Raw genomic sequence first — 55,090 nt, 5'->3', positions numbered from 1 at the left:
TGGAAGACCATCGCGATGTCGCGGTCCTTGGGCTGCACGTCGGTGACGTCGCGGTCACCGATGAAGATGTGCCCGCCGTTGACGTCCTCCAGACCCGCGAGCATGCGCAGGGACGTGGACTTGCCGCAGCCGGACGGGCCGACGAGGACGAGGAACTCGCCGTCCTCGATCTCCAGGTTCAGCTGGTCGACGGCCGGGCGCTCCGTGCCCGGGTAGACGCGCGTCGCGTGGTCGAAAGTGACCGTAGCCATGAGAAAACATCCCTCCACCGGCAGGTACGTGCCGGACGATCCGTTGTGGTCGGGTGCCGTTGCTTCCACTGACGTGTCGGCGGTGACACTGTTGCAGCGCGATCGTACCCCGGTTGGTCAAGGTCGCGGTACAGACCAGGTCACAGGCAGGTCACTCCTCGCCCAGGGTGCGGGCGAGACCGGCCAGGACGGCGGCGAGCGCGTCGGGGTCGGGCACGCGGTGGGACGCGAGGGTGTCGCCGGTGCCGACCTTGATCGTCAGGTCGCCGGACTCCAGCGCGCCGAAGGCCGCCTCGTCGGTGGTGTCGTCGCCCGCGTACAGCACGCGGACCTTCTCGACGCCCAGCTCGGCCGCCACGGTGCCGCGCAGGCGGCGCAGCGCCTCGCCCTTGCTCGTGGGCACCACCGAGACCTCGACCACGTCCTTGCCGTGCATGGCGGGCAGTCCCTGGTTGGCGGCCACCTCGTCGGCGGCCACCGTGATGGCCGCGGCGTCGTCCACGCTCGCCAGGCGCGTGTGCACGACGGCGGCGGCGGGCTTGACCTGTACCCACGCCCCCTCCCGGCCCGAGACCGCGGACTCGAAGCCCGCCACGAGCGCGTCGAGCTGGCCGGACTGGGTGGTCGTCAGGCGGAACGGCACCTGCTCGACGCCGGAGCTGGTGGCCCGGCCGGCCTCGGCACCGTGGCTGCCCACGAGGAACGTGCCCTCGGGGGCCACCGTGCGCTCGGCGAGGTCGGACAGGTCGCGCCCGGAGACGAACGCGAGGCGCACCGGGGCCTCGTGCGTGAGGGCGTGCAGCTGCTCGATCGCGGCCCGGGCCGCACGGGTCATGGCGGACGCCTTGGGGTCGTCGACCAGGGGCGCGAGCGTGCCGTCGAAGTCGGAGGCGAGCAGCCAGCCGGTCGTCGGCTTCTTGCGCCGCCCGTTGCCGTTGCTCATCCGGGCCAGGCCCTTGGCGGGCACGCCCTCCGGCAGGGTCGTGAACGCCGTGAGCGCGTCGCGGAGGTTGTGGTGGCGGGGCTCCGCGGCGCGCGGGTCCACGCTGAGCGGCCGGGGCGGCACCGCGGTGAGCACTCCCAGGAAGGTCTCGGACCACTTGGCGACGTCGTCCGCGAGAACCTTGCGGCGCAGGCGGCGCATGCGGCGGCGCTGCTCCTTGGGGTCCATGGTCGCGGCGGCCACGATGATGTCCTTCATGCCGTCGATGTCGTGCGGGTTGACCAGCAGGGGGCCGGGGGAGAGCTCGTCGGCGGCACCGGTGAACTCGCTCAGCACCAGGGCGCCCCGCTCGTCGGAGCGGGCGGCGATGTACTCCTTGGCGACCAGGTTCATGCCGTCGCGCAGCGAGGTGACCAGCAGCACGTCCGCCGCGAGGTAGAGCGCGGCCATCTCCTCGGGCGGGTAGGAGTGGTGCAGGTAATGGATCGCGGAGTGGCCCAGCTCGCCGTACTCGCCGTTGATGCGGCCCACGAGGACCTCGACGTGCTCGCGGAGCTCCTGGTAGGCGCCCACGTTCTCGCGGCTCGGGCTGGCGACCTGCACGAGCGTGGCGTGCTCGACGTCGAGGCGGCCGTCGTCGAGCAGCTCGCCGTACGCCTTGATGCGGTGCCGGATGCCCTTGGTGTAGTCGAGGCGGTCCACGCCCAGCATCAGCGTGTCCGGGTTGCCGAGGTCGGCCTTGATCTCCTTGGCGCGGGCCTGCACCTCGGGCGTGCGCGCCAGGGTGTCGAACCGGTGGGAGTCGATCGAGATGGGGAACGACGACGCCCGCACGTGCCGGCCGGGCCGCCCGTCGGCGTCCGGGATGGTGATCACGGGGCCGCGGGTGGTGTAGCCCGTCAGCCGGCGGGCGGACCGCACGAAGTTCGCGGCGTCGCCGTTGCGCTGGAAGCCCACGAGGTCAGCGCCCAGCAGGCCGTCGATGATCTGCCGCCGCCACGGGAGCTGCGCGAACAGCTCGACCGGGGGGAACGGGATGTGGTCGAAGAACCCGATGCGCAGGTCCGGGCGCAGGTCGCGGAGCATGCGGGGGACGAGCTGGAGCTGGTAGTCGTGCACCCAGACGACGGCGCCCTCGGCGGCCTGCTCGGCGGCGGCGTCGGCGAAGCGCTGGTTGACTCGGCGGTAGGCGTCCCACCACTGCCGGTGGTAGGCGGGCGGGGCGATGACGTCGTGGTAGAGCGGCCAGAGGGTGTCGTTGGAGAACCCCTCGTAGTAGCGCTCGATCTCGGTGGCGCTCAGCGTGACCGGCACCAGCATGACGCCGTCCGCCTCGAAGGGCTCGTGCGCCAGGTCCGGGGCGCCGGACCAGCCGACCCAGGCGCCGTCCGCGCCGTGCATCACCGGTTCCAGGGCTGTGACCAGGCCTCCTGGCGACCTCTGCCAGGTGAGGCCACCGTCTGGGCCGACCGTGAAGTCGACCGGGAGCCGGTTCGCGACGACGACCAGATCGTACCCGTCTTTACCCGGCAATGTACTGCTCCTTATGTGTGGAAGATTCTATCTGTGCAGTGTCAAGAGTAGCGAGGTCTCTTCCCTGCTCAGAGTAACGAGGTCGGCTCCCACTCGAACGCCGGTGCGCCGCAGTGCTGGTCAGAGCCTGGATGTTGGCGGGCGTCCGCCGTCCGCGACGGCTACGGTGTGCCTCATGGAGGAGGTGGAGGCGTCGATCGCGCCCCTGCCCGGCTCCGGCCCCGCTGCCGGTTCGAAGCTGGGCGGTTACACGGTCGTGCACGAGATCGGGTCCGGCGCCATGGGCGCCGTCTACCGTGCCCTGGACGACGGCGGCAACGCCGTCGCCCTCAAGATGCTGCACCGCCACCTCGACGACCCCGCGGCTCGCGAACGGCTGCGCCGCGAGGCCACCGCGCTGCAGGGCCTGCGCCACCCGGCCGTCGCCCGCGTGCTGGACGCCGAGCTCGACGGCGCGGACGCGTTCATCGTCACCGAGCTCGTCGAGGGCCCCACCCTCGAGGAGGAGATCGACGCCCGCGGGCCGCTCGACCCCCGGGACCTCTTCGAGCTCGCCGACCAGCTCGCCGACGCCCTCGAGGCCGTGCACGGCACCGGCGTCGTGCACCGCGACCTGACCCCCTCCAACGTGCTCATCGCGCGCACGGGGCCCGTCCTCATCGACTTCGGGCTCGCGCAGGGTCCCGGCGACCCACGCGCCACCCGGACCGGGTTCGTCATGGGCACCCCCGGCTACCTCGCCCCCGAGCTGCTCGACGGCGCCGAGCCCGGCCCCGACACCGACTGGTGGTCCTGGTCCGCGGTGCTCGCGTTCGCCGGCACCGGCCGCGCGCCGTTCGGCGTGCGGCCCACCGAGCTCGTGCTGCGGCGCTCGCGGCAGGGCCAGGCCGACCTCGACGGGCTGGAGCCGCGCGCCGGCCGGGCGCTCGCCGCCGCCCTGAGGGCCGTGCCCGCCGAGCGCTGGGGGCCCAACGAGGTGGCGCGGGCGCTGAAGGCCGAGTCGGAGGCGTTTGTTGCGGCCACGTCCGGCGGCGACGACTCCAGGACCGCGGAGCTCGACTCCGCCGCCGACGGGACCATCGTGGTCGGCGGCGAGGGCTCGACCCGCGTCATGCCGAAGGGACTGCTGCCCCGCAGGCGGCCGGTGTCCGCCGCGGCCGGCGGGGCCGGCGTCGGGGCGGCCGCCGGAGCCGCCGCGGCCGCGCGCAACCCCGTCGGTGGCGTCAGCGACCTGGCGCAGGCTCCCAGGGGCCGGTCGGTCACGGGGCGGGCCGTGGGCTCGCCCGGGCCTGGTGCACTGCCGGCGCCGTCCCTCGTCCCGGAGCAGGCCGGCCCTGCGCGCGTCACCGGCTACCGGGTGCTGTTCCTGACCCTCACCCTCGCGCTCGTGACGCTCGCCGCCACGCGGCCCGGTGTCGCCGTCATCGTGTTCGTCGTGCTCCTGATCGTGACCCGGCTGGCCGGCATCGCGGTCGAGGAGTTCCGCGGCCGCCGGGAGCGGCGCGGGCCGAGCCGTGCCGACGCGCTGGTGGCGACGCTGCTCTCCCCGTGGCACCTGGTGCGTGCCGTGTTCGGCGTGCTGCCCGCCGCGGCCGTCGGCCTCTGCGCCGGGGTGATCGTGGTGCTGCTGGGGCTCATGCTGTTCGCGCCCGGCAACGTGATCATCGCCCCCATCCCGACGGTCGAGGCCAGGTCGGTGGGCGGCATGAACCAGCCCATCGTCGACAGCCTGGTGCTCGGTGTCGCGATGCTGGTCACGGTGGTCGTGACGTGGTGGGGACCGGCGTCGTACGGGACGCGGCTCGGGGCCGGGCCCTTGCTGCGCAGGATCGCCCCGACGAAGGGCACGAAGACCATCGTGACGCTGGTCGTGCTGGCGCTCGCGCTGCTCGCGGCGGTGCCCCTGTTCGGCAGCCCGGTGGACATCCACTGGTGGCCGCTGGGCGACCGGCCCGCCGTCACCTGGTGACGCCCGACCGGGTGTCGGGAACGTACAGAAACGTTCAGCAGTCTCCCAGCGGACGCTAGTAGGCTGGGTGAAGGCGCGTCCCGCGCCTCGCCCCATTGGCCCGCATCTCGAAGGACCCCGATGTCGACGAATCAGACCAAGGCACAGCGCCGAGACGCGGCCCGTGCCGAGGCCCTTGCCCTCCAGAAGAAGCAGCAGTCCAGCGAGAAGCGCAACCGTGTGATCGTGCTGAGCGTGCTCGCTCTTGCGGTCATCGGCCTGGTCGTGGCGGTCGTGCTGATTCTCAACGAGGGCCAGAAGACCCCCATGGAGAAGGTGGACAACGTCCCGGCGGGCGTCGTCCAGGACACCGGCATCCCGGTGGGCGCCGACGGTGCCGCGGGCACCACGAACGAGGGCGCGAAGACGCTCGACGTCTACGTCGATTACATGTGCCCCATCTGCGGCCAGTTCGAGCAGATCAACAACGCGAGCATCGCCGAGATGCGCGAGGCCGGTGACATCACGCTCGTCGTGCACCCGGTCGCGATCCTCGACCGCGCCTCGCAGGGCACCGAGTACTCGACGCGTGCCGCGTCCGCGGCGGCGTGGGTCGCTGACCGGGCGCCCGAGCAGTTTTCCGCCTTCAACGACGCGCTCTTCGCGAGCCAGCCGGCCGAGAACACCGCCGGTCTGTCCGACGAGCAGATCGCCCAGGTCGCCGAGCAGGCCGGCGTCCCGGCCGACGTCGCCGCGGGGATCGCCGACGGCGACGCGACGAGCACTTTCGAGGAGTGGGTCACGGCCTCGACAGAACGCGCCAAATCTGACCCGGACCTTGCTGGCGATGCAGGATTCGGCACTCCGCGACTTCAGATCGACGGCGAACTGTGGGGCACGCAGAACGAGTGGCAGGCTCCTGGTGCACTGGAGACGGCCCTCATGGGAGACGATACTGCGGGTAACGAGAACTAACGAGAACTGGTCGCAGTTGCTGCATCTACAGAGCCCCCAGGTTGCTGGCCTTGGGGGCTCTGGGTGTTTTTCGTTGCGCTGAGCATGTCCGCCATGTATCAATAACTTGTTCGCATAGGGCGAACTAGTCAAATGGGGCAAGGCGGCGCAGTGTGCGGACGCCTGCGGCTTGGAGGTCCATGATGGGTAGCCTGCGGAGAATCGGTGGCGTGATGGTTGCGCTAGGGCTTGCGTTCGGAGGGCTGGCTTTCGCTGCTCCTTCGGCGTCGGCGGCAAGCTGTGGGTCGGTGGCCGTCTACTCCGACAACGGGATCGTGATGAAGGTCGTGCAGTCCTGCTCGAGTGGCGCCAAGGTGAAGTACACGGCTGACTGCGTCTGGCCGGCGGCCGCTGTCACCAAGACCGTGACTTTCCCGACGGGAGGAGCCTCGATGATCACCACGATGCCTGCGTGCTGGTCGGGCACCCGTGGGACAGTGAAGGCGCAGCTTCTCAACCCGTGATGGGTGTGTTGCACGTCAGGTGAGTGGCTGCTCTTGTCTGCCGGGTGTGGGTTAGGATCGGCCGAGCATAGGTAGGCAGGCCGCCTTAGCTCAGCTGGTAGAGCTCCCGCCTTGTAAGCGGAAGGTCGTCGGTTCGAACCCGACAGGCGGCTCCAGAGGCCCGGGATCCGAGCGGTCCCGGGCCTTTGTGCTGCGTCAGACGAACCGGCTCCGGCCGGCGAGCGCGCCGAAGACCATCTGGGCCGCCAGCACCGCCAGAAGCATGGCCAGCGGGACGAACCAGCTACCCGTGACGTCGTGCAGCAGGCCGAACAGGAACGGGCCGAGCGCGGCGAAGAGGTACCCGAAGCCCTGCGCCATGCCGGACAGGCGGGCGGTGTCGGCGCCGGTCCGTGCACGCAGCGCGATCACGGTCAGGGCCAGGGAGAACACGCTCATGCCCAGGCCGGCCAGCAGGCTCCACAGCAGCGGCGACCAGGCCGGGGCCAGCATCAGCCCGGCGGTCCCGGCGACGCCCAGGACGCTGAGCGCGATGATCCACCCACTCTGCCCGCGACCGCGCGCGGCCAGCGGGGCGACGAACAGGCTGATCGGCACGGCGACGAGCGAGACCAGGCCCATCAGCAGCCCGGCCTCGGAGCGGGGCACACCGGCGTCCATCAGGACCTGGGGGAACCAGCCCATGGCGGCGTACGCGTAGAACCCCTGGAGGCCGAAGAAGCCGGTGACGATCCAGGCCAGGCGGTTGCGCAGCAGCGAGCGGCCGCCGTCGGCGGTCTCGGGCCGTCGGGGCGCCCGGCCCGACCCGCGGGCCGCGACGAGCCACACCAGCAGCGCGACGACGGCCAGCACCGCCCAGGCGCCCAGTGCCGGGCGCCAGCCGCCGAACGCGTCGCCGAGCGGCGGGGTCACGGCCGACCCGAGGGCGCCGCCGCCCTGCAGGGCCGCGGTGTAGACGCCGGTCATGAGGCCGATGCGCGCCGGGAAGGAGTCCTTGATGACGACGGGGATCAGCACGTTGACCAGGGCGATCCCGGCGGTGGCGATCAGCGTGCCGCCGAGCACCACGGCCGGCCCGTCGATCACGCGCAGCACGAGCCCGCCGGCGAGCGTGGTCAGCGCGACCGCGATGGCGGCGCCGACCCCGGCCCGGCGGGCCAGCAGCGGGGCAACGAGGCCCGCGCCGGCGAAGCACAGCGTCGGCAGCGTCGTGAGCACGCCCGCCCAGACCGCGGACACCCCCAGGTCGAGGCGCATCTCCTCGAGCATCGGGCCGACGCCGGTGATGGCCGGGCGCAGGTTGAGGGCGACGAGCACCACGGCGACCGCGAGCAGCGCCCCGGCGGCGACCACGCCCGGCGTCCGGATCTCCACGGCGCCGTCCAGCTCGGCTTCCAGTCCAGGTCCACTGTGTTCGACGCGCATGACCGCTACGATGGCATACGTAGGATGATTGGACGAAAGGATTCCACTGTGCCGTTGGCCACCACGCACCGGGTCGGTCTCGTCGACCAGGTCATCGAGCAGCTGCGGACCGCCGTCCGGGACGGCGAGTGGCCGATCGGTGAGCGCATCCCCACCGAGCCCGAGCTCTGCGAGCAGCTCGGCGTCGGCCGCAACACCATCCGCGAGGCCGTGCGGGCGCTCGCGCACACGGGCCTGCTGGAGGTTCGTCAGGGGGACGGCACCTACGTGCGCGCCACGAGCGAGGTGTCCGGCGCGATCCGCCGGCTCGCCGGGTCGGAGCTGCGCGAGGTGCTGCAGGTGCGGCGCACCCTTGAGGTCGAGGGTGCCCGGCTCGCCGCCACCGAGCGGACCGAGGAGGAGGTCGCCGACCTGCGCGCCCTGCTCGGCCGCCGCGCCACCGAGCTGGCCGAGGGGCGCTGGGAGGACTTCGCGCGGACGGACGCTGAGTTCCACGGGGCCGTGGTCCGCGCCGGGCACAACGGGCTGCTGACGGAGCTCTACCTGGGGCTGACGGAGGTCATCACCGCGAGCGTCGCCGCGACGTCCGCCATCACGCCTGGCGTCGAGCACGCGCCCGAGATCGGCCACGAGGACCTGGCCGACGCCATCGCCGAGCGGGACGCGGAGCGGGCCGTCGCCGAGGCCTGCGGCTTCCTGGACGAGCTCCTGGCCCGCGTCGAGGGCTCCTGAGCCCGGGCCTGCGGCCTCAGGCCCCTGGCGCCTCGGCCACGGCCCGCGCCAGGTGCTCCGCGACGGCGCGGCGCTGGGTGTCCGGCATCGACCGGTAGGCGAGCGACTCGAACATCCACAGCCCGTCGGCGGCGAGACGGGCTACCAGCAGGGACAGTGCGGTGGGGTCGGTCTCGGCGCCGTCGGGCACAGGTGCCCACCGCTCCAGGACGGCGCTCCAGGGTGCGGCCCACTCGGGGCGGGTGGCGGCCTCCAGCATGAGCTGCAGCTCCGCGCGGGTCGCGGACTCGGCGCTCACGCGGATGTACGCGGCCAGCCGCTCGCCGGCGGTGAGCTCGTCGGCCGGGTGGCCGGCGTCCGCCTCCAGCGTCCCCTCCCACCGCTCGGCCAGGTGCTCGTGGATGGCGACGAGCAGCCCCTCGCGGGAGGGGAAGTGGTACATGATCCCGCCGCGGGTCAGCTCGGCCTCGGCCGCCACGGAGTCGAAGGTCACGGCCGTGACGCCCTCGCGCTGGACCAGGCGCACGGCGGATTCGAGGATGCGGTCGCGGTTGCTCGGTCGCACGGGGTCTCCTGCGGGGCTGCGTCGCGATAGGGGGTGGTTCAGTGTCCCGAACCGTAGGCGGACGATGCCGACCCCGGCCCGTAGGACCGCAGCAGCACCGTGGTGACGATAGCGCCGAGCGCCAGGACCCCGACGCAGATCACCATGACCACCCAGTAGCTGTTCCCGAAGGCGACGAAGGCGGCGTCCAGCACCTCGGGTCCGGTGCCCTCGGCGGTCAGGGCGTCGCTCATGGACCTCGCCGCCGCGGGCGGCGCGCCGTCGGGCAGCCGGACGGTCACGGTGTAGATCGTGGTCAGCAGCGAGCCGAGCAGGGAGACGGCGGCCAGGCTGCCGAACTCGTAGGAGACTTCCTCCACGGAGGACGCCATGCCCGCCCGGCGGGCGGGCACGTTGCCGATGATCGCGGTGGACGCGACCGACATCGCGGCCCCGAGCCCGAGGCCGGTCACCAGCAGGCCCCCGAGCAGCCACCACATGCCCTGCTGCACGCCGTACAGCGTGCCGGCCACGCCGACGGCGCCCACGGCCAGCCCGCCGCCGATCAGCACCCGCAGGCCCACGACATGGAGGAACGCACCGGCCAGCAACGAGGAGGGCAGGGAGCCGAGGGCGATCGCGGCCACCAGGAGCCCCGCCTCGAGCGGGGTGAACCCGGCCACGAGCTGGAACCGCTGCGTCGTGGCGAGCTGCAGGCCGCCCATCGCGAACATGGCGATCGCGGCCGCCAGGACCCCGGACGAGAACGCGGGGTTGCGGAAGATCGCCAGATCGAGCAGCGGGAACGGCAGCTTGCGCTGCCGGCGTACGAAGACGAACCAGCCCACGGCCGTCACGGCGGCCGCGCCGAGAATGACGGTCCCCGAGCGGTCGGCCTTCGCGACCTCCTTGATGAGCACCACCAGCCCGACCAGGGTGACCAGGGCCTGTACGGACGAGACGAAGTCCCAGCGGGTCCCGGGGTGCGGCTCGTCCTGCGGTGCGACGGCGAGGCCGACGATGACGGCCAGGACGACCACCGGCACGTTGATCAGGAAGATCGAGCCCCACGCGAAGTGCGCCAGCAGGAGCCCACCGACGATCGGCCCGAGGGCGCCGCCCACCACCGACAGGCTGCCCCAGACGCTGATCGCGATGTTGCGCTCGCGCTCGTCCGTGAAGGTCACGCGGATCAGCGCGAGCGTGGCCGGCATCATCGCCGCGGCGCCGACGGCGAGCAGCCCGCGCGCCGCGATCAGCACCTCGGGCGTGGGCGCCGTCGCGGCCAGGAAGGACGCGAACCCGAAGACCACCAGCCCGGCGATGAACATGCGCCGGTGGCCGAACCGGTCGCCCAGCGTGCCCGAGCCGAGCAGGAGGCCCGTCATCACCAGGGGATAGGCGTTGATGATCCACAGGCTCTCGCTCCAGCTCGCGTCGAGCTCGCGCGTGAGGGTCGGCAGCGCCGTGAAGAGGATCGAGTTGTCCAGGGTGATCAGCAGCAGGCCGGTGCCGACGGTGACCAGAAGGGTCCAGCGTCGTCCGGTGCCGAGCTGGGACGTGCCCGCACTGCGCGGAGGGCTCATCGTCATGGTTGTAAATGTACCATCTAGAAGGTTAAGTTACGCGGCCAGGGTGGGGGCATGGAGACGTCAGAAGCCCCTCGGCGCGAGCACCGAGAGGCTTCTGAGATTCACCCTCGAAGTGTAGGGCCGGGTGAAGGTTCTACGCGCGCGGCCAGGCGCCCGGCGTCGGCCACTTCGCGGAGCGGCCGTCGCCGCTGGAGGTGCCGGTCAGGCGGCGCTTGACCCACGGGCCCACGTGCTGGCGCATCCAGGCGGCGTTGGCGCGGGCCGTCTCCCGGAAGGCCGCCGGCGGGGCGGCGTCGAGCGGCACGTCGTAGGCGTCGTCGTCCGGCTCCAGGCCCAGCGCGACCAGGGCGGCGTTGGCCACCCGCTGGTGCCCCTCGGGCGTGAGGTGGATGCGGTCGGAGGACCAGACGCGCAGGTCGGCCAGCGACCGCATGCCCCACAGGTCCACGACGTGCGCGTCGTACCGCCGGGCGATGGACCAGACGTTCGCGTTGAAGATGCCGACCCGGCCGTTGGTCCAGCTCAGCGCGGCCCCGGCCTTGAACCCGGTGCCCATCAGGACGTCGGCGCCGGAGGCACGGAGCTGGGCGACGGCGTCCTCCAGCGCGGCCGAGATCGCGTCCACGTCGGCCGTGGCACGCAGGATGTCGTTGCCGCCCGCGACCAGGGACACGAGGTCCGGCTTCGCGTCGAGCGTCGCGCCGAGCTGCTCGGCGACGATAGGGCGCAGCTTGCGGCCGCGGATGGCGAGGTTCGCGTACTCCAGCGGGTCCTCGCCCGCCGCGATGCGGCGTGCGGACAGCGCGGCGGCGAGGTTGTCCGCCCAGCCACGCTGCACGTCCGGCGCGTCGGGATAGGGGTCCCACAGGCCCTCCGTGAAGGAGTCGCCCATGGCGACGTACCGCGTCCAGCGGACGGGGGCGGTCGCGGTGGGGGAGGTGGAGGGGCCTTCCGGTTCTGGGGTCGTCGCGCTCACGTTCCTCATTGTTGCGCCAACCCGGTGAAGAGTCGTCACAAGTGGGTGTGTCGGGCAGCACAGGCGGTCGCTGTCAGTGGGTCCCGGTAACCTCCTGAACGTGGAGACCATCGTGAACCCGACACCCCCTGCCGACGCCGCCGCTGCCGCTGGCCGGCCTCCGTTGTCGCAGGTCATCGCGCCGGACTGGGCCGAGGCCCTGGCCGACGTCGAGCCCCGTATCCATGCCATGGGCGACTTCCTGCGCAACGAGGTCGCCGAGGGGCGTACCTACGTCCCGGCGGGGGAGAACGTGCTCGCCGCGTTCAAGCGTCCGCTGGCCGACGTGCGCGTGCTGATCGTGGGCCAGGACCCGTACCCGACGCCCGGGCACGCCATGGGCCTGTCCTTCTCGGTGCAGCCGGACGTGCGCCCGGTGCCGCGGTCGCTCGTCAACATCTACAAGGAGCTGCAGGACGACCTCGGCCTGCCCATCCCGGGCAACGGCGACCTGCGGCCCTGGGCCGACCAGGGTGTGATGCTGCTGAACAGGACGCTCACCTGCCGCCCCGGCTCGTCGGACTCGCACGCGGGCAAGGGCTGGGAGGAGGTCACGGAGGCCGCCATCCGCGCGCTCGTGGCTCGCGGCGGCCCGCTCGTCGCGATCCTGTGGGGCGCCAAGGCGCGCAACCTCAAGGCGTGGCTCGGGGACGTCCCCGTGGTCGAGAGCGCGCACCCGTCGCCCCTGTCGGCGCGCAGCGGCTTCTTCGGGTCCAAGCCCTTCTCGCGGGCCAACGCGCTTCTCGAGCAGCAGGGCGCCCAGCCGGTCGACTGGCGTCTGCCGTAAGGGCGCGGCCCAGCCTTGGCGCCGGCGGAACGCCGGCGTGGACGACGTGAGTAAGGACTCAGGTGGACGACAGGAACATGCTCCCGGGCTACGGCGAGCAGATCGGCGAGACGCTGGTCGCGCACGTGGAGGCACCCGCTCCCGAGGCCGCGGGCGCCGACCAGGGCCTTTCGGACCGGGACCGCGAGATCCTCGCGTTCGAACGCCAGTGGTGGAAGTACGCCGGCGCCAAGGAGGAGGCGGCGCGTGAGCTGTTCGGGCTCACGGCCACGCGCTACTACCAGGTTCTCAATACGCTGATCGACTCCCCGGCGGCGCTGGAGCACGACCCGATGCTGGTCAAGCGCCTGCGCAGGCTCCGCTCGACCCGGCAGCGAGCACGCCCAGCACGGCGGTTGGCGGATGAGAACCACTGAGAAGGCACCGTTCTGTCACAACAACCCGCTACTCTCTCTGCCGTGACGAAGAGTGGCTACCCCTACCCGCCCGACGAGTTCGACGTCGCTGTCCCCGGGGGCGCACCAGTGGGTGTGCACCGTGCGCCGCGCAGCGGCTGGAGCTCGGCCTGGCCGTTCCTGCTGGTCGCCGTAGTCTGCGCCGCCGTGGCGTGGGGTGGCATCACGCTGCTGTCCGGGGACGGTGGTGGCGCCGAGGCATCGGGCGACCCGTCAACCTCGGCCTCCGCGCCGGCCTCCCCGTCAGCCTCCGCGTCGGGTGAATCCTCGGGTGAACCTTCGGGCGAGCCCAGTGGGGAGCCGTCCGGCGAGTCTTCCGAGGAGGCGCCTTCGTCGGTGACCGGCGACCCGGCAAAGGCGGACCTGACCGCAGGGGTGCAGGTGCTCAACTCGGGCGGGCCCACCGGCGCCGCCGGGACCGCCGCGGAGACGATCATCGCAGCCGGCTTCACCGGCACCGTCGACGCCGCCGACGACACAGCGGGCCTCGGCCAGGGCTACACGGAGACGACGGTGCTGTACGGCGCGACGCGCGCGGACACCGCCGCGGCCGTCGCGCAGGCGATCGGCGCGACGTCCGCCATCGAGTCGGCAGAGGTCACGTCGTCGCCGTACGCGGTCATCGTCATCATCAAGTAACGCGTCGGTTGATGTTGCCAACCGGTACCACCAGCCTGATATTCGCTTCCCTGGCTATCTCCGTAGCCCTCTGACCTGCACGTTCGCCATGCGCTTAATGCCACATACCGGGCATAGAGGGTTCCCTGGTGTGAGACGGACCACTAGGCTCGAACCACCACGGGTCGACCGCATGGCCCGTGCAGAGGTACAAGGAGAACTACGCATGGCCCAGGGCACCGTCAAGTGGTTCAACGCCGAGAAGGGGTATGGCTTCATCACCCCGACTGCCGGCGGCCAGGACCTTTTTGTTCACTACAGTGCGATCCAGAGTGACGGCTACCGGTCCCTCGACGAGGGTCAGGAAGTCGAGTACGAGGTGGGGCAGGGACAGAAGGGTCCGCAGGCAGAGCAGGTTCGTCCGCTCTGATTCGATGGGACGACGGGTGGGACAGGCCCACCCGTCGCCCGCCACCCCCCTCGATGGATGCTGGGACCCAGACCCCGGCGTCCGCACTGGACGGTCGATGACGACTGGTACCGCACGATGTCGGACGACGATGCCCGACGCCATCGAGCAGCCGCCCGTACCGCGGCTGCTCGCTCTGGTTCCCGCCCGGCACCCCCAGCCCAGCGAGCACCATGATTCGATGGGTCGGTGACGCTCCTCGACGCCGTAGTGGTGGGCTCCGGCCCGAACGGGCTGGCAGCCGCGGTGACGCTCGCGCGCGCCGGGCTCGGGGTCCGGGTCCTGGAGGCCCAGCCGACGGCCGGCGGAGGCGCGCGCACGCTCCCCGTCCCCGAGCTCGCCGACGACCTCGTCTTCGACCTCTGCTCCGCCGTGCACCCCATGGCGTGGGCCTCGCCGTTCTTCCGTGCCTTCGACCTGGGCGCGCACGGTGTGGAGCTCGTCGCGCCCGAGATCGCCTACGCCCAGCCGCTCGGCGGCGGGCGCGCAGGCCTCGCCTTCCGTGACCTCGACCGGACGGCGGACGGCCTGGGGCCGGACGGCGACGCGTGGCGCGACCTGATCGCACCCCTCGCCGACAGCTGGCGCGAGGTCACCGCGCTCGCGCTCGGGGACAAGCGGACCGTGCGCGGCATGCTGGAGGGCGTGCGCGGCGGGCCGGCGTCGTCGGCGTGGGGCGCCGCCTCGGCGGTGCGTCCCGGTCTGCGGTTCGGCGCCGCGCTCCTGGAGCAGGGCGGCCCGCGCTGGGACCGGCGGTTCCTCACCGAGGAGGCCAAGGCGCTGCTCACCGGCGTCGCGGCGCACGCGATCACACCACTCCCGTCGTACGCGGGCGCGGGCACGGCTCTGCTCCTGGCGGCCCTCGCGCACGCCGACGGCGGCTGGGCCGTCCCGGTGGGCGGCTCACAGGCGGTTACCGACGCCCTCGTCCGTGACCTGGAGGCGCACGGTGGCACCATCGAGACCGGGCGGGCCGTCGAGGACTGGCACGACCTGCCGCCTGCCCGCGCCGTCCTCTTCGACACCACCCCGCGGGCCGTGCTGTCGATCATGGGCGACCGGATCAGCGTGCCGCGACGGGCCGCCCTGCGCCGGTTCCGCTACGGCAACGCGGCCGCCAAGGTCGACTTCGTGCTGTCGGAGCCCGTGCCCTGGACGGTGCCGGACGTCGGGCGCGCGTCGACCGTGCACGTCGGAGGTACCCGCGCCGAGATGGTCATCGCGGAGGACGCCGTCGCGAACGGGACGCACCCCGACCGGCCGATGGTCCTGCTCAGCGACCCGGGCGTCGCCGACCCGGGGCGCGTGCGCGGCAACAGGCGGCCGCTGTGGACCTACGCCCACGTGCCCGCCGGCTCGACGCAGGACCTCACCGAGGCGGTCACCCGGCAGATCGAGCGGTTCGCGCCAGGTTTCCGCGACGTCGTCGTCGGCTCGCGGTGCATACCGGCCAGCCACATGGAGCTGCACAACGCGAACTACCCGGGCGGTGACATCTCCTCGGGGGCCGCCAGCATCTGGCAGATGTTCGCCCGGCCGACCCCGGCGCCCGACCCGTACCAGCTGGCCGAGGGTGTGTACCTCTGCTCGGCGTCGACCCCGCCCGGACCGGGCGTGCACGGCATGGGCGGGTGGCACGCGGCGCGCCGGGCGCTGCTGCGGGAGTTCGACATCCGGCACGTCCTGGGGCTGGCGCCCGCGTAGGGCCCGCGTTCGCCCCCGGAGTACGCGCCTTGCACTCTCATGGTCCGAGTGCCAATAATGTCTTAGCACTCTCCGTTGGAGAGTGACAGCAGGGTCGAATGGTGAGGCCTCCTGCCGTGGCGAGACGTGATCGCTCCGGCGGTGGCCGTCCGTCGCGGGCACCGGCCGGCCTGGACAAGCCACCAGCGGAGGATTCATCCCCATGGCCAAGATCATCGCCTTCGACGAGGAAGCTCGTCGGAGCATGGAGCGCGGGCTCAACCAGCTCGCCGACACCGTGAAGGTCACGCTCGGCCCGAAGGGCCGCAACGTCGTTCTGGACAAGAAGTGGGGCGCCCCCACGATCACGAACGACGGTGTCTCCATCGCCAAGGAGATCGAGCTCGACGACCCGTACGAGAAGATCGGTGCGGAGCTCGTCAAGGAGGTCGCCAAGAAGACGGACGACGTCGCGGGTGACGGCACCACCACCGCCACCGTGCTCGCCCAGGCGCTCGTCAAGGAGGGCCTGCGTGTCGTTGCCGCCGGCGCCAACCCGATCGCCGTCAAGCGCGGCATCGAGAAGGCCGTCGAGGCCGTCACCGAGCAGCTGCTGAACGCTGCCAAGGAGATCGAGACCAAGGAAGAGATCGCTGCCACGGCCGCCATCTCGGCCGGCGACCCGGCGATCGGCGAGCTCATCGCCGAGGCCCTCGACAAGGTGGGCAAGGAAGGCGTCATCACCGTCGAGGAGTCGAACACCTTCGGCCTCGAGCTCGAGCTCACCGAGGGCATGCGCTTCGACAAGGGCTTCCTCGCCCGCTACTTCGAGACGGACCCCGAGCGCCAGGAGGCCGTGCTCGAGGACCCGTACGTCCTGATCGTCGAGTCGAAGATCTCGAACGTCAAGGACATGCTGCCGCTGCTCGACCAGGTCATGAAGTCGGGCAAGTCGCTCCTCATCATCGCCGAGGACGTCGAGGGCGAGGCCCTGGCGACCCTGGTGCTGAACAAGATCCGTGGCACCTTCAAGTCCGTCGCCGTCAAGGCCCCGGGCTTCGGCGACCGCCGCAAGGCCATGCTGCAGGACATCGCGATCCTCACCGGCGGCCAGGTCATCACCGAGACGGTGGGCCTCAAGCTGGAGAACGCGACGCTCGAGGAGCTCGGCCAGGCGCGCAAGGTCGTCGTCACCAAGGACGAGACCACGATCGTCGAGGGTGCCGGCGACGCCGACCTCATCGCCGGTCGCGTGAACCAGATCCGCAGCGAGATCGACAAGTCCGACTCGGACTACGACCGCGAGAAGCTGCAGGAGCGCCTCGCCAAGCTGGCCGGCGGCGTCGCCGTCATCAAGGCCGGTGCGGCCACCGAGGTGGAGCTCAAGGAGCGCAAGCACCGCATCGAGGACGCCGTTCGCAACGCGAAGGCCGCCGTCGAGGAGGGCATCGTCGCCGGTGGTGGCGTGGCCCTCATCCAGGCCGGCGCCGTCGCGTTCCCGAAGCTGGAGCTCGAGGGCGACGAGGCGATCGGCGCCACGATCGTGCGTGCCGCGATCGACGCCCCGCTCAAGCAGATCGCCATCAACGCCGGCCTCGAGGGCGGCGTCGTGGCGGAGAAGGTGCGCAACCTTCCCTCCGGTCAGGGCCTGAACGCCGCGACCGGCGTCTACGAGGACCTGCTCGCCGCGGGCGTCAACGACCCGGTCAAGGTGACCCGCTCGGCGCTGCAGAACGCTGCGTCGATCGCCGCGCTGTTCCTCACCACCGAGGCCGTCGTCGCCGACAAGCCGGAGCCCGTTGGCGCCCCGGCCGGCGACCCGTCCGGTGGCATGGGCGGCATGGACTTCTGAGTCCGGCCTGACCCCCTCGGGCTCCGGCCCGGGAATCTGTCCGACGCCGGTCGGTCAACCTCTCACGCGGAGGGTGACCGGCCGGCGTCGGCCTTTTCGCGGGCGGCGTCAGGAGAACATGCGAGTGGCCGCCGCCTCGGCCTCCGCGTAGGTGCGGGCGGCGGCCGCCAGCGCGGCCTGGATCGCGTCCAGCGCGCCCTCGACCTGCGCCTGCGCGCCCCGCCACTGCGCCACCGTGCCGCCGAACGCCGCGGCGGCGGGTCCTTGCCACGTCGCCTGGAGGGCGTCGAGGTTGCGCATGAGCGCCCCCACCTCCGTGCGCACCGTCGCCACCGAGCCCGCCACCGCCGCGCTCGCCTGCTCCACCTGGTCGCTGTCCACCTCGAACCGCATGGCCCTCACCTCCCCGCGCGCCGGGCCGTCCGGCGTCGTCACCTGACGTTAGGCACCCGGCCGGCGCCGGCGGGGCGGCGCCGGGCAGGGCTGTGCACAGGGGTGTGGAAAGCGGGGGTGTGGTCGCGCTCGAACCACTGCGGGGCCGTGCGGAGGGTCTGGCCGGCGCTCAGGCCGTGTCGAGCTTCGCCTGCTCCTTGCGCAGCCGGTGCAGCTCCATGTCCAGGTTCTGCCGCGCGGGCTCCTCCCACGCGGCGCCCATGGGGCTCAGGAAGAGCGACTTGCGGGCGAGCAGCCGCTCGATCACGCGGATCCGGGCGCGGAGGTAGTCCTCGGCGGGAATGTGCGCGTACTCGGCGCGCACCGCGGACTTGTAGTCCTTGTAGCGCTGCGGCTCGGCGGCGAGCATCGCGAGGTCGGCGTCGTTGAGCACCGCGGCGTCGAAGTCCGCGGGGTCGGGCGCGTGCCGGACGATGGCGTTGACCAGGGCCGCGACCCGGTCCGCCGCTCGCTCGGGCACCCCGAGCCGGGTCAGCTCGTCGTGCGCCAGCATCGCGGAGGCCGTGGTCTGCTCGCCGCCCTGCGAGGCGTCGGCGACCTTGCGCTCCGCGTTGAACACCGCACCGTGGTACCAGGCGGCGAGGCGCACCAGGTCCGGCTCGTGCGTCTCCTCGGCCAGCTCGTCCACGCGGTGCAGCACGGAGGCCAGGTGGCGCAGGTTGTGGAAATGCCGGTGCTCGTCGGCCCAGCGCTCCAGGAGCGACTGGCCGACCTCCTCGATCGAGTCGGTGTCCGCCGTGGCCCCCGCGCCCACCGCGCTCCGGACGAAGGACTTGAGGAACCACTGCGGCGCGTCAGACGTCAGCACGCCCATGTGAACTCTGCCTTACGGTCGATGTCGGTCACTCCACGACCAGCCTATTACTGAAACGGTCAGCGGCGGCTACCGCTGTCACGGGATCGTGATCACGGTTCGGCACCGAGGTGTCAGACAGGTCACCCGGTGGCCGGTACGCCTGACGCCTCAGAGAGGGAGGGTGAGGCGGACCGTCAGGCCACCGCCCGGGGTCTGCGCCACCTCGACGTGCCCGCCGTGCGTGCCCACGATCGCCGCGACGATAGCCATCCCGAGCCCGGAGCCGCCCGACTCGCGGGTGCGCGACGAGTCCGCGCGGTAGAACCGCTCGAAGATCCGCCGGCCCTGCTCCTCGGTGAGGCCCTGGCCGTGGTCGCGCACCTCGAGCACGGCCACGCCGCCGGGCGACGGCTTGTCGCTGCCCGGGGGGCGCTCGCCGTTCTCGCCGGTCTTCGCGCTGCCGTTCGCACCCGCCGTCCCGGGCCGCACGCCCAGCGCGATCTCGGCGGGCGTACCCGCAGGCGTGTGCCGCGCGACGTTGCCGATGAGGTTGGTGAGGACCTGGCGCAGGCGATCCGTGTCGCCCTCGACGATCAGCTTCTCGGGCACGCTGCCGCCCTTCAGGAGCGGCACCACGGTGACCTCGCGCGTCGGGTCGAGCGCGTGCAGGTCCTGGGCCGAGTCGCGCGCGAGGGCGGCCAGGTCGACGTCCTCCCGGGCCACGGGGCGGCCCTCGTCCAGCCGGGCCAGCACCAGCAGGTCGTTGACCAGCGTGCCCATGCGGCGGGCGGCGTCCTCGATGCGGACCATCGTGTCGTCGACCTTGTCCGCGGTGTCGAGGGCGCCCATCCGGTACAGCTCGCCGTAGCCGCGGATCGTCGCGACGGGCGTGCGCAGCTCGTGCGACGCGTCCGAGACGAACTGCCGCATCCGCACCTCCGACGCCTCCTGCGCCGCGAAGGCTCGCTCGATCTGCGTCAGCATGGCGTTCAGCGAGGTGGAGAGCGAGCCCATCTCCGTGCCCGCAGGGGCCTCCGGGACGCGCTGGCTGAGGTCGCCCGCGGCGATCTGCGCGGCCGTGTGCTCCACCGACCGCAGCGAACGGAGCGACCGTTCGACCAGCACCCAGGCGGTCAGCCCGCCGAGCAGCACGATGCCGAGGCCGGACATGATCAGGGTGCGGGTCAGGATCGAGACGGTGTTGTCCATACCGACCAGGGGAAGCGCGACGTAGACGACCGCGGGCTCGCCGGTCGTGTACTGCGCGGCCACGGTGACGACGCGCCAGTTCTTGGTGCCGGCTCCGTTGCTCTTCCCGGACGTCGTGAACTCCTCGCCCTTGCTCGCGGCGGCCTCCTCGTACGTGACGTCCGGCAGCTCGGGTCTGCCGAACCGGAGGATGGCGGAGACCCCGTGCTCCTCGGGCTCGCTCTGCTCGCCCACGATCTTGACGTAGTAGTCGGAGGGCAGCGCCTGCGTGGACCCCGGCTGGAGGGAGTCGATGGTCGACGACAGGTTGCGCGAGGCCGAGTCCAGCTCGTCGTCCACCTGCTGCACGAGGAAGGTCGAGACAACCGTCGTCGTCGCGACCGCCGCTATGCCCAGCCCCGCCGCCAGGAGCAGCGAGATGATCGCGACGAGCCGTGCGCGCAGGGGGATGCCGGCGAGGCGCTCCTTAAGCACGGACGGGCTGCGGGGCGCGCAGCAGGTACCCGACTCCCCGCTTGGTGTGAATCAGCGGGGGCAGGGTCTCGCCCCCGACCTCGAGCGTGTCGATCTTGCGCCGCAGGTACGAGATGTAGGACTCGACGATGTTCGCGTCGCCGCCCCAGTCGTACTGCCACACGTGGTCCAGGATCTGCGCCTTGGACAGGACCCGGCCGGAGTTGAGCATGAGGTAGCGCAGCAGCTTGAACTCGGTGGGGGACAGGTCCACCTCGACGCCGGCCCGGCGCACCTCGTGCGAGTCCTCGTCCATCTCCAGGTCGCCGACGTGCAGCACGGCCTCCTCCTCGGGGGCGGGCACGCCCGTGCGGCGCAGCACCGCGCGGATCCGGGCCACGACCTCCTCCAGGCTGAACGGCTTGGTCACGTAGTCGTCGCCGCCCACGGTCAGGCCCTGCACCTTGTCCTGCGTGTCGTCCTTGGCGGTCAGGAAGACGACGGGGGTGTGCCGGCCGGTCGCCCGCATGCGTCGGGTGACCGTGAAACCGTCCATGTCCGGGAGCATCACGTCGAGCACCACGAGGTCCGGCTCGACGTCGCGGACCAGCTGGAGCGCCCCGTTGCCGTCCGCGGCGGCATGGACCTCGAAGCCCGCGAAGCGGAGGGAGGTGGACAGGAGCTCGCGGATGTTCGGTTCGTCGTCCACGACGACCAGACGCGCCTCGGGAGTAGCCATGTTTCCAGTGTGCGACCGCTTCCTGAAGACTGCCTGAGTTTCGCCCGGGAAATCGCCCGGACCGCGGCTCCGGGCACCTGCTGACCGTTCCGTCAGGGTTCGGCTCCGCGATTGCCGCCACACGGCCTAGGCTGTGTCGCATGTCAGCACCGTCACCGCAGGAGCCCGGGCAGACGCCCCGGCGCACGTATCTCATCGTCGACGGTGAGAACATCGACGCCACGCTCGGCATGAACGTGCTGAACCGCCGTCCGGCCCCCGAGGAGCGCCCGCGCTGGGACCGCATCTCCGCGTTCGCCGAGAAGGTCTGGTCGCAGGAGGTCGTGCCGCTGTTCTTCCTGAACGCGACATCCGGCCAGATGCCGATGCCGTTCGTCCAGGCGCTGCTCGCCATGGGCTACAAGCCGATCCCCCTGGCCGCGCAGGGCTCGGAGAAGGTCGTCGACGTCGGTATCCAGCGCACCCTCGACGCGCTGCTGGACCGGCCGGGCGATGTGCTGCTCGCGAGCCACGACGGCGACTTCCTGCCGCAGATCGAGGCGCTGCTGGCCGACGACGACCGCCGGGTCGGCCTCCTGGGCTTCCGCGAGTTCGTCAACGCCCGGTTCACGGACCTGGAGCAGCGCGGCCTGGTCATGTACGACCTCGAGGGCGACGCCGACGCCTTCACGACCATGCTGCCGCGCGTCCGGATCATCCCGATCGAGGAGTTCGACCCGCTGCGTTACCTGTAGCCTGCGGCCCCCGCGCTACTCGCCCAGGGCGAGCGTGCCCTCGTACGGGGTGCGGTCGCCCTGGGGCAGCGTCGGGCGGGCGTTGTGCCCGTGCGACGCCTCGTCGAGCACTGCGATCTGGTCGGCAGACAGCTCGACCGGCGTCGTGTAGACGACCCACTGGACGCCCTCGGTGCACGGGGGTGTCGTCAGGCTGCCCTCGTACGCCTCGTAGGTGGGGTCCTCCGGGAGCATCGCCGCGACGTCGAGCGGCAGGTCGGCGGTGCCCGGCGTCGCCGCGCCCTCGACGAACGGCTGCCACGCCGCGTTCTCCGCGCCCTCCTCGGCGAGGACGCCGATCACGAGCGTCTGCCCATCGGTGGTGGTGTGGACCAGGTGGAACTCGGCGTCCATCGCCTCGCCCGCGACCGTGTGCTCCGAAGGCACGTGGAAGTGCGTCTGGGCGAGCGTGAACTCGGTGCCGTCCCACTCGACGGTCGATGCCCCGCTCTCGGGCACGAGCTGGACGGTGTGGCCCGTGTCGACCGACTCACCGACGGTCAGGGACGACGTGATAGTCGGGTGCTCCGTCGCCTTCTGGTCGGCGTGGGCGGGCAGGTCGATGGGCGACTGGGCGCTGCCGGTCGAGCACGACTCGAAGTCGGCGGACAGGTGCCCCCACTCCGCCGGGCCCTCCGCACCGCTGTACGACCAGTGCACCTCACCAGCCGCGACGGGCGGCGGCGCCGAGGCCGCGTCGTCCGCGGCCGGGCTCGTGCCGCACGAGGCGAGCAGCGGGGTGAGGACCAGGACGGCGGGCAGCGCGAACTTCTTCAACGTGTACTCCGGAGGGGTGATCCGTGCGAACGGCGGAGGCCGGGTTGTCGGCAACGTAAAACTACCGAAAACCCGACCTTTCGCCCACCCTGTTCTCGCGCGTCGTCAGCGAGTCGACGCCGGCCACCACGCCCGGACCGTGCCGAGCTTGCGGTGCGCGGTCGGGCGGCCGCCGCCGAAGCCGCCCCCGCCGAACCCGCCGCCGATGCGCGCCGTGCGGGCGCGCTTGCGGGACCGTGCGAGGTTCGGGTCGAGCAGGATGCCGCCGAGCATCATGCCGCCGGTGATCGGCCCGTTCGCGTCGGCGCCCTCGGCGCCCTCGGCGTCGGGCTCCGCCGCTGCGGCGGCTGCGGCAGCCACGACGGCATCCGCGTCCTCGCGGGCCAGCCGGGCGGCCTCCCGGACCATGGCGCTCGCCTCCTGGGCCTCGCCCAGCGCGGCGGTCGGGTCGGTCGGGTGCAGGGCGCGGGCGACGTCGGCCAGGCGGACCGCCTCCGCGAGCCGCGTGCGCGCCGTCGCGCCGACGGCGCCGCGGCGGGTGGCGACGAAGTCGCCGGTCTGGCGCAGCTGCGCGTCGACCCGGACCAGGGTGTCGCGGACCAGCGCTGACGCCCGGGCCTTGACCTCGGTGGTGTCGCGGACGGACGCCAGCGCGGCGTCCAGGGCCGCCTCCGCCGTGGCGATGCGCTGCAGCCCGGCCAGCGGGTCGCCGCCCTGCCGTGTCACCTCGACGTGCTTGAGCGAGGCCTGTGCGGCGGCGCGCGCGAGGGTGACCCGCAGGTCGCCCTCGACGGCCCTGGCGGAGGCCACGTCCTGCGTGAGCGAGGCGATCGACTTGTCGAGCCGGCCCACGGCGTCGCGCAGGTGCAGCGCGGTGGAGTCCACGGCGTCCAGCAGCACGGCGGCCTGTCCCAGCGCGTTCTGCGCGCCGCGGGCGTGCGCCACCGCGACGGCCTTCTGCCCGGCGGCCAGGGCCGAGTTCCCCGCGGCCACGGCCTCCTTGGCGTTGGCCAGCAGCAGCTCCGCCTGCTCGGGGTTGCCCACGACGGTCGCCAGCGGTCCGGTCGGGTACCGCCGGTCGAGCTGGGTCAGCAGGCTCCGCGTGACCGCGACCCGCTGGGACAGCTCGGCCTCACGGGTCACGACGTCGGCCAGCAGCTCCGGGGCGCGCTGCTGCAGGCGGCGCAGGTCGTCGAACGCGCGCGTGCGCGCGTCGAGCGTGTCCGCTGCGGCGTCGCACAGCGCGATGATCCTGGCCAGGCGCTCGCGGCGGGCGGCGTCCTCGGGGGACTCGGGTGCCGCGGCCTCCGCCCCAGGCCCCGCGGCGTCCTCGCCGGCTTCGCGCTCGTCGCCCGGGGCGGCGCCGACGGTACCGGCAGGCGTCGCCGGCGTACCTGCCGATGCGCCCTCCCGCTCGACGTCGAGCGCCTGCCGGATCGCGAACGCCTCGCGGACGTCGCCGGCGGCCCCCGCGAGGATCAGCTCGAAGTCCCGCGTCGCGTCGCCGCCGAGCTCCGAGCGGGCGAAGCCGAGCTCCTGCTCGGAGGTCTTGAGCGCGTCGTCGATGCCGACCAGGGCGACGGCGGCGCGCTCGTCCAGCTCGTCCAGGGTCAGGTCGGAGTAGACGCCCGCGGCCGGGGCGGCGGCCACCGGGGTGCGGTCCCGGAGCTGGGCGAGGAGCGGGCGCAGCCGGGGCACCGCGAACCGCCACAGCACGAACCCGAGCGCGACCAGCAGCAGCACCGCCGCCAGCGCGATGCCCACCACGAGGAGCGGGCTGGTGGCGCCGGCGACTCCCTGGCGGACGGTGTCGGCGGCCTCGGTCGCGGCCGGGGCCCACTGCTCGTCCTCGACGGCGGCGGCGACGGCACTGTCGACCTGCCGGAGCTGGCTGTCGGTGAGCGTCACGTTGCTGTCCGCGGACAGGCCGAACTCGGCGTCCGCGGTGGCGATCGCGAGGAGCAGGTCGTCGGTGCGGAGCCCGGACTGGTTCGCGCTCGCGTTGGCCCAGTCCACCGGGTCGGTGCCGTCGAAGCTCTCGATGTACACCACGAACATGCGCAGGTCGGTCTCGCCGGCCAGGCGGTCCACGGCCTCCAGCACGTCCTCGCGCTCGGCGTCGGTGAGCACACCCGCGCTGTCGGTCACGGCGTCCGTGAGCGTGATCGGCGGCGACGCGGGCAGCACGTCCTTCATGAGCTCCGCCTGCATCGCGGCCGTCAGGCGGGGCGACACGGACGGCAGCGGCTCGGCCGGCCGGACGACGGTCGCGTTGGCGGCCTGGGACGTGGCCGCCAGGACCACGCTGACCAGGCCCGCGAAGGCCACGATGACCCAGCCCCCGGAAGCACGGGTGCCGGGATCGTGCGGAAGCTCGGCTCTTGCTCGGGACTCGATCACGTCCCTGATCGTCACCCCGGGTTCAGCACACCGCAATCGGAGGCCGGAACGTTGCGCACATGCAACGAATCCTCAGGTGAATGCCCAGCATGAAGGGCATTTTCACGTGCCGAGCAGGGTGATTGTCAGGGAGCCGTCGAATCGGCCGGGGAGCCGTCCAGGTCCTCGGCGTCCACGATGCGGTACGCGTACCCCTGCTCGGCCAGGAACCGCTGCCGGTGGGCCGCGAAGTCCTGGTCGACGGTGTCCCGCGCGACCACGGCGTAGAAGTGCGCGGTGCGGCCGTCGGCCTTGGGCCGCATGATGCGCCCGAGCCGCTGCGCCTCCTCCTGCCGCGACCCGAAGGACCCCGAGACCTGGATGGCCACGGACGCCTCCGGCAGGTCCACCGAGTAGTTGGCGACCTTGCTCACCACGAGCCGGCTGATCTCGCCCTCGCGGAACGCGCCGAACAGCCGCTGCCGCTCCTTGTTGGTGGTCTGCCCGGTGATGATCGGCGCCCCGAGGTGCTCGGCCAGCTCCTCGAGCTGGTCGATGTACTGCCCGATGACCAGCACCTGGTCGTCGGGGTGGCGCGCCACGATCTGCTCCACCACCTTCTTCTTGCCCGACGCCGACGCGGCCAGCCGGTACTTGTCCTCCGTCTCGGCCGTCGCGTAGGTCATGCGCTCGGACTCCGGGAGCGTGAGACGGACCTCGACGCAGTCGGCGGGCGCGATGTAGCCCTGCGCCTCGATGTCCTTCCACGGTGCGTCGAACCGCTTGGGGCCGATCAGGCTGAACACCTCGTCCTCCCGGCCGTCCTCGCGCACCAGCGTGGCGGTCAGGCCGAGCCGGCGGCGCGCCTGCAGGTCCGCCGTCATGCGGAAGACCGGCGCGGGCAGCAGGTGCACCTCGTCGTACAGGACCAGGCCCCAGTCGCGGGCGTCGAGCAGCTCGAGGTGCGTGTAGACGCCCTTCCGCTTGGTGGTGAGCACCTGGTAGGTGGCGATCGTGACCGGCTTGATCTCCTTCTTGGTGCCGGAGTACTCGCCGATCTCGTCCTCGGTCAGCGTGGTGCGCCGCACCAGCTCGTCGCGCCACTGGCGCGCGCTGACGGTGTTGGTCACCAGGATCAGCGTCGTGGTGCCCGACTTGGCCATGGCGCCCGCGCCGACGATCGTCTTGCCGGCACCACAGGGCAGCACCACGACGCCCGAGCCGCCGTGCCAGAAGCCGTCCACGGCCTGCGCCTGGTAGGGCCGCATCTCCCACGGGGCCGCCTGCTCGTGCGGCGTCCGGGGGTGGGTGGTGGGGCTCAGCTCGATGGGGTGCTTCTCGCCGTCGACGTAGCCCGCGAGGTCCTCGGCCGGCCAGCCGAGCTTGACGAGCACCTGCTTGAGGTGGCCGCGCTCGGAGGGGTGCACCGTCACCGTGGACTCGTCGATCCGTGCGCCGACCAGGCCCGCGGTGCGCTTCGACTTGAGCACCTCGGCCAGGACCGCGCGGTCGGTGGTGCGCAGCACCAGGCCGTGCGCCGGGTCCTGTGCGAGCTGCAGGCGCCCGTAGCGGGACATCGTCTCGGCGACGTCGACCAGCAGCGCGTGCGGTACCGGGTAGCGGCTGAACTCGATGAGCGTGTTCACGACCTGCTCGGCGTCGTGCCCGGCCGCGCGCGCGTTCCACAGGCCCAGCGCCGTCAGGCGGTAGGTGTGGACGTGCTCGGGCGCGCGCTCCAGCTCGGCGAAGGGCGCGATCGAGCGCCGCGCCTGCTCGGCGCTCGGGTGGTCGACCTCCAGCAGGAGCGTCTTGTCGCTCTGCACGATCAACGGGCCGTCGGGCATGGAGTCTCCCTCAGTCTTGCTCTACTGCGGTTCACGGCGTGGATGACGTCGGCAGCACCGACGCGATCCGATGGACGGCGATCGTCAGCTCGGCCTCGCGGTCCGGGTCGAGCGCACGCAGCCTGCCGCCGTCGAGGTTCAGGGGTTTCAGCTCGCGGCGCTCCAGCCGGCCGGTGTGTCCGGCCACCTCGATGATCACGGTGGAGCCGTCGCGGAGCGCGTCGCGCAAGAGTGCCAACCCGTCGGCGGGGTGCTGTGTTCCCGGGTCGTCGTCGAGCGGCTCGGACGGGCCGGACGACCCGGCCGCCGACGCCGACCCGGGGGCCGGCCCGGGCACGGTCACCTCGTCGGCGGTCACCGGGACCGCGGGGCTCACCACGCGGTAGCCGCGCAACGGGACGGCGCCGGGCGCCGCCACGGAGTGCGCCACCTCGGCCGCGTCCGCCCGGGCCCGGGCACCGGCGCGGGCCGCCGCCTCGACGGCCCGCAGCTCCGCGACCAGGGCCTCGGGATCGGGGGCGCGCGTCGCGACGTCGGCCGCGGAGCCCGTCCGGATCGCCGCCGCCGAGCGCGGCGCCGGCATGGCCCGGCCCGTGACCCCGCGCCGGGCCACCAGCACCCGACCGTCCGGGCCCTCCAGGGCCGAGACCAGGCCGCGGCTGCGGAGCGCCTCGTGCAGCGCGGCCGCCGGGACGGACGCCGCGAGCACGGTGGGCGCCAGCCGCACCAGGCCGAGGCCCACGAGCGACGGGTCGTGCTCGAGCCCGGCGAGCACGGTCGCGTCGGCGGCCCGCAGGTACGCCGACGCCGAACCCACCCGCACGGCGCCGTGCCGCCGCGCGGTGTCCCGTACCAGGTACTCCAGGGGCTGCGGAACGGGCACGGGGGAGCGGTGCGCGAGCTCGTCGAGCAGGCCGTCCGCCGTGTCGCCCTGGTCGAGCGCGCGCGTGACCGACGCCGGGCTGAACCGCACCGTCGTCGCCGCGCCGCGCGACTCCACGTCCGTGGACCGCTCCAGGAGCCGCGCGAGCTCCCGTGAGGGCCGCCCCGGCACGATCCCCGTGAGGTCGCCCTGGAGCAGGATCTCGTCCACCTCGTGCGGGAGCACCGCACGCAGCACCCCGGCGACGTCGGGCGGCTCCGCGCCGCCGGACCCACCGGCGGTGCCGCCGGCCGACGGGTCGTGCTCCAGCAGCGCCAGCCCCGGCGCCGACAGCGCGCCCGCACCCGTCACGCCCAGCCACTCCGCCTCGGCCAGCAGGCCCTCGACCGCGCTGGCGGGCGGCACGGAGCGCGGCGTGTGCCAGGTCAGCACCTCGACCACGGCGTCCGACGGCGGGGCGAGCACGGCGTCCGCGTCGCGGGCCGCCGCGAGCACCCCGAGCACGCTGCGGCGCAGCCGCGGTACCCAGGGCCGCTGCAGGTCAGGTGACAGCGGGGCGCGCAGCGCACCCTTGTCGTCACGCGAGCCCACGAGCCACGGCGCACGCCGCGCCGTCAGCCACGCCTCGGCCAGCCGCGCCCAGCGGGCGGCGTCGTCCAGGTCGTCCCAGTCGGTCACCGTGGGCACGTACGACGGCGGAGCCTCACCGTCGTCGCGCACCAGACCGGCCAGCGCCGCGACCTCGACCACGAACGCCGTCGCCGGCTCGTCCGCCTCCAGCAGCGCGGCGAGCCGGCGCAGGTCGCGCACGCCCAGCCCGCCGGCGCGCAGCACCGACGACGGGCTCTCGTCCCAGGACTGGCGCAGCAGTCGCACCCGGCGCACCAGCTCCAGGGCGGCGCTCGCTGCCTCGGCGTCGGCGGTGGCCGTGGGCACGGTGCGGCCCCGCGGTTCGGGCGGCCGGGCGTGTGGCGCGCGGTGGGTGCGGCCGCCGCGGAGGGCCAGCCCGACCAGCCGTGGCAGCACCACGTGTCGTGCGTCCGACCGGACCAGGAGGTGCGCGGTGACCAGCCAGTTCACCGCGTCTCGTGGCCGGGAGCCCGCGGGCGGGACGACGCCGACGGGCGGCCCCCAGGCGAGGGCGTCCAGGATCGCACGCGCCCCGCCCGGCGCGTCGGCGAGGAGCGTGTCGAGCGTGGCGTCCGTTGCGCTCAGGCCGGCGCTGCCCGGGGCGGAGCCGAGAGAGCGGCCCACCGCCTCGGCCAGCCCGTCCGGCACGGGTTCGACGTGCGGGCCCAGGCCAGCGGGGTTGGGGCCGAGCAGCTCGTCGAGCCCCGGCGAGGTGCGCAGGTCGGGGCCCTGGTCGTCGCCCTGCCCGCTACCCGGCCCGCCGTCCCACAGCAGGGCCTGCTCGACTGCCTGGTGCACGGCGGCCGCCACCAGGGAGCGGTCGTCCGGGGGACCGCCCAGCGCCCAGGTGACCACCTCGGGGCTGAGCGGTCCGGGCAGCGGCGGGCCGTCGACGTCGGCGCCGCCGGACGGTGCGCGGAAGACGGGTTCGAGGGCGATCACCGCCTCCAGGACCTGCAGGGTCAGGGCGTCGGCACGGGCCAGGGCGCGTTCGAGGGAGGTGCGGCTGGACGCGCGGGCCGCGAGCGACCGGAGCGTCGAGGGGGAGGGGGCGGCAAGATCAGGACGGGCGCGCAGGAGCGCGGCGAGCGCGGTGTCCGAGCGCTGCCGGAGGTCGTCGGCGAAGTGCCGCGTGGTCGCCGCCGGCGCTGCGGGGAGCGAGGAGGCCATCCTGACGATGCTACGCGGGTTTCCTCCGGGGCAGTCCGGCCGGTCCGCCCTGTTCGCCGTCAGCGCTGTTCGCCGTCAGCAGTGCCGGCCGCGTCCGCCGTCGACGCCGGACCGCCCTCAGACCTGCGCGGTGCGGCGGCAGACCTCCTCCCACGGCGTCGGGGTGATGCCGAAGCGGGCGCGGGCAGCGGCGTCGGCCAGCACGTAAGGCCGCTCCCACTGGTAGATGATCTCGCGCATCTCCCGCATGAAGGGCACGGCCAGGGCCGCCGCGGCCAGCCCGGCGCCGCGCAGGGTCGAGATGCGCACGGGCGGCTTGCCCGCGCTCGCGAGCACGTCGGTCAGGGCCTGGGCCTGCGTGACGGGTGCGTTGCTCGGCACGTGCCAGACGCGGCCGTGGGCGCCCGGGTCCTCGGCGGCGGCGACCAGGGTGCGGGCGGCGTCGGCGACGTCGGTGAAGGTGTGGGGCTGGTCGCTGCGGCCCATCATCAGCACCCGCTTGCCGAGCAGCGCGTCCGGCACGACGCGCGAGACGTGGCCGTTGCCGCCCACGCCGCGGCCCATGTAGTCGGAACCGCGGATCTCGACGGCCCGCACACGCCCGGCCTCGTGCGCGGCCCGGGCGTCGGCCCACATCCGGGCGCGGAGCCGGCCCTTGTGGTCCGTGGCGGCGTCGGGCAGGTCCTCCGAGATCGGCACGTCGACGGGGCCGTACGGGTACAGGGTGCCGGTGATCGCGTAGACCGCGCCCGAGCGCTCCGCGGCGGACAGCAGGGACGCGGCGAGCGGCGGCCACACCTGCTCCCACCGGGTGTAGTCGGCCGGGTTGGCGCAGTTGTAGAGGTAGTCGGTGCCCTCGGCCGCACGGGCCAGGGCGTCGGCGTCGGAGGCGTCGAGGGCGAGGTGCTCCACGCCGTCGATCCCGGTGCTGCGGCCCGAGCGGCTCACGACGGTGACCTGTGACCCGCGCTCGGCCAGGAGGGCGGCGACATGGCGGCCGATGGGGCCGGCGCCGACGATGAGGTGACGGTCAGACATGATCGATGCTCCATTCCGAGAGCGGTGCTCTCAACTCGTGGCGCAAGCGTGACACGAGCGAGTGCGCCTTGGCAAGAGCAGTGCTCTCGGTTGTGTGCAGTGATCCGCCATGCGAACCTGGGCGGCATGAGTCCGGCCCGCACCGCCCGCGCCCTTGCCCGCGAGACGATCACCCGCGAGATCCTCGACTCCGCCCGCGCGCGGCTGACCACCGACGGCGCCGCCGCACTCTCCCTGCGCGCCGTCGCGCGGGACGTCGAGATGGTGTCCTCGGCCGTGTACCGGTACTTCCCGAGCCGGGACGCCCTGCTGACAGCCCTTCTCGTCGAGTCGTACGACGAGCTCGGGGCCGCCGCGGAGGCGGCCGACGCCGCCGTCGCCGACCGGGCGGACACCGGCACCCGCTGGCTGGCCACCTTCCGCGCCGTGCGGGCCTGGTGCGTGGCGCACCCCGGGGAGTTCGGGCTGCTGTACGGCACCCCCGTGCCCGGCTACGCCGCGCCGCGGGACACGGTGGCCCCCGCCGTCCGCGTCGTCACCGTGCTCGCCCGGATCGTCGGCGACGCCTACGCGGCGGGGGCGCGGCCGGTGGCCGCCCCGGCTCCGGGCGGGCACGGGGCCGTGCCCGTGACGGTCGCGCCCGCGCTCGCCTTCATCGCGGACCACGGACTGTGGTCGGGCACCGACCTGGCGGACGACGTCGTGGCCGAGGCCGTGCGGCGCACGATCATGGCGTGGACCACGCTGTTCGGCCTGATCTCGTTCGAGCTGTTCGGGCACCAGGTCGGTTCGGTCGCGGACCCGGAGGCGTGGCTCGACGAGGTGGCGCGCCGGCTCGCCACCGACCTCGGGATCGCTGTCTGAGGCCCGCGCGCGGGCGGCCAGCAGGCACCCCGTGGGCGAAGAGTGGCCAATGCATGCGACGCGGCAGGCATCCGCCCGGTAACCTTGTGCAACGAGTCCGGAGAGAGCGCGTCAGCCGCAGCACCCCGGGCCACCATGAGCAGTTTCGCGAGCAGTACCGACAAGCACAGAAGAAGGTCGCAGTGCCCACCGGCAAGGTCAAGTGGTTCGACACCGACAAAGGCTTCGGTTTCATCGCCAACGAGGACGGCGGCGAGGTGTTCCTGCACGCCTCCGCGCTGCCGGACGGCGTCGTGCCCAAGCCCGGCGCGCGCGTGGACTTCGGGGTGGCCGACGGCCGCCGCGGTCCGCAGGCGCTCGCGGTCAAGGTGCTCGACGCCGCACCGTCGGTCGCCAAGGCGAGGCGGAAGCCCGCCGACGACATGGCTGTCATCGTCGGTGATCTGACGCAGATGCTCGACCGGGTGGCAAATGACCTGCGCAAGGGGCGTTATCCGAAGAACCCGGAGACGCTTGCCAAGATGCTGCGCAAGGTCGCAGACGACTTCGACGCCTGAAACCCACGAGGTCCCGAGGAACATGGTGACGATCACCGCGCCCGCCGCACGAACGCCCTTCCGGCGGCTCACCGCGCGCTCCAGCCGAGACGCCGTCCTGAACGGTGCCGCCGAGCTCGCGCGCGCCGCCGCGCAGGAGGTCGCCGAGCGACCCGAGGACGTCGGGGAGCACCTCGGCACCCTCTTCGAGGACGAACGAGTGGTCTCGCACCGCTTCGCCGCCACCATGCGGGGCTACCGCGGCTGGCACTGGACGGTCACGGTGACGCGCGTGCCGCGCGGCCGCACCGCCACGATCAGCGAGGTCGAGCTGCTGCCCGGCGACGAGGCGATCCTCGCCCCCGCCTGGCTGCCGTGGTCCGAGCGGCTGCGCCCGGGCGACGTCGGCCCGGGGGACGTGCTGCCCTTCCGCGCCGACGACCCGCGGCTCGAGCCCGGCTACACCGCGACCGGTGACCCCGAGGTCGACGAGGTGGCGATCGAGGAGCTCGCGCTCGCCCGCGCCCGCGTGCTGTCCCCGCAGGGCCGCGCCGAGGCGGCCGAGCGCTGGTACCGCGGCTCGCGCGGGCCGACGTCCGCGGGTGCTGTCGCCGCGGCGGCCGAGTGCACGGACTGCGCGTTCCTCATCCCGTTGTCGGGCCCGATGGGCCAGCTCTTCGGCGTCTGCGCCAACGAGTGGTCGCCCGACGACGGCAAGGTGGTCTCGCTCGACCACGGCTGCGGCGCCCACTCGGAGACCGACGTCGAGGCCCACCCGACCGACTGGCCGGCGCCGGCCCCGCTGATCGACGAGAACGAGGTCGAGCAGGTGCCCACGGCCTCCGACACACCGGCGGGCAGCGGGGACGAACCCTCCGCGTGACCCACGACCCGTTCGGCACCGGCGCGCTACGCCGCGCGGTGACCGAGGCGTGGCGCGCGTCCCCGACGCGCTTTCGCGAGGACGCGAACTCCGAGGAGGACCACGCGCGGGGTTGGTACCGCGACCGGGTGGTGGTGGAGCTCGCGCAGAACGCGGCTGACGCCGCCGCGCGCGCCGGGGTACGGGGCCGGCTGACGCTGACCCTGGAGCCGCGCCCCGACACGGGCGGCGCGGGTGGCGCGGCCGGCGCCGCCGGTGCCGAGCCCGGGTGGTGGCTCGTCGCCACCAACACCGGCGCCCCGCTCGACGCCGACGGGGTGGCCTCGCTGGCCGCCCTGCGCGCCTCCGCGAAGTCCGGCGGGTCCGGGGACGTCGACGCCGGGGCGTCCCACGGCGTCGTGGGCCGGTTCGGGGTGGGGTTCGCGGCTGTCCGGTCGGTGTCGGACGAGATCCAGGTGCGCTCCCGCGCGGGCGGCGTGCGCTTCTCGCTCGCGGACACGCGCGCGGAGCTGGGGCTGGCGTTCGGCGCGGACGAGATCGGTCCCCTGCATCGAGACCGGTCCGACGCCGGACCGGTCTCAGGGCAACCGACCGAGATCGCACCCGGGGACCGGCTGTTGGGCGCCGCCGGCGCGCGTGGGGGCGCGCTGCCCGTGCTGCGGCTTCCCTTTCCGGCGGCGGCCACGACGCCGGACGAGCCGGACACCGTGGTCGAGCTCCGGCTGCGCGACGCCCGGGCGGTGGCCGCGGTCCGCGCCCAGCTCGCCGCCGTCGACGACGGGCTCCTGCTCGCGCTGCCCGCCCTCGACGAGCTGGTGATCGAGGACGACTTCGCAGGTCAGCCGGGTTCTGGACCCGACGCCGCGCCCCGGGCGACCCCGCGGGTGGTGCGTGACGTCGGCACGCGCTGGCGGGTGCACCGGGCGTCCGGAACCCTGGAGCCGGACGACTCGCTGCCGTCCGAGGCGCGCCGCGCGGACTGGTCGGTGCTCTGGGCGCTGCCCGCGGCGGGGAGTCGCTCTGCCGTCGGGCCGACCTTGCACGCGCCCACGCCGACGGATGTGCGGCTCTCGTTCCCCGCGCTCCTGATCGCGTCGTTCCCGGTCGATCCCGGACGCCGCGGCGTGCTCCCGGGGCCGACGTCGGACCGGGTCGCCGTCGAGGCCGGCCGCGCCTACGCCGCGTTCCTGGGCGAGCTCGGGTCCGGGCACCCCGGCGACATCGGTGAGCCCGACGTGCTCGGGCTGATCCCGACCGGGCTTCCGGCGGGCGACGTGGACGCCGCGGTCCGCGCGGCGGCCGACGTGGCGCTGCGCGACGCACCCCTGCTGCGGCTCGCCACGGCCGGAGAGCCGGGGGCGTCGGACGGCGTCGTCGACCACGGCTCCGAGGCGCCGCTCGTGGCCCCGCGGGACGCGGCGTTCGTCGCGGGGCCGCTCGGCGAGGACCCGGCGCTCGCCCACGCGCTCGCCCTCGGCACCCCCAGGGCGCTGGTCACCGTCCCCGTGCGGCACCAGGCCCTCGTGCGCTCGCTCGGCGCGGACCCGCTGGGCCTCGCCGACCTCGTCGAGGCTCTCCCGCCCGAGCCGGGTGTGGTCCGGGCGGCGCTCGACGCCCTCGCCGCGCACGCCGCGGATCCGGCGGTGCTGGAGGCGGTCGCCGGGGCTCCGCTGCCGCTGGCGGACGGCCGCGTGACCCGGGGCCCCCGGGGGACGGTGCTGCTCGACGCCCCACGGCTCGCCGGTATCGCCCGCGCGCTCGGCGTCCGGGTGGTCCACCCGGATGCCGCCCACCCCGTGCTGGAACGGGCCGGGGCCACGCCCACCACCCCGCGCGGGCTGCTCGCGGACGGCGGGGTCCGGTCCGCCGCCCTTGCCGCGGCCGAGGAGGTCCTCGACGACGGTGACCCGGCCCCCGACGAGACCGTCTCCGCGGTGCTCGAGCTCGTGCGGCTCGCCGTCGCGGAGTCCGGTCCGGAGGACCTCCCGTTCTGGCTGGGCGAGCTGCCCGTCGCGGCGGACGACGGCGCGGACCCGCTGCGCGAGCTCGCGCTGCCCGGCACGTGGGCCGCCCGGCACCTCGATCTCGTCCAGGTGCCCGACGACGTCGTCGGGCGCTGGGGCGCAGACACCCTCGCCGCCGCCGGGGCCCGCGCCGACCTGGGCGCCTACCGGGTGGCCGACGTGGTGACGCCCGACGAGGGCGACGAGCCCGACTACGGTCCCGACGACCCTGCCGGCTGGCTCTCCGACTGGGACGGCTACCTGGATTACCTGGCCGACGAGCTCGGCACGGGCGCGTGGGTCGGCGACGTGCCGGCCGTGCCCGACCTCGACGCCCTGCCCGACGGCGCGGACCCCGGAGCCGGCCCGCTCGCCGCCGCGCTGGCCCGCATCGCCGCCGACCCCGACCTGCGTCGTGCGCTGCTCACGCCCGTGCGCTCGCCGGACGCCCCGGACCGGCAGGCGGCGTCGTACACGGCGTGGTTCCTGCGCCGCCGGCTCGGGGCGCCGTTCGCGCTCTGGGACACACCGCTGCTCCCGCCGGCCCCGGCCGCGACGGCAGGCCTCGACGACGACCTCCTGGCCGCCCTCGGCGGCCTGCATGACCTGGCTGACCTGCCCGGACGCGACTGGGCGGCGGTGCTGGACCGGCTGCCCGACGCCGGGTCCGGGCCGGCCGGGCGGCTGCCCGCCGTCGTCGCCCGCGCCGTCTGGGCGGGCCTGGCCGCGCTCGCCCGGGCGGACGCGCCCGGCATCGCGCCCGGCCGGCTGCCCGCGCTCGGTCCCGACGGCGTCACCGTGGAGAGCACGGACGACCTCGCGGTGGCCGCGTCGCTCCGGTGGGCCCAGCTCGGTCCGGTGGTCCCCGCGCCACCCGACATCGCCGAGGCCCTGGCCGAGCTGCTCGACCTGCCGCTGGAGGACGCGACGGACCTCGTTCCGGACGAACCCGGTGAGCTGGTCGAGCTGGACGCCCGGGTCCGCGCCGTCGTACCCGACGCCCCGCACACGTGGCGCAGCCACGACGTCCTCACCGTGGAGGGCCGGCCCGTGGCGTGGTGGGTGTCCGCGACGCCGGCCGGACAGGTGCCGCACGCCGTCTCGTCCGCGGGCCTCGCGCGGGCGCTGGCCGAGTTGACCGGGGCGGACGCCTTGCTGCTGGAGGCGGCACTGCGGGACCCGGACCGGGCCGAGGCACTGAGTGCCGAGCGGGCCTGGGACATCGGGCGGGACTGAGCGCCGGAGCGCTACCGGTGGCGGCGGGCCCAGACGAGGCCCAGGCCGCCGAGCACCACGCCCGTGCCGCAGATGGCGACGCCCTCGACGGTGCCGCGCCCGGTCAGGAGCAGCACGACCCCGACCACGAGCCCGAGCGCGAACAGCCCGATTCCCGCGCCGAACACGCGGTAGAGATCGGCGTGCGGGGCCGGCGGGCTGGGGCGTCGCTCCTCGGGGTGGGCCAGCAGGGAGCGGATCGTTGGCACCTTGTCAGTGTACGGACAAGGGCTCGCTGGGCCTGGCGTAGCCCGACACCGCGCGGGTGAATTCCGCGGCGCCGGCGTCACGCGCGCAGCACCTCCAGCACCGGGGTCAGGGCGTCGACCAGCTGGTCGTACGAACGCCGGTAGGTGGCGGCCGAGTGCCCGTAGGGGTCGAGCACGACGTCGTCGTGCTCGCGGCCCGCGTGCCGCGGCCGCTCGGCGACGGCGGCGGGCAGGAGGGCGGCGAGGCGGGCGGCGTCGTCCGACCCGGCGACGGCGCCCGGGCCCAGGGTGCCGGACAACCGGCCCAGCTCGCGGAGCGTGAGGGTGCGGCGGACCGCCCCCGGGACCTGCTCGACCACCGCGGCCCGGTGCGCGGGCGTCAGGGCGAGCACCAGGTCGGCCCGCTCGACGAGGGTGGGGACGAGCTGCCGGGCGGCGAAGCCGGTGGCCGGGAACCCGTCGGCGGTAAGCAGCTCCGCCATGGGCGCTGACACGGGATGCCCGACGACGGCGTGCGTCCCGGCGCTGCCGACCGTGACCGACCCGTCCAGGACGCCCCGCAGGAGCACCTCGACGGCCGGGGAGCGGCAGATGTTGCCCGTGCAGACGGCGAGCACGGTGAACGGCATGAGGGGTACCTCTCTCTCGCGACGGTGGCGCGCGGGCGCATTTCCAGGAGATGGCGCGAAATGAAACACGGCATTGCCGCGTGATTATGCATCCAGTTGTGTTCGAAATCATTAGATGAACCTGCACGGACCGTATTCGTGAATTTGCACGAAACTCAATTCACCGCGCCCGTCCGACAGGCCGCAGGTAATCTAACGCGCACTTTGCCGAAAGAGCCATCAGGAGGCCCGGTGACCCACCCTGGCTGGGGCGAGAAATGGATGGGCGCGCAGGCGCTCCCGACGCCGCGTGCCCCCGCGCGGACCCCATCGCCCGTACCGGGTAGGACCGGAACTGCCCGGACCGGCCCGCCGTTCTGGACCAGGCGGCGCCGCCGGGCACTCCGGGTGGTGCTGCTGGGTGTGGTGACCGTCCTGCTCGCTGTCGTCTTCCTGCTCACCTGGGTCGCGCTCGACGCCGTGCGGGCCCGCGGCGCACTGGACCGAGCCGCGCGCGATGTCGCCACGCTGCAGGCCGACGCTGTCGCGGGCCGGACCGACCGCCTCGACGTGACCGTGGCCGACCTGCAACGGCATGCGGCCCACGCGCGGGACGCGACGTCCGGGGCGAACTGGTCGCTCGCGGGCCGGCTGCCCGGCGTGGGTCCCACGGTGGAGGCCGTCGCGACGATGGCGACCGTGGTCGACCGTCTGGCGCGAGGGCCCCTGCCGCGACTCGCGGAGGTGATGGAGGTGGCCGATCCGGCCACGTTGGCGCCGCGGGACGGACGGGTGGACCTCGGACCGTTGCGCCAGGTGGCGCCTGACGTGCGGAGCGCCGACGAGGCGGTCGGTTACGCGCTGCGGACCGTGACCGGTATCGGCGACGAACCGCTGCTGCCCCAGGTCTCCGTGGCGGCGCGCGACCTGCGGGACCGGCTCGCCGACCTGCGGATGTCCACGGCCACGGCGTCGCGCGCGGCCCAGCTCATCCCGCCCATGCTGGGCGCGGACGGGCCGCGCGACTACCTGGTGCTGGTGCAGAACAACGCCGAGCCGCGGGCGCTGGGCGGCATCGTGGGCACCGTGCTGGTGCTGCACGCCGACGAGGGCCGGATCGAGCTCACCGACCAGCGGCCCGGTGCGCAGGTGGGCTCGTTCGACCGGCCGGTGGTCGAGCTGACCCGGGACGAGCAGCGGGTCCTGGGTGGGAACGACCTGGGCCGGTGGATGCAGAACGTCACCGCGACCCCCGACTTCCCGCGGGCGGCCGAGGTCGCGCGCGAGATGTGGCGGCGCGAGACCGGGCAGACCGTGGACGGCGTGCTGTCCACCGACCCGGTGGCGCTGGCCGGTCTGCTGGACGGCGTCGACACCGGCCCGGGCGGGGTGCTGCGTGGCGACGAGCTGGTGTCCTACCTGCTCAACGGCGTCTACCGCACGCAGACGCCGCAGGAGCAGAACGAGATCTTCGCGGACGTCGCCGAGCGGGCGTTCACCGCGCTGTCGACCGGCGGGAGCGATCCCGCCGGGATGGTCGGCTCCCTCGCCGCGTCCGCCCGGGACGGGCGCCTGTCGGTGTGGTCCAGCGAGCCCGCCGAGGCGGACCTCCTGGAGGGCACGGTGCTGGACGGTGCCCTCCGTGGCGTGACCGCCGACCGTCCCGTCGTCGGCGTTTTCACCCAGGGAATTCAGATGGCGAAGATCGCGTACTACGTCGACACCGCGGTCGACGTGGTCGAGCGCGGGTCGCGCCCCGACGGCTCGCGCGAGCTGGCGGTCACGGTCACGTACACCTCGCGCGTCGACGCAGGTGAGGTGGCAGATCTGCCCGACTACGTGGTCGGTGCCGACGAGACCCGACCCGGTGAGGTGCGGCTGCGCGCCCTGGTCTACGCGCCCGCCGGCGGGCGGATCGTCGCGGCGTCAGACAAGTCGGGAGATGTCGGGTTATCGCCGCAAAAACATGATGAGCTCTGGCTGTCATTTCATGATTTCTCGCTGAATGCGGGAGAGACATCTTCTATCACCTATGTAATCATCACCGGGAAGCAGCAGGACGGGGGCGTCATTCTGCGAACAACACCGGGTCCGAGACCCGTGGTGACGTCCGTCGAAAATGATGCTCCCGGCGAGTGAACAAACGAAGGACCGCGTGCCCAGCTGGATATGCCGGGCCGCGAAGCCCGGTGCCGAGACACCGATCACTACGCCCCGCAACAACGTCACGACCTCAAGGACTGAGCAATGCTTCGACGTCTCATCAGCGCCATGGCCATCACGGCAGCGGCCGTCCTGGCCCCGGCGACGGCCGCTGCCGCGGACGAGTACGGCCCCGGCGAGTTTCCGTGCGAGATCACCTTCGAGAGCACGACGGTGACGGTGGGCGAACCCTTCGGGTTCACCATCACCTGCCCGGACCTGGCCGGGGCCACCATCACCGTCCAGATCGCCTTCGCGGGCGAGGCCGCGGCGGCCGACCAGACGGTGGAGGTGGCGGGCGCCGACGCGGAGAGCCTCACCCTCGACGAGGACGGCACGGTGTCCAGCACCGCCACCGTCAGCGCACCCGGTGACTACACCGTGCAGGTCTTCGACGACGACGGCAACCCGCTGTCCGACGTCTACACGATCACCGCCGTCACGGCGGGTGGCGGGGCCGGCGGCGGGGGCGGCCTGGCCGCGACCGGCTCCACGAGCCTCCCGTACCTGGTGGTCGCCGGAGGGCTGCTGCTGCTCGGCGTGGGCACGCTGCTGGCGCTCCGTATGCGGGCCAGGCGCGGCTGACCTGCCGGACCGCCCCCGGGCGGCTCCGCACGACCCGCACGCCGCACCGCACCACCGAGATGCGGCGCGGCGTGCGGACGGAGCACGGACATCGACGGACACCAGTCCAGGAGCAGGTCTTGACCCTCGACAACCGACCTCCCACCGCACAGCTCCGGCGGGACGCCCCGATGACGGCGCCCGCACCCCGCAGGGGACCCGCGGCCCCGTGGCAGGACGTGATCGTCCGGCGCGCGCTGCTGTCCGACCTCGCCGCCGTCACGGCCGCCGTGGCCCTCGGGTACGTGCTCCGGTTCGACCGGGGCGTCGAGGTGGACCTCGTCGAGCCGCGCGGCGGCCAGTACGTGCTCATCTCCGTGGCGCTCGCCGAGGCCTGGGTGCTCGCGCTCGGGCTCGCCGGCTCGCGCAGTCCCCGCGTCCTGGGGTCGGGGGGCGAGGAGTACGCGCGCGTGGCCCGCGCCACCGCCGGGCTCTTCGGGCTCGCCGCGATCGTCTGCTACCTCGTCAAGTTCGACCTGGCGCGGTCCTACGTCGCCGTCGCGCTCCCCGTCGGGATCGTGGCGGTGACCGGCGGCCGGTGGCTGCTCGCGCGCAGGCTGCACCGGGAGCGGGCCAGGGGCGAGTTCCAGCGGCGCACGCTCGTCGTCGGCTCCCGTGACGCGGTGGCCGACCTGTGTCACCGCGTGGGACGCACGCACCAGGCGGGGTTCGAGGTGGTCGGCGTCTGCCTGCCCGGAGGTGCCGCCCGCCAGGAACCGGTCGGCGGCCTGCCGGTGCTCGGCCGGATCGAGGACGCCGCGACCTCCGCGCGCGCCTACGACGTCGACGTCGTGGCGGTGACGGCGTCCGACGGCGCGACCCCCCACGCGCTCAAGCGGCTGGCGTGGGACCTGGAGTCCACGGGCGCCGAGCTCGTGGTCGTGCCCGCCCTGGCCGACGTCGCGGCCCCGCGCCTGGTGATCACCCCGGTGGACGGTGTGCCCGTGGTGCAGGTGGCGCCGCCCGGCTACACGGGCCTGCAGCATGTGCTCAAGCGGGTCTTCGACGTGGTCGTGGCCACACTGATCCTGCTGGTCGTCACGGTGCCGCTGGTCGTCCTGGCCGGCCTGGTGCGGCTGACCAGCCCGGGCCCCGCGCTGTTCACGCAGCAGCGGATCGGCCGGCACGGCAGGCCGTTCACCCTGTTCAAGCTGCGGTCGATGCGGCTGCACGCCGAGGCGGAGCTGGCCGAGTTGCTCGACGGCGACGTCGGCGTCTTCTACAAGCCCAAGGCCGACCCGCGCGTCACCCGGCTCGGCCGGATCATGCGCAAGTACTCGCTCGACGAGCTCCCCCAGCTCCTCAACGTCATCAAGGGCGACATGAGTCTGGTCGGCCCGCGCCCGCAGGTGGCCCTCGAGGTGGCGCAGTACGACGACGCCCTGCGGCGCCGGCTGTTCGTGAAACCGGGGCTCACCGGCCTGTGGCAGGTGAGCGGCCGCAACGACCTGTCCCTCGACCAGGGCGCGCGGCTCGACCTCTACTACGTCGAGAACTGGAGCCTCCTGGGCGACATCGGGATCATGCTGCGCACCGCGCGCGAGGTGATCTCACCCAACGGGTCCTACTGACCCGCCCCCCCCGTCGGCAGGGCCCGGAACGAGAGACAAGGAGAGCGTCGGTGACGTCGTCCGACCGCGTAGGCCTGATCACCGTCTCGTACAACAGCGCCCGCGACCTGGAGCGCTTCTGGGCCGGCCGGCCGTTCGGCCCGTACCGGTGGACCGTGGTGGACAACCACTCGTCGGACGACTCGCGGCGGGTCGCGCGGCGGCTCGGGGCACAGGTGGTCGCGCTGGGCTCCAACCGCGGCTTCTCCGCGGCGAACAACGTGGGCGTGGCCGCCACGGACTGCGACGTGCTGATCTTCTGCAACCCCGACGTCACGGTGACGCCCGACGGCGTCGCGGCGCTCGCCGACGGAGCCCGCCGGCACGGCGGGCTCGTCGCCCCGCAGCTCGTGAACGCCGACGGCTCGCCCCAGGAGAACGGCCGGGGGCTCCCCTTCCCGACCCGCAAGCTGCGACACCTGCTGCGCCGGAGCGACCCCGCCTACCTACGGTTCGCGCGTCCCGGCGAGCTGGTCGAGGTGGTCTGGGCCATGGGGGCCGCGCTCGCGGTGACGCGCAGCGACCTCGCCGCGCTCGGCGGCTGGGACGACGGCTTCTTCGTCTACTACGAGGACTCGGACCTGGGGCTGCGCGCCTGGCGGTACGGCATGGGCGTCCGGCTGGACGGTGACGTGCGCTGGCGGCACGGCTGGGGGCGCGAGACCGCTCGGGGCTTCTCCGCCACCGCGTGGCGGCACGAGCTCGCCTCGGCCGCCCGGTTCTACCGCAAGCACCCGCACTGCCTGGTCCCCGTCGGGCCACGGGCGCGCGCCCTGGGCCGCGTCGACGCCGTCCGTACCCGTTCGGAGGCCCGGCATGCGTAGGGCGCTGCTCAGCGGCACCTTCGGGCTGTGCGTGCTGGCGGCGTGCGGCCGCGGCGCGCTGGAAGGGCTGGTCGGCAAGCAGGGGGCGTACCTGTGCCAGGCACTGGCGCTCGCGGCGTTCGTCGTGGCCCTTCTCGCCGCGCCCGGCGCCACGAGGCCGGGGCACGCCCGGCGGGTCTGGACGGTGTACCTCTTCCTGCTGGTGGCGATGCTGTCGGCGACCTATGTCACGGTCGTGAGGGTCAGCGCCTCGGGCTGGGTCTACGTGGCGGTCATGGCGTTCTTCGCCGTGACCATCCTGGTCGTGGCATCCCGTCGGCCCGACGACGCGGGCGACGTGCCCGTCACGTTCTGGCTGGGGCTCGCCGGCACCGCCTCCGTCGCCGTCGCCCTGCTGCAGCAGCGCGAGCTGCTCCTCGACACCTTTCCCGGCAGCGACCTGGCGAGCATGGGCGGCCTGGTGCGGCCCTCGGCGCTGAGCGGCAACTACCTGCACTACCCGCTGTTCGTGGCACTCCTCGTCTTCGTGTTCCTGGAGCTGTGGACCGTGCTGCGGCGGCCGGTCCACGCGGTGCTCGCCGTGCTGTTCGCCGTGGCCGTGGTGCTCAGCTTCTCCCGCTCCGGAGTGATGATCCTTGCGCTCGGCTGTGCCGCGTACGTGGTCACGGCCCGCCGGGCCGCCACCCGGATCCGCTACGTGTACTGGGGGTCCGGCGCCCTGCTCGTCACGGCCGCGGTGCTCAGCGGAACCGTCCACGCCGAGCGCATCCTGAGCTCCGTCAGCCTGGACGGCGCGGGCAACGCGACCCGGGTGACCAAGTGGTTCCAGGCCGTCGAGCTGTGGACGGACTCCCCGCTCGTCATCGGCGGCTGGACCGGGACCTACACCAACGTGACCGAGAACTTCGGCGGCGGCGCCGCCGGGGTGGTCGAGTCCGGCTTCTTCCAGCAGCTCGTCAGCTTCGGCGTGCTCGGCGCGGTCCTCTTCTACCTGGTCCTGGGCCAGTCGGTCGGAGCCGTGGACCGCACCCACTCCTGGCTGCGCGCCGGCCTGGTGGGTGGCGTGCTGGAGAGCTTCGTCTACCAGTCGATCGAGGTGGTCCCCTTCATGGTGCTGTTCGTGCTCGCTCCGTTCGTCTCGGCGCACCTGCTGCAGCGGGCCGGGCCCGCGGCGCCACGAGTGGCAGCCAGCCCGCCGGGTGCTGTCCGGTATGGAGGGGAGCTGGTCCGTGGCTGATCTCGGGCTCTCGGTGGTGATCCCCGCCTTCAACGCGGCCGCGACCCTCGGCGCGGCCGTCGACAGCGCCTTCGCCGCGGCGGCCGACGAGGTGATCGTCGTGGACGACGGCTCCACGGACGTGACCGCCGACGTCGCGCGCCGGTTCGGGGCGCACGTGCTGGCGCAGCCGAACAGGGGCGCCTCGGTGGCCCGGCAGACCGGCCTGCGGACGGCGTCCGGCCGGTACGTCGTGCTGCTCGACGCCGACGACGAGCTCGTGCCCGACGGGGTCCGCGCGTCGGTCAAGGTGCTCGACGACGCGCCCGCCGTCGTGGCCGCGGGCGGCACCGTCCTGGGCGTCCGGCCTGACGGGACGGAGCGCGAGTGGCCACCGCGGTACGGCGAGATCTCGCGGGACGTGATCCTGCGGGCCGGGTTCGGCCCGTGGCCGCCGGGGTGCGCGGTGATCCGGCGTACCGCGCTGGCCGCCGCCGACGCGCGCCTCCCGCCCTCGCTGCACCCGCGCCACGCCGAGGACTTCGAGCTGTTCCTGCGGCTGGCCGCCACCGGCACGCTGGTCCGGCACTCGGAGACGGCGCTCCGATACCGGATGTACGGCGGCAAGTCGACCACGTCCGCGCTCCGGGTGCTCGAGTCCAAGCAGCGGATCAGGAAGTACTACGGGGCGTGGTTCGGCATCCCGGACCACAGCCTCACCGCCCGGGGCGTCCGGTGCGAGGAGCTCCTGTACCGGGCCCGGCACGCCCAGGTGACGGGAGAGCCGGCGACCGCCGTGAGCAGTCTTGCCCGCGCCGCCGCCGTCGACCCGGCGCAGTTCATCCGGAGCGGCTGGTCCTTCGCACGCGCCCGGCTGGCGCGTGGCAGATGAACCCGGCCCACGACTGACGAGGAATCCCTTGGAACCGAACGAATACCTCTCCGTACTGCGCAAGCACTGGGGCACGGTGGTGGCGACGACCGTCGTCACCACGGTCGCCGCCGTCCTGCTCCTCCTCACGACGACGCCGGTCTACCGCGCGTCGTCCCAGGTGTACGTGGCCGCCGGCGGCGGGGCCTCGCTCAACGAGATGATCGACGGCAACAACTTCACGGTGGGCAAGGTGAAGTCGTACGCGGAGCTCATCACCAGCCCGCGTGTGCTGGAGCCCGTGATCGAGACCCTCGGCCTGGACGACACCGTCACGTCGCTCGCCGCGCGGGTGGAGGCCGAGCAGCCCTCCGAGACCGTGCTGATCACGATCACCGTCAGCGACGAGTCGCCCGACCTCGCCGCCCGGACCGCGGACGAGATCGCGCACAGCCTGTCGGTGGTCGTGCCGGAGCTGGAGCGGTCCGCCGGCGAGGCCGCGGCGTCCGTCACGATCAGCACCGTGCGCGACGCCGCCGTGCCGACCCGGCCCGTGTCACCGAACGCGACGGTGTTCCTCGCGATCGGGCTCTTCCTGGGAGCGTTCCTGGGTGTGGGCCTCGCCGTCCTCCGGGAACGGCTCGACACCAGGATCCGCACCCAGGCCGACGTCCAGCAGCTCACCGACGCCTCGCTCATCGGGGCCATCACCTTCGACGAGGCGGTGGCCGACCGGCCGCTGATCGTCCAGGAGAGCCCGCACACGCCCCGTGCCGAGGCGTACCGGCGGCTGCGCACCAACCTCCAGTTCCTGGAGGTGGCGGGCGCGCCACGCGTCTTCGTGATCACGTCGGCCCTGCCGGGCGAGGGGAAGTCCACCACCAGCATCAACCTGGCGATCACCCTGGCGGACGCCGGCGCCCGGGTCCTCCTGGTCGACGCCGACCTGCGGCGACCCTCCGTCTCGCGCTACCTCGGGCTGGAGGGGAGCGTCGGGCTCACGACCGTGCTGATCGGCCGGGTGCGCCACGCGGATGCGGTCCAGCCGTGGGGGCCGGAGAACCTCTCCGTGCTGCCGTCCGGCCAGGTGCCGCCCAACCCGAGCGAGCTGCTGGGCTCGACCCAGATGTCCGCGCTGCTCGCCGAGGTCGGCGAGGCGTACGACGTGGTGCTCGTGGACACCGCTCCGCTGCTGCCCGTCACCGACGGCGCGATCCTGGCCAAGATGACCGGCGGGGCCGTGGTGGTGGTCGGCGCCGGGATCACGCACCGGCCACAGCTCACCGAGGCGCTCGCGGCCCTCGACACGGTGGGGGCCAAGGTGCTCGGGGTGGTGGTCAACCGGCTCGCCCCCGCCGAGCGCGCCGGCTACGGCTACGGCGGCTACTACGCGTACGGGGCGCTCGGTGCCGAGCACGACCAGAAGCAGGCGCCCCGGACGAGCGAGGTGCCGCGGCACTGGCGGGGCAAGGGGGCGCTGGGCGGCCCCGATGACGTCGTGGCGGGCGAGCCGGTGCCCGGCGAGAGCGTGCCCGGCGAGAAGGCACCGGGCGACGCGGTGCCGGGCGAGACGGTGCCGGTCGTCGTCGGCGGCGGTCGCCGCCTGCCTGTGCAGCACCCGTTCGGGCCGGTGCACCCGGAGGACCAGGGCTCCCGCGCGGGCAGGGAGGCCTGACCGTGCCGACGACGATCGTGCCCGTACGGGTGCTGCACACCGCGGGGGACCGGACGGGCGGCAACCTCCGGTACGTGGACCAGGTCCACCAGGGCGGGGCCAGGGCCGGCATCGAGACCCTGTTCTTCTCGTGGCCCCGGGCGCTGCTCGGCTCGTACGACGTGCTGCACGTGCACTGGCCGGAGTCGCTGGTCCGGCATCGGACGGTGGCCGGCACCCTGGTCAAGCGCCTGCTCATGCGGGCGGTGCTCCTCCGGCTCGCCGTGCGCGGCACGCCGCTGGTCCGCACCGTGCACAACGAGGAGCCGCACGAGCCCGGCGGGCGCGGCGAGCGGCGCGTGCTCGCGGCGATCGACCGCCGTACCGCGCTGCGGGTCGTGCTCAACCCGGCGACGCGGGTGCCCCCGGGCGCCCGGTCGGTCGAGATCCCGCACGGCCACTTCCGGGGCCGGTTCCACGTGGACCCGGCGTGGGTGAGCCGGCCGGGACGGCTGCTGCAGGTGGGCCGCATCCGCCCCTACAAGGGGACGGAGCACCTGCTCGACGTCTTCTCCGCCCTGCCCGACCCGGACCTCAGCCTGCGGATCGTCGGCAACCCGCTCGACGCCGCCATCGCCGGGGTCGTGCGGCGCGCGGCGGAGACCGACCCCCGGGTCACCCACCGGCTCGAGTTCGTCGACGACGCCGACCTGGTGCGCGAGGTGCGCGCAGCCGAGCTCGTGGTCCTGGCGTACACCACGTTCCACAACTCCGGGGTGGCGCTGCTGGCTCTGTCGCTGGACCGGCCGGTGCTCATGCCGCGGAGCGACTCCTCCGCGGCCCTGCGCCAGGAGGTGGGTGCCGGCTGGGTGCACCTCTACGACGGGGCGCTGACCGGCGCCGACGTCGAGCGGGCCGTCTCGGCGATCCGGTCCGGGCGGCGCACGGCCGCCCCGGACCTCACGGACCGGGACTGGGACCTGGTCGGCCGGCGGCACCGTGCGGCCTACCTCACGGCCCTCGGGCGGCCGTCGTGACGGCGCCCGAACCCGCACCGGCGCCCCCGACGCCCCCGGAGCCGACGATCCGGCACGTGATCGACCGGCGGATGTGCGTGGGCTGCGGTGCCTGCTCGGTCCGCACCGGCGGCGCGATCCCCGTCGAGATCGGCCGGCGCGGGTACTACGAGGCGGACGCGAGCGGCGTCGCGCCGGAGCTGCTCGCGGCGGCGTCGCGCGTGTGCCCGTTCGCGGACGAGTCGCCGGACGAGGACCAGGTGGCCGCCGAGACGTTCGACGAGCACCTGCCCCGCGACGGCCGGGTGGGGGTGCACGGCGGCACCTGGGCCGGACGCCTCACCGACGACGCCGACGTGTACCGGAGCAGCTCGGGCGGCCTGACGAGCTGGTTCCTCGCCCGGCTGCTCGACACCGGCGAGGTCGACGCCGTCGTGCACGTGGGGCCGACGCCGGACGGGCCCCGGCTGTTCGAGTACCGGGTCGCCGAGACGTCGGCCGAGCTGCTCGGCAGCCGCAAGTCGGCCTACTACTCGACCACCCTCGCGACGGTGGTCGCCGCCCTGCGCGGCGACGGCCGCAGATACGCCCTGGTGGGCGTCCCGTGCTTCGTCCAGGCGGTGCGGCTCCTCATGCGGGAGGACGCCGTGCTCGCCGGCCAGCTCAGGTACCTCGTGGGCATCGTCTGCGGGCACATGAAGGCCTCGGGCTTCGCCGAGTCGCTGGCCTGGCAGCAGGGCATCGCGCCGGACGACCTGGCGCGGGTGGACTTCCGGATCAAGGACCCGGGCGCGAGCGCGAGACGCTACCGGTTCGGCGCCTGGGGCACGGGCGCGACGCCGGTCTCCGAGCTGCCCGGCCGACTGGTCGGCGGGCAGTGGGGGCACGCGTCGTTCCAGCTCAACGCCTGCAACTTCTGCGACGACGTGTATGCCGAGTCGGCCGACGTCGTGTTCGGCGACGCGTGGCTGCCCCGGTACGAGGCGGACCCGCGGGGCACGAACGTCGTCGTCACCCGGACCGAGGGCGCCGAGCGTGTGCTGCGGTCCGGCGTCGCCGACGGGAGCGTGCACCTGGAACCGGTCACGGTGGACGACCTGGTCCGCGCGCAGGCCGGCAACTACCGGCACCGCCGCGACGGCCTCGCCGTCCGCCTGGCCGACGACGTCGCCGCGGGGCAGTGGGTGCCGCGCAAGCGGGTGGACCCGGGGTACGGCGTGCCGCGCCGCCGGGTGCGGCTCGTCCGCGCCCGGCGCACGCTCTCGGAGCTCAGCTTCGAGCTGTTCGAGCGGGCCCGGGCCGCCGGCGACCTCGACCTCTACCTCGGGCCGATGCGCCCGCTGGTCCGCGAGCACGACAGGTTGTCGCGGCCGCTCACGGAGCGGGTCCGCGGCCGACTGAGAGGTGAGGCATGGCGACTGGTCCGGCGCGCCCGGCGCGCGTTCGCTCGCTGAGCACGGCAACCCCGAGAAAGCACACGTCGAGGAGAGGTGGCACGATGCCGACCGACCGGACCCGGGTCTTCGCCATGATGACCGGCGACTACCCCAACATCGGCGACGCCCTGATCCGGGAGCGCGTCTTCGCCTGGGTGCGCAAGGCGACGGGCGCCGCGGACACCTACGTGGGCAGCGCCCCGTGGGCGTGGCTCGAACGGCTCTGCGTCCGCGCCTCCGACCGGGTCTACACGACCCGCCAGCTCGGATCCTTCTTCGGCGCGCTGCTCCGGTCGCGTCGTCCGGCCCTGGTGGTGGAGCCCGGCGAGCTCGACCTGAGCGCCCGCATGTTCGCGCGGCAGGTCGCCTACCTGCTGTTCGCCGCGACGGCGCGGGTCAAGGGCGGCACGGTCGTGCTGCCACCGCGGGCGGTCGCCCGCGACGCGTTCGGGCCGTCCGTCTGGGTGCACCGTGCGACGTGCCGCCTGGCCCAGCACGTCTGGTGGCGCAACGCGCAGAGCCTCGCGGCCGTGGGCCGGGGCGCGCTCGCCCCCGACGTCGCGTTCAGCGAGCCCGCGTACTGGATCGAGGGCACGGCCCGCCGCAAGCTCGTCGTCAGCATGCGCGGCCCGCGTCCGTGGCCCGGCGACCGCTGGGTGCGGGCGGTCCGGTCCTTCGCCGACGAGGCCGGGCTGGAGGTGGTCTGCGCGCCGCAGGCGCGCCAGGACGAGACCCGCGCGCAGGAGCTCGCCGCGGCGCTGGGCGGGGTGTACCAGCCCTGGGGCGACCACGGCGACGCCGAGCACGAGGCCCGGCTGCGCGGCCTGTACCGCCGGGCGGCGGTCACGGTCAGCGACCGGCTGCACGTGCTGATCCTCGCGTCCCTGGGCGGCTCGGTGCCCGTCGAGCTGGCCCCGGACCCGGCGCCCAAGGTGCGCGAGCACTTCGAGGCGGTCGGGTACCACGGCGTGAGCCTCGACTCGGCGACGGCCGACGACGCGGCGCTGGCGACGTTCCTGCGCGGCGCTGCCGGCCGGGCCGACGAGATCCGGACCGTCGTGCTGGGCGCGCGGGCCGCGCTGGAGGAGATCGAGCGGACGGTCCTGAGCGCCGTCACCGGCCCCGGCGACCGGGAGGAGGCGCTGCGGTGAGCGAGGCGGCCACGCGGCCCCGGGCCGACGCGCTGGGGCGCAGCGCGGCCCGTGGCGGTGCCGTCACCCTGGCGGGCCAGGGGATCCGGGCCCTGGTCCAGGTGGCGTCGATCGTGGTCCTCGCGCGGCTCGTCGGCCCGGCCGACTACGGCTACGTCGCGATGGTCGGCGCGATCGTGGGCGCCGCGACGATCCTGCAGGACTTCGGGCTGTCCCGGGCCGCCGTGCAGGCCCCCGTCGTCACCGTGGGCCAGCGCGACAACCTGTTCTGGCTCAACCTCGGCTGCGGGGCGCTCGCGGCCGTCGCCGTCCTGGCCGCGGCGCCCATGGTGGCCGCGCTCTACGACGCGCCGGTGCTGGCGGACATCACCCGCTGGCTGGCGGTCACGTTCCTGCTCGGCGGGCTCGCCGCGCAGTTCCGGGCCTCGCTCATGCGGGACCTGCGGTTCACCGCCATCACGGTGATCGACGTCGCCGCGCCCACCCTCGGGCTGTTGGTGGCGGTGTGGGTCGCGCTCGCGGACGGCTCGTACCGCGCACTGGTGGCGCAGCAGGTCGTGGCCGCCGTCGTCGTCTGCGCCGGGTCGGTCCTGGTCGCCCGCTGGCTTCCCGGGCCGCCCCGGCGGCGGGAGCCGGTGCGCTCGTTCGTCTCCTACGGCGCGCACCAGCTCGGTGCGCAGCTCCTCACCTACGTCAGCATGAACGCCGACGCCGTCGTGGTCGGCGCGCGGTTCGGCGCGGCGCCCGCCGGCCTGTACGACCGGGCCTTCCGCATGATGATGCTGCCGGTGCGGCAGCTCCAGTTCCCCGTGACCCGGGTGGCGATGCCCGTGCTGTCCCGCCTGCAGGACGACGTGGCGAACTTCGGCCGGTTCGTGGTGCGCGGCCAGGCGATCCTGCTCAACCTGCTCGCGCCGGTGATGCTGCTCGGCGCGGCGACGGCGGGACCCGTGGTCGAGATCGCGCTCGGCGCCGGGTGGCTGGAGCTGGCCCCGCTGTTCGCCGTGCTCGCCGTGGGCGGCGTGTTCCAGGCGGCGTCGTTCACCTCGGGCTGGGTCTTCATGGCCACGGGGACCATGCGGTCCCAGTTCCGGTTCGCCCTCTGGTCGCGCCCTCTGGTCGTGGCCGCCGTCGTCGCGGGCAGTCTCTGGGGCGTCGTGGGCGTGGCCGCCGCCTACGGCATCGCTTCCGCCCTGCTGTGGCCCGTCTCGCTGTGGTGGGCCGGCCGGGCCGCGCGGCTGAGCTGGCGGCCCTGGCTCGTGGGCGGCTGCCGGACGATCCTCGCGCACGGCGTCGCGGCCGGGGCCGCGGCCGCCGTCGCCCGCGGGCTCGACCCCGCGGGCCCCTGGCTCACGCTGGGGGCGGCGCTGGCGGCCGCTGTTCTAGTGCTGGCGGCCGAGGCGCTCGTGTGGCCGGCGTTCCGCCGGGACCTGGGCGACGTCGCCCGGACGCGGACCCTGCTGCGCCGGCGCTGACCCCGGTGGCGGCCCTAGCCCCTCGTCCTGCTCTGCGCCGGCGGGCCGGGCGGGTCCTGCCACAGGTCCCGGGGAAACGCGGCGAGCAGCGGTCCGGGGGCCCACGCGGGCGGCGGCTCGCCGCCCAGGCCGATCGCGGTCTCGACGTCGGGGGCGGGCCGGAACGCCGGGCGCCCGGTGCCGCGGTAGTAGTCCTCGAACTTGAACGCGGGCTCGGCCCGCGACGTGACCAGGCGCGCGGGGATGCCCAGGCTCTCGGCGACCACGATCCCGTGCAGCGAACTGCCGACCACGAGGTCGCTCGCCGCGATGGCGCCCAGCGTCGCGGTGAGGTCACCGGTGGGGTCGACGGCGTCGGAGCGACCCACGGCCAGGTGCCGGTCGTTGAGGTTCGGGACCACCGTGACCGCGCGTGGGGCGGTGTCGCGCGCGATCTGCTCACGGGACCAGAGCCGGCCGAGCAGCAGCCCGGGGTCGCCGAAGACGTCCGGCACGGTGTGTCCCTTCGCCCGCAGGAACGCGGCGGTCCGAGGGCCGCGGACCGCCCGGACGTCGAGCTCCCGGTAGGCGGGCGGGTGGTCGAGCGTCTTGCCGTTGGCCCCGATGCCCCAGAGCACGTCACCCGTGCGCGCGAGGTTGAGGATGGACCCGACGGCGAGGAGCCGGCGCGGGGACACGGGCTCGGTCAGGCCTTCGCGGGCCACGAGCCGCGCGACGATCAACGGCCCGAGCAGGTCGCCGAAGTTACCGACGGGGCGCCGCCACGGGACGAGCCGGCCCCACCGCCCGGGCAGGACCGGCCGCCGCGGGTTCCAGTGGACGACGTCGACGGGCACGGGCCTCTCCGCTCAGCCGGCGTACGGGGCGCGGCCGAGCATGCCCGCCACCCTCGTCCGGACCGGCGACGGGACCACGGCCGGCGGCACCATCCGCGCGATCCGTCGCGCGGGGGACGCGGTGACCTTCCGGTGCACGTAGGGGTACAACGCGCGCAGCCGGTCGAACTCGGCGCGCGTCACGGCGTCGTCGTGCTCGGGGAGGGCGTCGAGGGCGGCCCAGGTGTCGTCCGCCAGCGCGCGCAGGGGGGCCGGTACCGGCATCTCGTCCCACGTGACCTCGACGCGGTGCAGCGTGTGGTCGATGAACGCGTCCACCCGCTCGACGGCGCTCGTGTCACGCGGGTCGACCATCGGCAGGTCGAGGGCGGCCGCGGCGTCGAACACCGGGCTGTCCCAGTCGTGGATCAGGTCCCAGTAGCGCACGAAGGCACGCGGCGTGGCCCGCGTGGCGAGCTCGGTGCCGAGCATCAGGTTGATCCAGCCGGCCAGCCGGTCCACCAGCGCGTCCCCGTCGTCGGTCACCCTGCTGCCCACGACCTCGGTAGGTGGGCGCAGCACCGTGACGCACGACGCCACCGCGCCGGTCGCGGCGGCCGCCGCCTGCCAGTGCTCCAGGAACCAGAGCAGCCGCGGGTCCTTGATCACCAGGTCGCCGTGCTCCGCTGTCCGTGCGGCGAGCCAGGCCCGGATCTGGCCGGGCGCGTCCGCCTCGGCGCCCGCCCGGTCCACGAGGTGCCAGGCGAGGGGCCGGGGGTCGGCCTGCTGCACGTCGGCCGCTCGCAGCAGGGCCTCGTGGAAGTCCACGACCCACTGCGGCTCGGAGGGACCGCGGGGGTCTGGGGCGTCCGGGGGCACCTCCGGGCGCGGCACCGTGAGGCCGAACTGCCGCAGCGCGCCGGCGAGCGTGCTGGTGCCGCTGTTGCCGGGACCGGTCACGCAGACGACACGGGGACCGGCCGTCATCGGGCGCCCGCCGTCGGGCCGAGGGGTGCCGGCCCGACGGGCGCCGGGGCCCACGGGGCCGCGCGGTCCAGCACGTCGAGGTCGTAGCCGTGGGCACGGATCCGCTCGCCGAGGTGCTCGCTGACCACGCTCCGGTAGCGGGGGAGCAGGGCCACGTCGGTGACGTCGCGGACCAGGTCGCCCCGCGGCGTGCCGCGCCGCGAGCCGATGTGCGCGAGGTGGTGCCGTACGCGGCCCGCGAGGCGCCCGCGGCCGCCGGTCTCCCACAGCTCGGCGTAACGGCTGCTGCGGTCGGTGTCCAGGGCGCGGATGCGGCCGCCCTCGGCCAGGTCGAGGTCCAGGAACCGCGCGAGGCGGTCGAGCTCGCGCACGGGTTCACGCATCAGGTGCTCGTACCGCAGCACGAGCAGGTTCTCGATGTGCAGCGCGTCCTGGGCGAAGACGTCGTGCGCGTGCACCCAGTGCTCGACGAGCCGGGGGAAACCGTAGGTGAACCGCCCGTGCGTGCGGGTGGCCCACTTGCGCACGGCCAGCGCCTGCACCACGGGGTGCCGGGTGACCACCACGAACCGCGCCTTCGGGAAGAGCTCCTGGAGGTAGCGCGTCTTGGTCAGGTTGGGCGCGGACTTCTCGACGAGCACCGTGCGGTCGAGGTCCCAGTAGGGCGACCAGCTCTGCCAGATCCGCTCCGCGGCGTCGGGCGTGCGGCGCGCGTCTTCCTCGGTGAGGTGCGCCTGCGGATGAAAGGACCATTGGGATGTATTACCCAGGGCGCCCGGATAAGCGTCCTGAATGTGTTGTCCCTCGTCCATGGAGGTGCCGGTGCCGGTCAGTCCGGAGGCGTCGGGGCTCGACCCGATGATGCGGGCCACGAGCGCGGTGCCGCTGCGGTGCAGGCCACCGATGAAGACGAGTCGATGGTCGTTCCAGGGCGCGCCACTCGTGCTCGTTCCGGACATGTGGGGGTACCTCAGCTGCTCGGCGAAAAGGGTCGCTGGTGCCCCGCAAAAATATGCGATGAATGTACCGCGTGCGACCTGAATCGTCCGATCCCCGTAATTCGCGGACGGGTTTCTTTGTGCGGAGTTCGGACTGTTCGCGGCCTTCATGACATCCGGTGCCGAATCCCGGTGCGTATAGATAAGACTTTTCAGGCATTCCATACCAACGTGTTTGCCGGTATTGTCCCGGCTTGTGTCTCCAGCACCCGGTACGACGTCGTCCGCGGCCACGCCTGTGCACACCTCGCACAGGGCCATCGCCCGTGGGGGCAGTGGGTCCGCGCGGGCGTCGCTCGCGCGGGGCGTGCTGGCCGTGGCGGTGTGCGCGAGCCTCACGGGATGCGCCGCGATCCTCGCCCCCGGCGCCGAGCCCCGGCCCGCGCCGGGCGCCGCTCCCGGGGTGGTCAGCCTGGCGATACCGGTCGAGCGGGCGCCGTCCGCCGGCCCCACCTCTGTGGGAGCGATCCAGGGCGAGCACAACCAGGAGACCGCCACCGTCGACGTGCAGGCGGCGCCCAACGGCTCGGCGTCCCGGGGCAAGGACCGGGAGACGCTGCCGGGCGAGGGAGCTGACGCGGGCTCCGGCACCGGTGCGGGCTCCGGGGCCGGCGAGGACGGCACCGGTGCGGGCTCCGGCGGTGGCGCGGGTAGTGGCGCGGCCGCGCCCGACCTGACCGACGCCGTGCAGTACGCGAAGGCGCTGGAGGAGGCGGTGAACGGGTACCGGACGGCGAACGGCCTGGCCGCCCTGGCGCACGACGACTGCGCGTACGACGTCGCCCTCGCGCGCGCCCAGGCGCTCGTCGGCGAGGACCTGGCGCACGCGCCGCTCGGCCCGATCTTCGACGCCTGCCCCACCACGGCCGTGGCGGAGAACCTGGCGAAGGGCGGCTGGACGCCGGCCGAGGCCGCCCAGGGCTGGATGGACTCCGAGGGGCACCGCGCCAACATCCTGAACGGCGACCTGACCCGCGGCGCGATCGCCTGCGTGCCCGACGGCGGCGATCCCGCCGCACCGGTCATGATCTGCGCCCACGTCTTCCTGGCATGAGAACCTGCGGCGTGCCCCGACACCCGATCCGCCTCGCCGTCACCATCGTGGCCGCCGGCGCGCTGCTCACCGCCTGCACGACGCTGCCCGGGAGGGGCGGCACCCCGATGCTGACAGCGACGCCCCAGGCGACCTGGACCGCGCCCGGCGGCATCGACCTGACCGATCCGGACCAGTACGCCGCCGCGCTGGAGGACGGCGTGAACGCCGCCCGGGTGCAGATCGGTCTCGACCCGCTGGAGCACGAGCCGTGCCTCCAGCCCGTCGCGGTGGAGCGGGCGGCGGCGTTGGTCGGCGCACCCGAGCTCAC

Annotated in this window: 49 protein-coding genes and 1 tRNA gene (1 of these 50 only partly in view); 30 read left to right on the top strand and 20 right to left on the bottom strand. The window is 73.8% G+C overall.

The features are described from left to right. Together ACH47X_RS13820 and otsB are read right to left on the bottom strand one after the other, a co-directional pair. A partial coding sequence (locus tag ACH47X_RS13820) for an ATP-binding cassette domain-containing protein (protein ID WP_397405129.1) occupies positions 1–251 on the bottom strand: 251 nt, incomplete at its 3' end. A 151-nt stretch (positions 252–402) separates the two neighbouring features. Beyond that, complete coding sequence (gene otsB, locus ACH47X_RS13815) at positions 403–2,727, bottom strand: trehalose-phosphatase (protein ID WP_397405127.1); 2,325 nt, start codon at positions 2,725–2,727, stop codon at positions 403–405. Positions 2,728–2,902: 175 nt separating this feature from the next. Between otsB and ACH47X_RS13810 the strand changes: the two genes are divergently transcribed. The 4 genes from ACH47X_RS13810 to ACH47X_RS13795 all read left to right on the top strand — a co-directional run bounded on the left by ACH47X_RS13810 (position 2,903) and on the right by ACH47X_RS13795 (position 6,308). Beyond that, positions 2,903–4,696 carry a protein kinase domain-containing protein gene (locus ACH47X_RS13810; protein ID WP_397405125.1) on the top strand — a complete coding sequence of 598 codons (1,794 nt, stop codon included), beginning with the start codon at positions 2,903–2,905 and terminating at the stop codon, positions 4,694–4,696. 120 nt (positions 4,697–4,816) lie between these two features. Next, positions 4,817–5,650, top strand: a complete 834-nt coding sequence (locus ACH47X_RS13805; RefSeq protein ID WP_397405123.1) for a DsbA family protein — start codon at positions 4,817–4,819, stop codon at positions 5,648–5,650. A gap of 287 nt (positions 5,651–5,937) precedes the next feature. After that, positions 5,938–6,153 carry a hypothetical protein gene (locus tag ACH47X_RS13800; protein ID WP_397405121.1) on the top strand — a complete coding sequence of 72 codons (216 nt, stop codon included), beginning with the start codon at positions 5,938–5,940 and terminating at the stop codon, positions 6,151–6,153. A gap of 79 nt (positions 6,154–6,232) precedes the next feature. After that, a tRNA-Thr gene (locus tag ACH47X_RS13795) sits at positions 6,233–6,308 on the top strand. A gap of 40 nt (positions 6,309–6,348) precedes the next feature. On the opposite strand, the gene ACH47X_RS13790 is transcribed toward ACH47X_RS13795, so the two are convergent. Continuing rightward, positions 6,349–7,578: a CynX/NimT family MFS transporter gene (locus ACH47X_RS13790; protein WP_397405119.1), complete on the bottom strand. Its 1,230-nt coding sequence runs from the start codon at positions 7,576–7,578 to the stop codon at positions 6,349–6,351. A gap of 48 nt (positions 7,579–7,626) precedes the next feature. Between ACH47X_RS13790 and ACH47X_RS13785 the strand changes: the two genes are divergently transcribed. After that, on the top strand, positions 7,627–8,310 hold the full coding sequence (locus tag ACH47X_RS13785) for a FadR/GntR family transcriptional regulator (RefSeq protein ID WP_397405117.1): 684 nt from the start codon (positions 7,627–7,629) through the stop codon (positions 8,308–8,310). A gap of 16 nt (positions 8,311–8,326) precedes the next feature. Here the strand turns inward: ACH47X_RS13785 and ACH47X_RS13780 are convergent, their stop codons facing one another. The 3 genes from ACH47X_RS13780 to ACH47X_RS13770 all read right to left on the bottom strand — a co-directional run bounded on the left by ACH47X_RS13780 (position 8,327) and on the right by ACH47X_RS13770 (position 11,431). Continuing rightward, on the bottom strand, positions 8,327–8,875 hold the full coding sequence (locus tag ACH47X_RS13780) for a TetR/AcrR family transcriptional regulator (RefSeq protein ID WP_397405115.1): 549 nt from the start codon (positions 8,873–8,875) through the stop codon (positions 8,327–8,329). 38 nt (positions 8,876–8,913) lie between these two features. After that, a complete protein-coding gene (locus tag ACH47X_RS13775) occupies positions 8,914–10,446 on the bottom strand; it encodes an MFS transporter (RefSeq protein ID WP_397405113.1) in 1,533 nt (510 codons plus the stop codon). Between the two features lie 133 nt (positions 10,447–10,579). Continuing rightward, on the bottom strand, positions 10,580–11,431 hold the full coding sequence (locus tag ACH47X_RS13770; RefSeq protein WP_397405111.1) for an SGNH/GDSL hydrolase family protein: 852 nt from the start codon (positions 11,429–11,431) through the stop codon (positions 10,580–10,582). A gap of 154 nt (positions 11,432–11,585) precedes the next feature. On the opposite strand from ACH47X_RS13770, the gene ACH47X_RS13765 reads away from it, so the two are divergent. The 6 genes from ACH47X_RS13765 to groL all read left to right on the top strand — a co-directional run bounded on the left by ACH47X_RS13765 (position 11,586) and on the right by groL (position 17,325). Beyond that, positions 11,586–12,248 carry a uracil-DNA glycosylase gene (locus ACH47X_RS13765; RefSeq protein WP_036964092.1) on the top strand — a complete coding sequence of 221 codons (663 nt, stop codon included), beginning with the start codon at positions 11,586–11,588 and terminating at the stop codon, positions 12,246–12,248. 62 nt (positions 12,249–12,310) lie between these two features. Beyond that, positions 12,311–12,664, top strand: coding sequence for a DUF3263 domain-containing protein (locus ACH47X_RS13760; protein ID WP_142040458.1), 354 nt, complete (start codon positions 12,311–12,313; stop codon positions 12,662–12,664). Between the two features lie 42 nt (positions 12,665–12,706). Next, positions 12,707–13,342, top strand: a complete 636-nt coding sequence (locus ACH47X_RS13755; protein ID WP_397405109.1) for a LytR C-terminal domain-containing protein — start codon at positions 12,707–12,709, stop codon at positions 13,340–13,342. Between the two features lie 205 nt (positions 13,343–13,547). Beyond that, a complete protein-coding gene (locus ACH47X_RS13750; RefSeq protein ID WP_036964095.1) occupies positions 13,548–13,751 on the top strand; it encodes a cold-shock protein in 204 nt (67 codons plus the stop codon). A 228-nt stretch (positions 13,752–13,979) separates the two neighbouring features. Continuing rightward, positions 13,980–15,494 (top strand): phytoene desaturase family protein, encoded by a 1,515-nt coding sequence (locus ACH47X_RS13745; RefSeq protein WP_397405107.1) that lies wholly within the window; start codon positions 13,980–13,982, stop codon positions 15,492–15,494. 202 nt (positions 15,495–15,696) lie between these two features. Further along, entirely contained in the window at positions 15,697–17,325 is a 1,629-nt protein-coding gene (groL, locus tag ACH47X_RS13740; protein ID WP_036959313.1) for a chaperonin GroEL, read from the top strand. Positions 17,326–17,433: 108 nt separating this feature from the next. On the opposite strand, the gene ACH47X_RS13735 is transcribed toward groL, so the two are convergent. Further along, positions 17,434–17,658, bottom strand: a complete 225-nt coding sequence (locus ACH47X_RS13735; protein WP_397405146.1) for a WXG100 family type VII secretion target — start codon at positions 17,656–17,658, stop codon at positions 17,434–17,436. Here ACH47X_RS13735 and ACH47X_RS13730 point away from each other — a divergent pair. Next, positions 17,624–17,764 (top strand): hypothetical protein, encoded by a 141-nt coding sequence (locus tag ACH47X_RS13730; RefSeq protein WP_397405150.1) that lies wholly within the window; start codon positions 17,624–17,626, stop codon positions 17,762–17,764. The genes ACH47X_RS13735 and ACH47X_RS13730 overlap by 35 nt on opposite strands. A gap of 123 nt (positions 17,765–17,887) precedes the next feature. Here ACH47X_RS13730 and ACH47X_RS13725 read toward each other — a convergent pair whose 3' ends face one another. The 3 genes from ACH47X_RS13725 to ACH47X_RS13715 all read right to left on the bottom strand — a co-directional run bounded on the left by ACH47X_RS13725 (position 17,888) and on the right by ACH47X_RS13715 (position 20,975). Beyond that, positions 17,888–18,592: a hypothetical protein gene (locus ACH47X_RS13725; protein ID WP_397405105.1), complete on the bottom strand. Its 705-nt coding sequence runs from the start codon at positions 18,590–18,592 to the stop codon at positions 17,888–17,890. A 150-nt stretch (positions 18,593–18,742) separates the two neighbouring features. Further along, complete coding sequence (locus ACH47X_RS13720) at positions 18,743–20,257, bottom strand: sensor histidine kinase (RefSeq protein WP_397405103.1); 1,515 nt, start codon at positions 20,255–20,257, stop codon at positions 18,743–18,745. Continuing rightward, positions 20,250–20,975 (bottom strand): response regulator transcription factor, encoded by a 726-nt coding sequence (locus tag ACH47X_RS13715; protein ID WP_026366019.1) that lies wholly within the window; start codon positions 20,973–20,975, stop codon positions 20,250–20,252. The genes ACH47X_RS13720 and ACH47X_RS13715 overlap by 8 nt, the downstream gene beginning before the upstream one ends. Positions 20,976–21,115: 140 nt before the next feature. Between ACH47X_RS13715 and ACH47X_RS13710 the strand changes: the two genes are divergently transcribed. Beyond that, the gene (locus ACH47X_RS13710; protein ID WP_036964106.1) at positions 21,116–21,709 is read left to right on the top strand and encodes an NYN domain-containing protein; all 594 of its coding nucleotides are present in this window, start codon (positions 21,116–21,118) and stop codon (positions 21,707–21,709) included. Between the two features lie 15 nt (positions 21,710–21,724). On the opposite strand, the gene ACH47X_RS13705 is transcribed toward ACH47X_RS13710, so the two are convergent. The 5 genes from ACH47X_RS13705 to ACH47X_RS13685 form a co-directional block, all read right to left on the bottom strand. After that, a complete protein-coding gene (locus ACH47X_RS13705) occupies positions 21,725–22,525 on the bottom strand; it encodes a carbonic anhydrase (RefSeq protein ID WP_397405100.1) in 801 nt (266 codons plus the stop codon). 105 nt (positions 22,526–22,630) lie between these two features. Then, positions 22,631–24,925 (bottom strand): TPM domain-containing protein, encoded by a 2,295-nt coding sequence (locus tag ACH47X_RS13700; protein WP_397405098.1) that lies wholly within the window; start codon positions 24,923–24,925, stop codon positions 22,631–22,633. A gap of 125 nt (positions 24,926–25,050) precedes the next feature. Beyond that, entirely contained in the window at positions 25,051–26,748 is a 1,698-nt protein-coding gene (locus ACH47X_RS13695) for a DNA repair helicase XPB (protein ID WP_020017263.1), read from the bottom strand. A 31-nt stretch (positions 26,749–26,779) separates the two neighbouring features. Beyond that, entirely contained in the window at positions 26,780–29,431 is a 2,652-nt protein-coding gene (locus ACH47X_RS13690; RefSeq protein WP_397405096.1) for a helicase-associated domain-containing protein, read from the bottom strand. Between the two features lie 117 nt (positions 29,432–29,548). After that, the gene (locus ACH47X_RS13685; RefSeq protein WP_397405094.1) at positions 29,549–30,469 is read right to left on the bottom strand and encodes an NAD-dependent epimerase/dehydratase family protein; all 921 of its coding nucleotides are present in this window, start codon (positions 30,467–30,469) and stop codon (positions 29,549–29,551) included. A gap of 126 nt (positions 30,470–30,595) precedes the next feature. Between ACH47X_RS13685 and ACH47X_RS13680 the strand changes: the two genes are divergently transcribed. The 4 genes from ACH47X_RS13680 to ACH47X_RS13665 all read left to right on the top strand — a co-directional run bounded on the left by ACH47X_RS13680 (position 30,596) and on the right by ACH47X_RS13665 (position 35,991). After that, a complete protein-coding gene (locus ACH47X_RS13680; protein ID WP_397405092.1) occupies positions 30,596–31,333 on the top strand; it encodes a TetR/AcrR family transcriptional regulator in 738 nt (245 codons plus the stop codon). 182 nt (positions 31,334–31,515) lie between these two features. Continuing rightward, positions 31,516–31,890, top strand: coding sequence for a cold-shock protein (locus tag ACH47X_RS13675; protein ID WP_036964186.1), 375 nt, complete (start codon positions 31,516–31,518; stop codon positions 31,888–31,890). A 22-nt stretch (positions 31,891–31,912) separates the two neighbouring features. After that, entirely contained in the window at positions 31,913–32,752 is an 840-nt protein-coding gene (locus ACH47X_RS13670) for a DUF3027 domain-containing protein (RefSeq protein ID WP_397405089.1), read from the top strand. Beyond that, on the top strand, positions 32,749–35,991 hold the full coding sequence (locus ACH47X_RS13665; RefSeq protein ID WP_397405087.1) for a sacsin N-terminal ATP-binding-like domain-containing protein: 3,243 nt from the start codon (positions 32,749–32,751) through the stop codon (positions 35,989–35,991). The genes ACH47X_RS13670 and ACH47X_RS13665 overlap by 4 nt, the downstream gene beginning before the upstream one ends. Before the next feature lie 11 nt (positions 35,992–36,002). On the opposite strand, the gene ACH47X_RS13660 is transcribed toward ACH47X_RS13665, so the two are convergent. Then, positions 36,003–36,239 (bottom strand): hypothetical protein, encoded by a 237-nt coding sequence (locus tag ACH47X_RS13660; RefSeq protein ID WP_051433007.1) that lies wholly within the window; start codon positions 36,237–36,239, stop codon positions 36,003–36,005. Positions 36,240–36,316: 77 nt separating this feature from the next. Continuing rightward, positions 36,317–36,868 (bottom strand): arsenate reductase/protein-tyrosine-phosphatase family protein, encoded by a 552-nt coding sequence (locus tag ACH47X_RS13655; RefSeq protein WP_397405085.1) that lies wholly within the window; start codon positions 36,866–36,868, stop codon positions 36,317–36,319. 231 nt (positions 36,869–37,099) lie between these two features. On the opposite strand from ACH47X_RS13655, the gene ACH47X_RS13650 reads away from it, so the two are divergent. The 11 genes from ACH47X_RS13650 (at position 37,100) to ACH47X_RS13600 (ending at position 50,926) form a co-directional block, all read left to right on the top strand. Next, positions 37,100–38,986 (top strand): DUF4012 domain-containing protein, encoded by a 1,887-nt coding sequence (locus ACH47X_RS13650; RefSeq protein WP_397405083.1) that lies wholly within the window; start codon positions 37,100–37,102, stop codon positions 38,984–38,986. Positions 38,987–39,094: 108 nt separating this feature from the next. Next, complete coding sequence (locus ACH47X_RS13645) at positions 39,095–39,634, top strand: hypothetical protein (RefSeq protein ID WP_397405081.1); 540 nt, start codon at positions 39,095–39,097, stop codon at positions 39,632–39,634. A 119-nt stretch (positions 39,635–39,753) separates the two neighbouring features. Then, positions 39,754–41,244 carry a sugar transferase gene (locus tag ACH47X_RS13640; protein ID WP_397405079.1) on the top strand — a complete coding sequence of 497 codons (1,491 nt, stop codon included), beginning with the start codon at positions 39,754–39,756 and terminating at the stop codon, positions 41,242–41,244. Between the two features lie 50 nt (positions 41,245–41,294). Continuing rightward, positions 41,295–42,107: a glycosyltransferase gene (locus ACH47X_RS13635; protein WP_397405077.1), complete on the top strand. Its 813-nt coding sequence runs from the start codon at positions 41,295–41,297 to the stop codon at positions 42,105–42,107. Continuing rightward, entirely contained in the window at positions 42,100–43,344 is a 1,245-nt protein-coding gene (locus ACH47X_RS13630; protein ID WP_397405075.1) for an O-antigen ligase family protein, read from the top strand. The genes ACH47X_RS13635 and ACH47X_RS13630 overlap by 8 nt, the downstream gene beginning before the upstream one ends. After that, entirely contained in the window at positions 43,337–44,215 is an 879-nt protein-coding gene (locus ACH47X_RS13625; RefSeq protein ID WP_397405073.1) for a glycosyltransferase family 2 protein, read from the top strand. Before ACH47X_RS13630 ends, ACH47X_RS13625 begins: the two co-directional genes overlap by 8 nt. A 28-nt stretch (positions 44,216–44,243) precedes the next feature. Further along, on the top strand, positions 44,244–45,869 hold the full coding sequence (locus ACH47X_RS13620; RefSeq protein WP_397405071.1) for a polysaccharide biosynthesis tyrosine autokinase: 1,626 nt from the start codon (positions 44,244–44,246) through the stop codon (positions 45,867–45,869). Between the two features lie 2 nt (positions 45,870–45,871). Continuing rightward, on the top strand, positions 45,872–46,885 hold the full coding sequence (locus tag ACH47X_RS13615) for a glycosyltransferase (protein WP_397405069.1): 1,014 nt from the start codon (positions 45,872–45,874) through the stop codon (positions 46,883–46,885). Beyond that, positions 46,882–48,318, top strand: a complete 1,437-nt coding sequence (locus tag ACH47X_RS13610; protein WP_397405067.1) for a Coenzyme F420 hydrogenase/dehydrogenase, beta subunit C-terminal domain — start codon at positions 46,882–46,884, stop codon at positions 48,316–48,318. Before ACH47X_RS13615 ends, ACH47X_RS13610 begins: the two co-directional genes overlap by 4 nt. A 44-nt stretch (positions 48,319–48,362) precedes the next feature. Then, complete coding sequence (locus ACH47X_RS13605; protein WP_397405065.1) at positions 48,363–49,451, top strand: hypothetical protein; 1,089 nt, start codon at positions 48,363–48,365, stop codon at positions 49,449–49,451. After that, on the top strand, positions 49,448–50,926 hold the full coding sequence (locus tag ACH47X_RS13600) for a lipopolysaccharide biosynthesis protein (RefSeq protein WP_397405063.1): 1,479 nt from the start codon (positions 49,448–49,450) through the stop codon (positions 50,924–50,926). The genes ACH47X_RS13605 and ACH47X_RS13600 overlap by 4 nt, the downstream gene beginning before the upstream one ends. Before the next feature lie 14 nt (positions 50,927–50,940). Here the strand turns inward: ACH47X_RS13600 and ACH47X_RS13595 are convergent, their stop codons facing one another. From ACH47X_RS13595 to ACH47X_RS13585, 3 genes are read right to left on the bottom strand one after another with little or no spacing between them, the layout of a single operon-like run. After that, positions 50,941–51,762: a polysaccharide pyruvyl transferase family protein gene (locus ACH47X_RS13595; protein ID WP_397405061.1), complete on the bottom strand. Its 822-nt coding sequence runs from the start codon at positions 51,760–51,762 to the stop codon at positions 50,941–50,943. Between the two features lie 12 nt (positions 51,763–51,774). Next, entirely contained in the window at positions 51,775–52,728 is a 954-nt protein-coding gene (locus ACH47X_RS13590; protein ID WP_397405059.1) for a sulfotransferase family protein, read from the bottom strand. After that, positions 52,725–53,687: a sulfotransferase family protein gene (locus ACH47X_RS13585; protein ID WP_397405057.1), complete on the bottom strand. Its 963-nt coding sequence runs from the start codon at positions 53,685–53,687 to the stop codon at positions 52,725–52,727. Before ACH47X_RS13585 ends, ACH47X_RS13590 begins: the two co-directional genes overlap by 4 nt. A 235-nt stretch (positions 53,688–53,922) precedes the next feature. Here ACH47X_RS13585 and ACH47X_RS13580 point away from each other — a divergent pair, with 235 nt between their 5' ends. Together ACH47X_RS13580 and ACH47X_RS13575 are read left to right on the top strand one after the other, a co-directional pair. Further along, positions 53,923–54,780, top strand: a complete 858-nt coding sequence (locus ACH47X_RS13580) for a CAP domain-containing protein (protein WP_397405055.1) — start codon at positions 53,923–53,925, stop codon at positions 54,778–54,780. Positions 54,781–54,791: 11 nt separating this feature from the next. Further along, positions 54,792–55,090 carry the 5' portion of a CAP domain-containing protein gene (locus ACH47X_RS13575; RefSeq protein WP_397405053.1) on the top strand. Its footprint extends 232 nt past the window's final position, so 299 of the gene's 531 nt are visible here — the first part of the coding sequence; the start codon lies at positions 54,792–54,794; its stop codon lies off the right edge, out of view.

This window comes from Promicromonospora kroppenstedtii, assembly GCF_044389675.1.
In the GTDB taxonomy this organism is placed as follows: domain Bacteria; phylum Actinomycetota; class Actinomycetes; order Actinomycetales; family Cellulomonadaceae; genus Promicromonospora; species Promicromonospora kroppenstedtii.
The sequence above is the reverse complement of the archived record's forward strand: the minus strand, read 5'-3'. Positions and strand labels throughout refer to the sequence as shown.

What these genes read in the sequence shown, in the direction of transcription:
- ACH47X_RS13810 (WP_397405125.1), top strand. Translation starts at nt 2,903, where the DNA reads ATGGAGGAGGTGGAGGCGTCGATCGCGCCCCTGCCCGGCTCCGGCCCC.
- ACH47X_RS13805 (WP_397405123.1), top strand. Translation starts at nt 4,817, where the DNA reads ATGTCGACGAATCAGACCAAGGCACAGCGCCGAGACGCGGCCCGTGCC.
- ACH47X_RS13790 (WP_397405119.1), bottom strand. Translation starts at nt 7,578, where the DNA reads ATGCGCGTCGAACACAGTGGACCTGGACTGGAAGCCGAGCTGGACGGC.
- ACH47X_RS13775 (WP_397405113.1), bottom strand. Translation starts at nt 10,446, where the DNA reads ATGACGATGAGCCCTCCGCGCAGTGCGGGCACGTCCCAGCTCGGCACC.
- ACH47X_RS13770 (WP_397405111.1), bottom strand. Translation starts at nt 11,431, where the DNA reads ATGAGGAACGTGAGCGCGACGACCCCAGAACCGGAAGGCCCCTCCACC.
- ACH47X_RS13750 (WP_036964095.1), top strand. Translation starts at nt 13,548, where the DNA reads ATGGCCCAGGGCACCGTCAAGTGGTTCAACGCCGAGAAGGGGTATGGC.
- groL (WP_036959313.1), top strand. Translation starts at nt 15,697, where the DNA reads ATGGCCAAGATCATCGCCTTCGACGAGGAAGCTCGTCGGAGCATGGAG.
- ACH47X_RS13730 (WP_397405150.1), top strand. Translation starts at nt 17,624, where the DNA reads ATGAGCGCCCCCACCTCCGTGCGCACCGTCGCCACCGAGCCCGCCACC.
- ACH47X_RS13725 (WP_397405105.1), bottom strand. Translation starts at nt 18,592, where the DNA reads ATGGGCGTGCTGACGTCTGACGCGCCGCAGTGGTTCCTCAAGTCCTTC.
- ACH47X_RS13715 (WP_026366019.1), bottom strand. Translation starts at nt 20,975, where the DNA reads ATGGCTACTCCCGAGGCGCGTCTGGTCGTCGTGGACGACGAACCGAAC.
- ACH47X_RS13710 (WP_036964106.1), top strand. Translation starts at nt 21,116, where the DNA reads ATGTCAGCACCGTCACCGCAGGAGCCCGGGCAGACGCCCCGGCGCACG.
- ACH47X_RS13695 (WP_020017263.1), bottom strand. Translation starts at nt 26,748, where the DNA reads ATGCCCGACGGCCCGTTGATCGTGCAGAGCGACAAGACGCTCCTGCTG.
- ACH47X_RS13690 (WP_397405096.1), bottom strand. Translation starts at nt 29,431, where the DNA reads ATGGCCTCCTCGCTCCCCGCAGCGCCGGCGGCGACCACGCGGCACTTC.
- ACH47X_RS13685 (WP_397405094.1), bottom strand. Translation starts at nt 30,469, where the DNA reads ATGTCTGACCGTCACCTCATCGTCGGCGCCGGCCCCATCGGCCGCCAT.
- ACH47X_RS13680 (WP_397405092.1), top strand. Translation starts at nt 30,596, where the DNA reads ATGAGTCCGGCCCGCACCGCCCGCGCCCTTGCCCGCGAGACGATCACC.
- ACH47X_RS13670 (WP_397405089.1), top strand. Translation starts at nt 31,913, where the DNA reads ATGGTGACGATCACCGCGCCCGCCGCACGAACGCCCTTCCGGCGGCTC.
- ACH47X_RS13655 (WP_397405085.1), bottom strand. Translation starts at nt 36,868, where the DNA reads ATGCCGTTCACCGTGCTCGCCGTCTGCACGGGCAACATCTGCCGCTCC.
- ACH47X_RS13645 (WP_397405081.1), top strand. Translation starts at nt 39,095, where the DNA reads ATGCTTCGACGTCTCATCAGCGCCATGGCCATCACGGCAGCGGCCGTC.
- ACH47X_RS13630 (WP_397405075.1), top strand. Translation starts at nt 42,100, where the DNA reads ATGCGTAGGGCGCTGCTCAGCGGCACCTTCGGGCTGTGCGTGCTGGCG.
- ACH47X_RS13605 (WP_397405065.1), top strand. Translation starts at nt 48,363, where the DNA reads ATGCCGACCGACCGGACCCGGGTCTTCGCCATGATGACCGGCGACTAC.
- ACH47X_RS13590 (WP_397405059.1), bottom strand. Translation starts at nt 52,728, where the DNA reads ATGACGGCCGGTCCCCGTGTCGTCTGCGTGACCGGTCCCGGCAACAGC.
- ACH47X_RS13585 (WP_397405057.1), bottom strand. Translation starts at nt 53,687, where the DNA reads ATGTCCGGAACGAGCACGAGTGGCGCGCCCTGGAACGACCATCGACTC.